The sequence below is a fragment of the Devosia soli genome, from assembly GCF_000970455.1.
Taxonomy (GTDB): Bacteria; Pseudomonadota; Alphaproteobacteria; order Rhizobiales; family Devosiaceae; genus Devosia; species Devosia soli.
In genome coordinates, this window is record NZ_LAJG01000034.1 from 1 (window position 1) to 57,671 (window position 57,671).

A 57,671-nucleotide genomic window follows, 5' to 3' on the forward strand; every position below is an offset into this window, starting at 1 on the left:
AGCCGGATCCACCTGAGCCATGCGCAACTGCTGGCACTGGTGGAGGGTATGGACTGGAAACGGGTGCACGCGGTGACTGAGAGCCGGCCGCAGTCGGCTGGGTAAAAGCCTGCGGCAGACTGACTCAGTGACGCAAAACCCCAGGCAATCCGGGGTGTTTTATGCCATAATGCGGTCATGGCTCCGACCGATCCGCAACAGCTCCCAGACGACATTGACGCGCTCAAGGCGATGATCGCTGCCGCCCATGCCGAGATCGCCGAACTCAAGGTCATCAACACCACGGCCGACGAGCGTATCGCGCGACTGACCTCGATCGTCGCCATGCTGCAGCGCGCCCAATACGGCACGCGCTCTGAACGGCTACGCCACGACCCGCTCAACGATGAGCAGATGGCTTTCGGGTTTGACGAGATCGAAACCGGCATTGAGGAGATCAAGTCTGGGCTGGAGGCACGCGACAGGAACAGTACCGCTCCCCGCCCGTCGCGGCCGCGAAAAGGCTTTGCTCCACACCTGGAACGGATCGAGCAGGTTATCGAGCCAGACGTGCCGGCCGACTGCGTTGGTCTGGAGGCCGTCCGAATTGGCGAAGACGTCTCCGAACGGCTCGATGTGCCCCCTGCCACATTCCGCGTCATCCCCGGATCAAGTCCGAGGACCACCCGTCGTCCAAAATACGCCTATCGCCTGGCTGACGGCGAAGACCGCATCGTGCAGGCGCCGGCGCCCGATCACCTGATTGTCGGCGGCATCCCCACCGAGGCGATGCTGGCCCAGGTGGCGGTCAGCAAATATGCCGATGGCTTGCCGCTTTACCGGCAAGAGGAAATTTACGCCCGCGATGGCGTGGAGCTGGACCGCTCGCTGATGGCCCAGTGGATGGGGCGGCTGGGCTTCGAACTCGAACCGCTGGCCCAGTACGTCCTTCACACCATCAAACAGGGCGAGCGGATCTTTGCCGACGAGACCCAGTTACCGACCCTGGCGCCGGGCTCGGGCAAGGTGAAGACCGCCTGGCTCTGGGCCTATGCTCGGGACGATCGACCCTTTGGCGGATCAGGACCACCTATGGTGGCCTATCGGTTCGAAGACTCTCGGTCCGGCGATTGCGTCGCCCGGCATCTTGATGGATATCGCGGTATCCTGCAGGTCGATGGCTATACTGCCTATAACCGGCTGGGCAAGCAGAGCGGGGCCAATGATGCCATGACCCTTGCCGGGTGCTGGGCACACGCGCGGCGCAAGTTCTTCGATCTCCACTCCAGCGATGCCTCGCCCTTTGCCAGCGCCGTGGTCAAGGCCATGGCACCGCTCTGGGCCATCGAGGAGGATATCCGCGGCCACGATCCAGAACTGCGTGCCAGCATCCGGGCAGAGCGCTCCAGTCTCATCGTGGCAAAGCTGTTCAACATACTGGACCGGGAGCTGCCGCGCCTGTCAGGCAAGTCCAAACTGGCCGAGGCCATCCGCTATACCCTCAGTCGCCGAGCAGCGCTCGAGCGCTTCCTTATCGATGGTCGTATCGAGATCGATTCCAACATTGTCGAACGCGCCATCAGGCTCCAAACCATCACCCGCAAAAATGCTCTCTTCGCTGGATCGGATGGTGGTGGCCAGACCTGGGCCACGTTCGCCACGCTGCTGACACCGCCAAGATGAACGGCGTCGATCCCAACGCCTGGATCAATCAGACCCTCAAGCGCATCGCGGGAAACTGGCCAAACAGCCAGATCGCCGAACTCATGCCATGGAACTTCAAGCCCTAACGGCCTCGGCTACGCGCTTACGTTCAGCCAATATTCCCTTGGAGTTCTTGAGTGGGTCACTTTGGTCAGTTGTGCAAACCTCTGGTCAAGTTAAGCGGATTAACCCAGTAAGCGGGGCGACTTTGGCTACCATCAACTGTGGCGTCGATGGGCTTTACGGCTTGGGCGTCGGCGGCGGGTTCATTTGGGCCAATGGCCGGAGCGGCGTGGCGAAAATTGATCCTGCGACGAACGCGGTCGTCGCAACTTACAGATATCGCGACTTAACCAGTGGCCAATCGAATGTGTTCGTCTCTAATGGCAAAGCGTACGCCTGCGCTGCGCAGGGCGTCCTGGTCATCGACCTTCTAAGTGGTGCTGCTGATGAAATTGTTTTGGATGGAGGCGGATGCAAATGGGCGCATGCCCTCGCGGGTGGCGACATTGTCATTGGCACCTATTCTGCCCCCTGGCTGTTTAGGCTTGGAATCTAGCTGACGTAGGGCTTTCGTTTGTCGTCGTTCACAAACGGCTTCTCAATGCAGAACCAGGAGGCTGAGGCCAATGCGAGGCAGAAAGCCAGCACCGCCAAGTTGATCAGCCCCACTTGCCATAAGTTGGTGACAGCCTCACTGCCTGGTATTTGGCTGAAATTCAGCCAGAAGGCACGTTGAACGGCGTAGTGAAGAACGTACAGTCCGAAGCTGACCGTGCCAACATTGGCAAGCGACCGAGCCGCCGGGGGCCAGCGAACTGGATTGGCCATCCAGAAGCTGACCAGAAAGGCAGACCAGACCAAGCCCTCAAACTCGGGCAGTATGAGATGCCAACGCCTGAAATTGGTGACACCCCCTCCGTAGTTGACCGTCCAGAGCAAAAACATCACCGCAGCGGCGGACACCACTAAAGCAATCCACCATAGAAGTTTTTTCGATCTATCAGGAGGGCGACGATAAACGGCGTAGGCGAGGCCTACCCCGATCAGGAACTGGTTCGCTCTACCAACTATGGTGAAGTAGTTGATCCGATATAGCTCTTTGCCCTGGTCCCAAAACGGTAGCAGGACAATGAGTTTCATTGCAAACAGCAGAAACATTGCCGGTATCAGAAATCTCAATCCCCGGTCGCCAGCCGCTGCGAATATGAACGGCGCGACGAGGTAAAACTGAAACTCGACCGAAACCGTCCAAAGCGTTCCGGTGATCCCCGAAGGATCGTTGAATGCGGCAGGAGTGTTCCGCAGAAGAAGGGTGGAGGCCAATACCTGACCGAAATCAAGGTCCTGCACAGCGTAAAGCCCGAACAGCAGGACGATAGCGGTCAGAGGCACTATCCGGCGCAGGCGTCGTTCCAAGAAGCGGGCATAGTTGAACTCTCGACCAAAGGTTCCGATGGCCAGAATGAAGCCCGACAGAACGAGAAAGAGCGAAACGCCGCTGTGGCCTTCCCAAAGGACGGCTAGAGGCGGGAAGTCCGCTACTGGCCAGCCGGTGATGCCAATGGCGGTGCGACCGGAATGCATCGCATGATAGAAAAAGACCAGCAGGGCTGCGAGCCCTCTAAGCTGGCGCAACTCATAAATTTCTTTCACTCGGTTGGGGCTGTCCATATCGGGTGATTGGCACGAAAAACAAGCCTGAGCAATCGGCTACTTAGGGCAGCGAAGCCATAGGATACATGCTGCGGCCTAAGCGCCGATCCAAATTCCCCACATCACAGGAAGCCTCCATGGCCAATGCAATCGCGGAAGCGACTTTTCGCGCGAAGGCGCCTGGCATCATGGCCAGGCTCCTGACCGATTTTCCTATTGACGAACGCGGACCTGACCACGCTTGACGTGCTCGGCAATATCCACACCGGTACGGTCACAAATCTCTTTAATCGAGCGTCCGCATAGCTCGCTAATCAGGCTTGAGTGCAGCAGCTAGCCCCGTTAGTTCACCCAGCTGCTGGTAGGCGGCAACAGGCAAATCTCGACGTAGGTGTGTGGCATCTCGCCATATCAATTGGCCACGGAAAGTGCTTATGCAATCGTCGGCATGGCACATTGTCGTCTTTGGCGACACGACTGTCAGCCCATCTCGAGCCAGAGAAGCTAGCATTCCATCGCTTATTGCAAGCTCATCAGGCCGAGAGCTGGCATCGATGTTGGTAGGGCATGGGGCTCGAAATAAGCCGCTAGCCTTTCCAGCGGCACACCGTGTCAGGTTCCTGCCGGGATATGGCAAATTTTCAACGAGAACTACCTTCTTCCCAAGGCGAGTAATGCGGTTCGCGACTTCGGATATTCCGATCCGGATCAGCTCGTTATGTGATAGACCGGCATTGGCTTGATCGTCAGAATAGATGCGGTGACCGGCTAGCTTAGCCCATGAACTAGCAAGCACAACTGTCCTAATGGATGAATCAGAAGCTAGGATAGCCTCCATGTCTTTCTGTACATCTTGACACTGCGACCGAAAGTTGGCCACGGCAGGCCATTCACGATGGATGCTTAGACCTAACGCTGCGGGGCAACTTTCGCGTAAAATGAACGATATGCCTTCTTCCTTGCCGATTACATCTAGGATCGGCACGAGGTGCTGAGCATGACTGTCACCCCAAAGAAGCGCCCGATTTGTTGAGGAACTCCAATCAGCGCCAAAAGAGCATCGCTCATTCGGACTGCCGGTTGGCATTACCTGTGCAGGACACTGCCAAGCCCACATCGCGTCGATGTCGTTGAGGCGAGTTGCTTCTTCCGTGACCCGAATAGGCCAACCCTGGAATGTGGAAATTAGGAGTCCGCTGGAGGATACCAGTGCGGCGATGAGAAAGGCCGAAGGAACGAGCTTCGCAGCACTGAGGGCCAACGCCGATCGAGAGCGGAAGGGTATTTCGACATATCGCCAGCTTATGACGGAAAAAAGCGCCGATATACCAACAAGGACAGTGCTCGCCGTCGTACTTGGCATGTCTCCATTCGCGTAGTGTCGATAGAGCACCAGCACTGGCCAATGCCAGAGATAGAGGCTGTAGCTGATGAGCCCGATGAAAACGATCGGCTTAAAAGAAAGCGCAGCGGACATTAGCGTGTGGTTTTTAGGCCAAACGATGAGGGCTGCGCCAAAGCATGCGTAGGCGGCAGCCAGCCCGGGAAATGCGCCATCGGCTTGGATGAAAAGCAGGCTGTAGGCGATCAGCAGAGCACCGGCCGCAGCCATGATGTTGCCCATCAATCGGTGATGAACTGCGGGAAGAAAGATTAGGGCGGCGCCGACTGCCAATTCCCAGGATCGAGGCAAGGCCAAATAGAAGGCTGCTGTTGGGTCGGTGCTAACAAGATATTGCGCGTAGATTAGTCCGCCTACAACGATAGTGAGGCAAAGGCCCGCGAGAGCGATAGGGCTGCGCAAAAAGCGTAGAGCCAGCCAAAGGATTAGCGGCCAAACCACATAGAACTGTTCTTCGACACCGAGCGACCAAGTGTGCAGCAGAGGCTGCAGTTCCGATGCCTGGTCGAAGTATCCGGAGTTCCAAAGGAAAAACAGGTTCCCGAGCCCGAAAGCGGCGAACGCTGCGCTCTCCCCGAGAGTGGCATAGTCGCCTGGCATAAGGATAAACCAACCGGCTGCCATGGTCACGGCCAGCATCGTCAGGAGCGCTGGGAAGATACGTCGCACCCGGCCGTCGTAGAATCCGAGAATGGAAAACGCCCCGGCTTCCATCTCTTTCCGCAGCTTTGCGGTAATCACAAACCCGCTGATGACAAAGAATACGTCGACACCAGTGAAGCCACCAGGCAGCCAAGTCGCCCCGTAGTGGTAAAGGACAACCGAAAGTACCGCGACCGCGCGAAGTCCGTCGATATCAGGGCGATAGGCTGGCTTTGTGCTCATAGCCGCTCATTGCCACGGCTCTAACCCTCCTTCAACACCAATCACCACAGGAGGCCTTTATGGCCAATGAACGCGGCTTCGACCGCGCGCATAGCCATGGCCTGATCTTACAATCTTCATCATCACAGGAGGCCGATATGGCCAATGCAACCGTGCCGGCCGGCGCGGCGCTTCTGCTCGACTTCATCTACAAGACGGAGACGGGGCGCGCGAAGCCTGAATGCTATGAAGTCATCTTCGGGCACAACCAGGACAAGCTGCCGAAGAAGCTGACATCGATGACGCTTGACGAGGTCGAGGCAGCGCAGGCGACCTGGTCTAAGCTTTATGGTTCCTCAGCGGCCGGCGCCGCGCAGTTCATGCGCAACGCGCTCGATGCACCCAAAACGCTCCGCAATATCGAGGGCGAAATGAGCCTTACCGGCAAGGAAAAGTTCTCTCCCGCCCTGCAGGACCGCATGGCCTTTCATCTGCTCAAGCGCCGCGGCTATCTCGATTTCGTCGCTGGCAATATCACCATGACGCAGTTCGGCAATCGGCTGGCCATGGAATGGGCGTCGCTGCCGGTTCTCTCGGCGATCAAGGGTGCGCATCGACAGCTGAAGCGTGGCCAGACCTACTACGCTGGCGACAAGCTCAACAAGGTGCTGGTCAAGCCCGAAGCTGTCGAGGCGGTGCTTCGGCAGGTGCTAGCTGCAGAAAGCACGCCGATTTCCGCGCCAGTCGTAGTCGACCCCGTGCCTATCCCAACTGTGCCGATGCCAGCGGCGCCAGTGCGGCCCGGCTGGCTACCAGTGACTGCGATCGCCATCATGGCAATTGCGGTCTTTGCCTGGCAGTGGCTGAGCGGGCAAGCGGCGCCCGAGGTGGCAACGGTCTGGCCGAATGGAGCACCGATTCCGCAAACACGCCCGCAGCAATTCTTTGGGGGCTCCGGGTCGAGCTCAGCCTAGTCGCAGAGATCGGCTGGCAGATCGCACTCGCCTTTGTCGGGCCTCTAGTGTCGGCAGCGGCAACGGCGGCCGTCGGCTGGATCGTCTACATGTGGGGCAGGGTGCTGAAAACCGACTTCGATCAGAAGAGCGCTGACAGTCTTCACGCTGCGCTCGAGCGAGGCATGCTTGCGGCCGTCGAAGCCTTAGGCACTCGCGCCGGCAGAGGCAATCTACTGGCGTTCGCTGCCAATTATGCAGAAACGTGAAATGGCGGCACCGTAAAGCGGTTCGGCCTGACGAACGATGCTCTGCAGCAGCTCGCCGTTCCGCATTTGGCGTCGGTCAAAGCCCCGGTGGGTCGCTGAAATGAAAACTATAGAGGAGAGGGCGCGGCATCTCCGCCAGCGGTTCCGGCTGCGCGCTCTCGCTGTTCGGCTGGCGGTCCGAGGCGGCCGGCAAGGGCAAAGTAAAACGGGTAAGCACGAGCACGACGGGGACCGGAACGGCGGACGGCACGGCCATCGAGGTTTTCGTGGATGGCATGCTGCTTGGACGTCGAGATTGCGGAAGGCAGCCGAGAGGCTGTCGCTACGATGATAATGCGGAGCGCCGCCGGCTGACCACAAGGCATTCTGCAGCCCCTCGGCCAGGGCAACAAAGCTCTCCCCACCCAGAATGACATGGGCGTGTTCAAAGCCGGACCATGGCAGACGGAAGTGGTACAGCAGGTGATTAAGCCGATGCCCGGCAATGGTAACGCCAAGCCCGCCCATGTCGGTAAAGTCCGAAAGCCCCATCCGTCCCGGCTCGTGGACCTGCCGGAAGATGACCTCTCGTTCTGCACCATGGATGGCGCGCCAGGCGCGAATACGACGCTCTAACGTGCGGCGAATGCCCGGCTGCAGGTCGGGGTGCCGGCGCAGCAGTTCTTCATAAATGGCAACAGGTCGCAGCCCGGGTGCTGCCTGCAGCAGTGGCACAACTTCAGCCTCGAAAATGTGCTCCAGAGGGTCAAGCCGCCGGCGCCCTCGGGGTTCTCGCCTCTGAGACGGTAAGAGCGGGTCCTGTACCAGCCGGTAACCTGTCGCGCGGCTTATCCCGGCCTTGGCTGACGCTGTCTCGATGGTGTGGTTTTGTCTGAGCTTCATGAAAAGCCTCATCTGATGATCGGTTACATGGCGCCCCGGCACAAAGGTGGTTCCCCAATCCTGAAAACCACCACTTTAATGGGACGGCCGTGATCACAGACCCCGAAATCGGGCAAAGCGATTGTATGTGCCTCCGGTCGGACTACGCCCTCCCTGCGACACACACCAACCGCTCCGTCTCATCCTGATTGACGCTGAATCTCACCCACTTTGCCGCGCTGCAGAGACCCGATTGCCGACCCTGGCGCCGGGCTCGGGCAAGGTGAAGACCGCCTGGCTCTGGGCCTATGCCCGGGACGATCGGCCATTCGGTGGATCAGGACCGCCGATGGTGGCTTATCGCTTCGAAGACAGTCGATCAGGCGATTGCGTCGCCCAGCATCTGGATGGCTATCGCGGTATCCTGCAGGTCGACGGCTATGCCGCCTATAATCGGCTGGGCAAGGATCGTGGCGCCAATGATGCCATGACCCTGGCCGGGTGTTGGGCCCATTCGCGGCGCAAGTTCTTCGACCTGCATGCCAGCGATGGCTCGCCCTTTGCCAGCGCTGTGGTCAAGGCGATGGCGCCCCTCTGGGCCATCGAGGAGGATATCCGCGGCCACAATGCCCAACTGCGCGCCAGCATCCAGGCCGAGCGCTCCCGCCCCATCGTCACCGAGCTGTTCGAAATGCTGGACCGGGAGCTGCAGCGCCTGTCTGGCAAATCCAAACTGGCCGAGGCCATCCGCTATACCCTGAGCCGCCGCGACGCCCTAAAGCGCTTCCTCGCCGATGGTCGTATCGAGATCGACTCCAACATCGTCGAACGCGCAATCGGTCCGCAGACCATTACCCGCAAGAATGCGCTCTTTGCCGGCTCCGATGGTGGTGGGCGAGCCTGGGCCACAATCGCAACGCTGCTTACTACCGCCAAGATGAACGGCGTCGATCCGCACGCATGGCTGACCCAGACGCTGCACCGCATCGCCGGCGGCTGGCCCAACAGCCAGATTGCCGAACTGATGCCCTGGAACTTCAAGCCATAACGGCCCCGGTTACCCGCTTACCGACCAGCTCGTGTTGACAAAGTAGATTCCAAATCGGGCTTGCCGCGGTTCAAGACTGCTTTTTTGGAGCCAGTGTTGGCATAAGGGGATTTGTCGGCCACGGATTGGCGGTAATCGCCAGGAAGCGGGTGCAAAAGTGGGACCTATAAAGAGACTTTTGGTCGATCACGCGGCGGCTTTACGTGCAAAATCCACGCTCGCTCAGACGGCCAGGGGACGCCCTCTTGGCTTTGTCCTGACGGGCGAGGAGGCTTTCGACTGTGCCGCCGTCCTGACTTGATGGCGATGCCGGTGGGAAGCCGTACTTGCTCTTAGTCAACAAAGGATACTATTGCAACGCCGTGCGCCAGGATTAGCCGCCGCAAAGATTTGGACCCTGACTTTATCAACAGAACCTAGTGGTAGTCTACGCGATTATTGGTTCAAGTCGCTGCTTCCTCAGTACCACTCCACCCGCGCATCCTACAGCAACCGGTATCGCAATGGCCAAGACGGTAAGATCATGAGTAAAAGCCATAATACCAACGAAGGCAAGCGCGAAAAGTGGGTTACTTCTACTGAGCCATACCACGACTCCTGCCAGTGCGACAGCAAGAGCTATTCCTGCCAAGCCGTAAGCAACTGCAAAAAACAAATACTGGTTATGAGGGGCTAACTCGTGCGCCCTCTCTGCGCCCTGGCCCAACAAAGTCATCTCCTGAAGGGCATTGGTCATCAAGATTATGCGAGCCGCGCCGGAATCTACGTCACCAAGCGTTTCAGCAACCTCCATGGCTTTGGCCTTACGCACTTCGGCTTCTCTCTGCTTCTCAGCCTCAGTGGCAGGAGGGCTGTCAATGTTGCCGCCACCGAAAGTCTCAACCTCGTTAAGTGACGCTATCGCCGTGAGCGCAGTCGACGCGGAGTTAGTAGCAGCAGTCGAAACCACCTCGTTAATCTTAAACGCGAAGCCTATAAGGCCAAAGCATACTAGTGCGGCTGCGGCCGTGCGCGCAATTTCTCCTCGTTCCAGTCGCAAAGGTTTACGCCGGTTCCGCCACAACCAAATGGAAGCAGAAAGCGCCGCAGCAACGGATAGAACTAAAAGTGAGGTGCGCGAGACAGTCGCCAGAACTCCCGCAGTAGTAACGACTGCGTAGGCTCCTTTCCACTTCCTAAGCACAAATGGAAATGCGCCTGTGCCGCTGAGGACAAGAGCCGAACCAGCGACGTTCGGGTTTTGAAGTAAGCCTGCTGAACGGCCGACGGTGGTCGAGAACGTGCCGGGGAAATACATCTCCGTCAGAAGCGCAACCGCCGCCACGCAAGACAAAATTGCGCTTATTCTAAACGGTAACAACGAGGCCGCCCCCACCAACAGAGAGAGCAAAATAGAAACTACAATCGCCAACATGATGAGACTGCGGCTGGCCACACCTATCGGAGGATGAATTGTGGCTAAGACGGCTATTGCTAAGAGCACCAGGTAAAGCGGAGCCATCTCGGGAAGCAAAGAGCGATCCGGAAATGCTACAGTGGCAGTGGCTAGCCCGCACGTGGCCCAGAAACCATAGTAGAACAACCTCGGAACAATGGAAGAGAATTCAATCCCGTTTGTTGCATAAGCATAGATGCCAGTTTGGAACAGTAGTAAACATAACACAGACAAAACCAATGCGGCGCCGCGCACAGGAATCCAGTGACCATGCATCAACTTCTTCCCCTCGGAACGGCCACGGTGAAACACTAGGCGGGCACAAAGGTCAAACGCTTAATGCTATGAGACCTGATTGCCGAGCATCGGTTCATGCGGCAACGTATCATCCACATCCCACCCTCTGGCGTTACTCGTGTCTCTGGTGGTGTTTGGCAAAACGGTCGGTTGCCGCCGCGCGACTTCGCGCACTTTCGCTCCTGGATCGACAATCCGCGCCTTCATATATTCGGGCCACTTCCGATTACCGCTCCATCTCATGCCATTGTGAGAAAGCCCGTCGAGCATCCACGGCCAAACTCCAGTCTCACAGGCAATTCGCGCGCAATCTCATGATCGTCAATATGGCGGAACGCGGGGCACCACGCCGCTTACGATATAGCTGAGGCGGCAGGCGCTAATGAATGTTCGACACCAAAGCGAAACCTGCTCCTTTCCGATGTCGCCCGAGCGTGCTCCGCAAGAATATCAGTATTGCTGGCGCAGACAGGTTGTCGGCCGCGTTAACGCTGCAATCAGAATTAGTGTCTGAACGCGGCTTGCCTATCAGCACGTCGCCCGAAAGCGGCTGGAGATCGCGCAGATCGGATCAAGGTGCATCCTTGCCTCTGTGCGCCATCCTCAGGATCGCCCATACAGCTGCTGCAATGATGAACGCAGAGATCGATGTGTAGATCACCTGCTTCAAAATGCCAACCTCTGCGAGCAAGTCATTCCGGTGAAAATAGAAAGCCAGCCACGTTGCGACCACTGCAACGACGCCCTTCAAAGTGCCGGCGCTGGCTGTGAAAACCACGTTAAGTATCCCCAATAATATCACGAAGCTGAGAACGAAAATCCCAACCATCGGCAATCCTCCGGCAGCGTATGCTTGTGCCCAAGGCGAGTTCGCCATCCCATAGGTCATGTCAGGGAAGAGGACTGGCTGAAACATTTGATTGAAACTCACAGGCGCTTCGGGCGGCAGCCCGAATATTGTGACGGCACCGGGAATTCCAGTCGCTATCTGCAGTAGCAAGTAGCTCGCGTCCGTGGTAAAATCATGATCGATAACGGAGTTTAGTACTGACTGAATAATGAAAGGCTCAGAGTGTAAGATTGCCTCGAGGTACGGCGCGGCTGTGCCGAGGTGTGCAAACAGCGTTTCGACTTGGCCTTCGTCCAGGTTCAAGGGGGTGGCGGGCAAAGGCACCACTCTAACCATTTCGATGGGGCAGGCATCGTTCACCAGGTACTTGAGAGTATAGGCGACCTGAGGGAAGAGGAAGAGCGCTACGCCGCAGGCGAGGATGGCGCTTATGACTATCGCTGCCTGTCTACCGCCTTGGAAAATTCGATGGCCGGAAAGCATGGCAGCACCGATTAAAGTGATCGCAGCCCCTGTACGGAAGCCGATATAGACCTCCATCATGAGAAAAAGTGCCGCAATGCCCATGATCCAATATTGGCGGGTAATTAGTCCTGAAACAGCCGCAAGCGGCAGTGCATAGGAAGCGAGATAGTACCACCCGTCTATCTGAGCGAGCATGACGTTCTTCTCGCACAGGTAATAAACACCGACCGTAGATAGCGACATAGCAGTGCCGACGACTACTACTCCCAGCAATATGGTGGGCACGAACGTCGTGGACTGCGGCACCGAAAGTGCTCTAATCTGGATGCGGTCAACAGCAAATGTTGTGGCGACTATGGCTGCGATTACCAAAGCCATCACTAGGTATGTCTCTGAGGCGAGTTGCTGTGTGACGCTTGCGCCGTTGCCTACAGGAATAGACGCCCAGCCGAAGAACCCTGGCGCGAAATAAATTAAAGCGGAGGCGAAGGCTACCGCTACGGGATCTGTTTTCTTGCGGGCCCAGAACCAAACCAGCCCTGCAAGACACAGCGCAAAGAATGCAATTTGTGTCATGTTTTCTATGGGGTTCCGTCAAATAAGCGTAGTTTCATAGCTGTATTATCAGTCAATATTGGATAACTACGGTCCACCGAACGAAACCCCGTCACCGCACGGCTGGAGAGTTGCTGCAGGCGAGGACGTCACACACAAGATTGAGACTACGCTAATGCTACAGCGCGCTGTAGATCAGCATCCCAGCCGCAGAGTTGTCTGTGTATGCACCATGCGTTGTTCGCCCCTGGGACTGCGTTAATCTGCCATAACATGGTTCGGTCTTCCGAGGTAGCCGACGAAATGACAAACACTCTAACCCTCCTGGTCGAGCCCCCCGACAGGTCTCACACGAAATTATGGGCTACTCCTATCGCGGCAGACAGGTCCCTCATATCATTTCAGCATGGATATGTTTTGGCGTGCAACGTTGCTCCCTACTGACCATCGGGGACCCTTCGTCACGGTTCTCGCTGGCGATCGATCCCCGGATCAGCTATCGTTGCGCGGAATTCCTTTTAGCTTTGATAGAGGTCTGCGCACAGATCGGCTATCCGCAGTCCGCGTCGATCAGGCCCTGGAGGGGCCTCGATCTGTAAGCTTACCAGAGGGGCGTTGTGCTCGCTTTCAGCCCGCTAGGCAAACCAACGGACAACGCCTTCATCGAACGCTTCAACGGCAAGTTTCGAGCCGAGGGCCCGAACGAGCACTGGCTCCTCGGCCTCGGCGACACACGGGCAAAATGGAGGAATGGCGCAAAGACTGCAACGAAGTCCGCCCATACAGCGCCATCGGCGACAAGCCGCCGATATCGTCCATAAATGCCTACGGCGCATCCGGTCCATCGTGAGAACATTGCTGGAAAATCTCCCGGCCGGGTGGTCCAACTTCGGGGTGCATATCAGAGGGCAAGTACTGTCGGGTCATGCGGCTGAAATAATAGGTCTGGCTTTGCGCCCATCATCCTTGGTCCCACACAACGGCGATGGAGGCAAAATGTCCGATAACGCCGAATATCGGACACGCATCCACCCCTATCTCTTCAAGTGCCTTCGCAAATCCGAAAACTGACTTTGCGAATTGAAATGAAGGCATGAGAGGCGCAAAGCCGCAAGATCGACCGCGCTTGGTCAAATGTGCTGGCTCCCTTGTGTCATCCCCCACGCGACATCCAACAACACCATCGCGGCCATCGCCCCCTTGACTTGTATGGAAGTTGCGGCGATGTTGCCGCCCTCTGAGCGGGATAAACCTCTCAGGAACGGCCGGAGACACGTCATGGGCCCAAGGGCCCAGCCAGGGTATGTGGTCAAGCGTGCGCTACGCGGTACGTCTTCTGTCTGACCGTCTAAACCACGGACAGATGTTCGTATCGACCTTCTGAGTTGCCCGCAAAAAGAACTCAACCGTGCGGTCGCGGTTGGCGGGACATCCCCTTCCCAGCAGCGCCGCATCTGGACCCCAAACGGGGCAGCGGGAGGATGGAATGGTCATCAGCGCATTCAATGATGCGGCCCGGCTTCGGAGGCACCGCGCTTTTGCGCGCGGCCTCTTCTTATCTTCTCCCCAACACTGACCAACTCTAGCCGAACGCAGCCTCTAGGCCGGCGAGAGGTACGTTCATCACCATCCATTTCGGTCGCTTTTGCGGAATGCCGCTCCGAAATCAAAATTGCTCAAGGGAGGAACACGATGGGCAAATTCACGAGACGAACTTTCTTGAGCGTGACCGGGTCGGCTATCGCCCTCTCGGCCATGCCGCGTTTGGCTTTCGCAGAGGACACAGCCGTCCGCCATTTCTGGTGGGGCAATCCGGAGCGCGACAAGCGCACCTTTGCAGTGATCGATATCTACAATTCCAAAAATCCCGGCGTCAAAGTCTCGGGCGAAACACTCGGTTTTGCAGACTATTTCACCAAGCTCACGACCCAGATCGCCGGCGGGAATATGCCTGACGTGATCCAGCAGGGTTATGGCGTACTGTTCGAATATATCGCCAATGGCGCTGTCGTGCCGCTCGATGATTATGTCGGCAAAAGCCTCGACATCTCGAAAATGGACCAGAGTGCCATCGATGCAGGCACGGTCGACGGAAAGTTCTATGCGCTCTCGATCGGCGCCAATTCGCATATGGCGATGTACAATACGCGCCTTTTCGAAGAGGCCGGGGTCAATATCGGCGAAACCTTCGATCCTTATGCCTATACCTATGATCAGTTGAAAGACATCGCCAAGGCGATCAAGGACGCAACGGGCGTTGCCGGCACCGACGACAACACCGCCGACTACCAGAACTTTTCCGACTTCACCGTGCAAAAGGGCGCCAATCTTTACAACGAGGACGGCTCCTATGGGCCGACCCAGGAAATCGTCGAAGAGTATTGGAGCACCTGGGGCTCGATCCGCGATGCCGGCGGCACCCCTCCGGGGCCGGAGTCGGCAGCCCTTGCCGGCGTTTCTGAACTCAGCCAACTCGGCGTCGTCACCGGCAAATCGGCCATGACCTATCTCTGGAGCAATCAGCTCGTCGGTGTGCAGGGCCTGATGCAGGATACACTTGGGGCTGCGGTCTATCCGAACACGCCGGACATGATCCCGGGTTCCGTCATTCAGCCGAGCCAGTTCGTCTGCCTCACCCGCGACAGCGCCAATCCCGAAGCGGCCACCGCCTATATGAGCGCCTTCGTCAACGATCTTGACATGACCAAGGTGCTTGGCCTCGAGCGCGGCATTCCTTCCAATGCCGACGTGCGCGCTGCGCTCGAACCCGACCTGTCGCCGGCTGAAAAGGTCTCGGTCGATTTCTTCGACAAGATCCAGGGCAAGACCGCCGCTCTGCCTGCTCCGCCGCCTGCTGGGGCGGGTGAAGTCGAGCAGACTTTCGAGCGCCTGGCCGTGTCGGTGCTTTTGGGCGAGCGCAGTATTCCTGAGGTCGCGACCGATTTCCTCAATCAGGCCAAGGCCATACTGGCCCGCGCCTGACCACGGCCATGCCCCGCCGTCGCTTTCGAGCGATGGCGGGGTTTCTTTTCGACGAGGCTTGGATGCATAAATTCCTCAAACGAAACTTTGCCGGCTATGCCTTCCTATCTCCTTGGCTTATCGGCTTTTTCTTTCTCGCCATCGGGCCGATCCTCGCCTCGCTCTATCTCAGCTTCACCAAATACAACGTGGTTCGGCCGCCCCAGTGGATCGGGCTCGACAACTACTTTTACATGTTCCAGATGGACCAGCGCTTCTGGAAAGCGCTGCAGGTCACGTTCACTTTCGTTACCGTTTCGGTACCGCTGAAATTGATGTTCGCGCTTTTTGTCGCGATGGCGCTCGATAAAGGCATTCGGGCGATCGGCTGGTACCGCGCGCTCTTTTATCTGCCATCCATTCTGGGCGGCTCGATCGCCGTCGCCATCCTTTGGCGCCAGCTGTTCAATTATGACGGCGTCATCAATTCCATCCTGCGCCTTTTCGGTGGCGATGGTCCCTATTGGCTTTCCGATCCAAAATATTCGCTTTGGACGCTGATCGTTCTTGCCATCTGGCAGTTCGGCTCGCCCATGCTGATCTTCCTGGCTGGCCTCCGCGCCATTCCGCAGGAGCTTTACGAGGCTGCCGAAATCGACGCGGCGGGCCCAGTGCGCAAATTCTTCGCGATCACCGTGCCGCTTCTTGCGCCCGTCATTTTCTTCAATCTGGTGCTGCAGATGATCGAGGCCTTCAAGAGCTTTTCCGGCGCCTTCATCATTTCGGGCGGCACCGGGGCGCCGCTCGATAGTCTCCTCTTCTTCACCGTCTATCTCTACAACGAGGCCTTCAGTTTCCTCCGCATGGGCTACGCCTCGGCGCTCGCCTGGGTGCTGCTCTTGATCATCGCCGCCTTCACCGCCATCGCCTTCTGGACCTCGAAATACTGGGTCCATTACGAGAACGAGAGAGGCTGAGCCATGACCGACACCACCCTCAGTGCCCTCGATACTGCAGAGATCGCCCGCGCCTATCGCGAGGCCAAGGCCAGGCGCGCCAAACGCTCGGCTATCCTCAAGCACATCTTCCTGATCATCACCTCGCTGATCATGGTCTATCCCCTCCTCTGGATGCTCGCGAGCTCCCTTAAACCCGACAATGAGATCTTCGGCGATCTCGGGCTCTGGCCCAGCGAGTTCCAGTGGCAGAATTACTGGGCAGGCTGGAATGCCCTGCCCGTCAGCTTCACGCGGTTCTTCTGGAATTCGACCGTCGTCACCGTTCTCTCGGTGATCGGCAATGTCATCTCGTGTTCCTTTGCCGCCTATGCCTTCGCCCGGCTCGAATTCTCAGGCAAGACGCTCTGGTTCGCCCTGATGATGATGACCTTGATGATCCCCTATCACGTCGTCCTCATTCCTCAATACCTCCTGTTCCTGAACCTTGGCTGGGTCGACACCTACCTGCCTCTGATCGTGCCGCGGTTCCTCGCCGGCGACGCCTTTTTCATTTTCCTCATGATCCAGTTCTTCCGCCAATTGCCGCGCGAACTCGACGAAGCGGCGATGATCGATGGCTGTTCACCTTTCAAGATCTATTGGGCCATCATCATGCCGCTCTCGCTGCCGGCCATGGCGACAGCCGCGATCTTCTCGTTCATCTGGACCTGGGAGGATTTTCTGGGGCCGCTCGTCTACCTCAACGATATCGAGGACTACACCGTCCCCCTCGCCCTCCGCAGCTTCATCAGCTCCGATGGCGTCAGCCAATATGGCCCGATGTTCGCCATGTCGATCCTTTCGATCCTGCCGATCATCCTTTTCTTCATCATCTTCCAGCGTCTGATCATCCGCGGCATTGCCATGAGCGGACTAAAGTAAAGAGGCTTTCATGGCGTCCGTTACCCTTAGCCAGGTTCGCAAATCCTATTCCGGTTTCGAAGTCGTCCACGGCGTCGATCTTGCCGTGCAATCGGGCGAATTTCTCGTCCTTGTCGGCCCATCGGGCTGCGGCAAGTCCACCCTGCTCCGCATGATCGCCGGGCTCGAAGACATCACCGATGGGACGATCGGCATCGGCGATCGCATCGTCAACGACCTGCCTGCCAGCCAGCGCAATCTCTCGATGGTCTTTCAGTCCTATGCGCTTTATCCGCATATGAGCGTGCGCAAGAATCTTGCCTTCGGCCTCTCCAATCTTCGCATGCCCAAAGCCGAGATCGACCGCCGCGTCGCCGAGGCGGCGCGCATCCTCCAGATCAACGAGTTGATGGACCGCAAGCCGCGCCAGCTTTCCGGCGGCCAGAAGCAGCGTGTCGCCATCGGCCGCGCCATTGTTCGCGAACCCCAGCTCTTCCTCTTCGACGAGCCGCTTTCGAACCTCGACGCTGAACTGCGGGTGCAGATGCGGGTGGAGCTGGCCAATCTCTACAATCGCCTCGGCACGACGATGATCTACGTCACCCACGACCAGACCGAAGCCATGACCATGGCAACGCGGATCGCCGTGCTCAACAAGGGCAATCTCGAACAGGTCGGCACGCCCTACGAGCTCTACAACAGCCCCAAAAACCTCTTCGTCGCAAGCTTCATCGGCTCGCCCAAAATGAACCTGATCAAGGGCAGGGCAACAGCCGGAGACGTTAGCCTCACCGGCTTCGGCACCCTGCCTCTGTCGGTCGGCACGGGCGACGTCACCGTCGGCATTCGCCCCGAACACCTGCGCATCGGCGAGCCAGGCGACGTCACCATCGAGGGCACGATCACGCTCGTTGAATATCTCGGCAGCGAACTTTTCGTTTACGTGGCCCTTGCCGATGGACAAACCGTGCTCGCCCAGGCCCCCGGCCACGCCAAGCACACGCGCGGCGATAAAGTCAGTTTGGGCCTCAATGGCCGCGATGCTCATGTCTTCGACGCTAACGGCTCACGCATCGAGGTCCCTGCGTGACCTCCAGCATTCTCGACACGCTGCGCAATCAGCAGACCGCGTCCCTTATCGGCCCGCTAGCAAAACCTGCCGATGAGGCACTGCTCGACGAGTGGCTGGCTTCAGGCGTCGCTTTTGCCTCGAGCAATCAGCACCTTACCGACCGATATTATCAGGCGGTCCGCGAGCTCTTCGACTGCATCGCCCCGGCCGCCGACGACACGCCGATCCTTCATGAAGGTGGCATCTATCACGGCTGCTGGCTTGAAAGCACCGGCACCATCAATGCCGAAATCCTCACCCGCTTCCTCCCCTCGATCACGACGGCAACTTTCTCGGCCTTCGCCAAGTATCAGCGCGCGGATGGGCTTTTCCCTTATAAGCTGACGCCGCAAGGTGCGGGCTTCAGCCAGATCCAGCTTGTCAGCCCCCTCGCCCGCTCGGTCTGGAACCACTATCGGTTGAACGGCCTCGAAAAGACTTGGCTCGATTCGATGTTCTCAGCCATGGCGCGTTATGACACCTGGCTCGCGACCTATCGCGATACGTTGGGCACTGGCGCGGTCGAAGCCTTTTCGACCTATGACACGGGCCACGACCTCTCGTCGCGCTTCTGGCACGTACCTGATAGCCCGTTCGGCAACGATCCGACGCGCTGCGACCCGGATAACCCCATCCTCCCGTTCATCGCGCCTGACCTAACCGCCAACATCGCCTGCCAGCGAGACTATCTCGGCCGGATGGCGTTGGCTTTGGGACAAGATAACAGAGCCTGGAACACCAAAGCCGATGCCAGCCGCGCTGCGCTTTTCGCCCAATGCTTTGATGATGAAGACCAGTTCTTTTATGATCGTGATCGCCACGGCAGGCCCGTCCGCGTCCAGTCCGACGTTCTTCTGCGGGTGCTCGCCTGCGAGATCGGTACTTCCGGCCAATTCCGCACCGCGCTCGAGCGCTACCTGCTCAACACGGCAAAATTCTTCGCCAAATTCCCGCTGACCTCTATTGCCCTCGACGATCCGCGCTTCGATCCCAATTTCGCGCAGAATAGCTGGGCCGGCCCGAGCAATTTCCTGACGCTGATCCGGACGCCCCATGCCTTCGAGCATCATGGCCACCACACCGAACTCACCTGGATCATGCAGCCGACGCTGGCGGCGCTGTTCGAGGCTGACCGCTTTCCGCAGACCCTGAACCCTTTCACCGGCGCTGCGGGATTTACGGAGAAATATTCGCCATCGATCCTAACCATGCTCGACTTCATCGAGCGCCTGTCCGGGATCCTGCCGCGACCCGATGGGGCGGTCTGGTTTACGAGCGTTCTGCCCAAACCAGTCCTTCATAGGCACGAAACATGGGAAACCGCCTATGCCCGGACGATCGGCGGCGTGCGGTTCGAACTGCTGAACACGCAAGATGGCGGCGAAATCTACCGCAATGGCCAATTGCTGTGCCGCTTCCCCGCTGGTGTCCGGGTTGAACTGGACCGGTCGGGCGACCTCAGAGGTGCAACGGCGCTAACAGCCAGAGGCGTCGAGGGAATTCTCTGGTATGCGGGACAAAATATCGACCTGGCTTTGAGCGCCAATGCCAGCCTAAAGTGGCGCGAAAACCAATGGACTGAAGATCCTGGTCCTGGGCTCGTGCTTCCCCAATATCAGTGAGAGAGCGGCGGTAAGATCTCCACATCGCAAGCCGCCTCGTTCGTGACTGGGCTGAGACAGCTCACTGTCACGAACGAGGCGTGGTTCTCGATCAGTTAAGGCTCACCCGCTCGCCGGTTCGGCTATCGAAGACGTAGGTCTGGCGCGGATTGGTGATGATGTTCAGGCTCTCACCCGGATTGATGGTCTCTTCGCCACTTACGGTCACGACCACCGGCTGGCCCGAGACATCAACCGTGACGAAGGTCTGCCCTCCCGTCGGTTCAACGAAGCTGACTTGTCCGGAAATGCCAGAACTGCCCAGCTGCAGATGTTCGGGGCGGATGCCCACGGTGACTTTTTCTCCGTCGGACACCTTTGGACCGGGCTCGAAGGCGAAAACCTCGCCCCCCGCGGTGCGCGCGGTGTTGCCCGAGACGGTGGCGTCGAAAAAGTTCATGGCTGGGGAGCCGATAAAGCCGGCGACGAAAAGATTGGCAGGCTGGCGATAAAGCTCCATGGGCGAACCGGCCTGCTGGATGACGCCGCGGTTGAGAACCACGACCCGATCGGCCAGCGTCATCGCCTCAACCTGGTCGTGCGTCACATAGACGGACGTCACGCCGACCTTCTTGTGGAGCGCCTTGATTTCGGAGCGCATCTGCACACGCAGCTTGGCATCGAGATTGGACAGCGGTTCATCGAAAAGGAAAACGGAAGGGTCCCGAACCACAGCGCGGCCCATGGCGACGCGTTGGCGCTGCCCGCCGGAGAGCTGGCTGGGCTTGCGATCAAGCAGGGGTTCGAGCTCGAGCATTTGCGCGGCCTGGCGGACGCGGCTGTCGATCTCGGCTTTTGGCTTGCCCGCAAGCTCGAGATTGAACGCCATGTTCCGGTAGACATTCATATGCGGGTAAAGCGCATAGGACTGGAACACCATGGCAATGTTCCGCTCGCGCGGCGTCAGGTCGTTGACAACGTCGTTGCCGATCGAGACTTCGCCGCCGGTAATATCCTCCAGCCCCGCAATCATCCGCAGGATCGTCGATTTGCCGCAGCCCGAGGGGCCAACGAGAGCAACAAACTCGCCATCGTCGATCTTGAGATTGATGCCTTCGATGACCGAGACCGTGCCGTAGTTTTTGGCGATGTTGCGAAGTTCCAAGCCGGCCATGAAAGCCTCCTACTTGACGGCGCCGGCAGTGAGCCCGGCGATGATATGTTTCTGCGCGGCGAAAAAGACGATGACCGTGGGCAGGATGGTGAGGGTGATGAAAGCAAGGATCAGCTGCCAGTCGGTACTGAATTCGCCGCGATAGACCATGATACCAAGCGGCCAGGGATATTTGCTTTCCGAATTGAGCATGATCAGCGGCAGGATGTAGCTGTTCCAGCTGCCGACGAACGAGATGATCCCGACCGTTGCAATGATCGGCCGGCTCAGCGGCAGCGAAATGTGCCAGAAGAACCGCAGATAGCCGGCGCCATCGACGAAAGCGGCATCGAAAAGCTCAGTTGGCAGGCTGCGGAAGTAGTTGCGAAAGAGCAGGATGCTCATGCCGAGCCCGAACGCCACCTGCGGCAGCACCACACCCCAATAGGTATCAAGAAGGCCAAGGTCGCGGATGCGGATAAAGAGTGGCAGGATGGCCGTGGCCGCCGGGAACATCAGCCCGATCAGGAAATAATTGAGCAGGAACTGCGAGCCGAAGAATTTGACATGGGCGAAGGTGAACGCCGCCATTGCAGCGAAAGCCAAGGTCAGAAAGACCGTGAGCCCCGCGATAAGCAGCGAATTGCCCATCTGCAGCCAGTAGCGCTGGGAAAAAAGGATGTCCGAATAATTGGAAACCATCCAGGTGGACGGCAGGCCGAAAGCGTTGCCGCGCAGGTCGCCGAGAGTCTTGAAACCCCCGAGCGCGGTCGTCACGAGCGGAATGACGACCAAGGCCGCGACGATGATGAGGCAGGTATAAAGATAGGCCTTGGTGCCGAAGCGCAGGCTGCGGCCCGGTGTCTGGGCCTTGGCGGCATCGATGGGATTGATGGCGGTGTCAGTCATTTTTCATGAAGATCCGCTTGTAGGAGAAAGCGAGGGTGACGCAGATGACGAAGAGCACGACGCCCACGGCCGAGCCGAAGCCGACCTGCATGCGCATGACGCCGAAGCTATAAAGGAAGGTCACGAGCGTCTGGGTGGAGTTCGATGGACCACCGCCGGTCAGCGGCATGATCATGTCGAAGAGCTGCAGCGAGCCGACGACTGCGAAGAATACCGAGAGGCGGACTGTCGAGCCCAGGAGCGGTAAGGTGACGCGACGGAATTTCTGCCAGCCTGTCGCGCCGTCGATGTCAGCGGCTTCGAGCACGCTTTTGTCGATCGCCTGCAGACCCGCGATAAAGAGCATCATGTGGAAGCCGAAATACTTCCAGACGATCACGCCTAGCACCGCCGAAAATGCGGCATTCTTGTCGGCGAGCCAGAACGGCGCATCCAGCCCGAACGTGTGGTAGATATTGGCGACGAGACCGAATTCGCCGTCATAGACGAAGCGCCAGATCATGCCGGCCGCCACATCGGCGAGCACATAGGGCAAGAAGAAGATCAGCCGGAAAAAGGTCGCGCCCTTGATATGCTTTGTGACCATGGTCGCAAGCCACAGCGCCAAGGGCACCTGGATACAGATCGAAACGAGGATGATCAGGCCGTTATTGACGAGGGCGTTCCGGAACGCGCCCTGACGAAAGATCAGCTCATAGTTTTTCCAGCCGATCCACTCTGTCGGCAGGCCATAGCCGTTCCAGTTGTAGAACGAATACCAGGCCGCCTCGCCCATCGGCAGAATGACGAACACGGTGAACAAGAGCAGGGCCGGCGGCAGGAAAAGCACCAGCACCGGCCATTTGCCGCGGATGCGTGCGCGTCTAACTTTGGGGCGGGACAGCGCGGTTCCTGCAGACAGGCCCGTGGCTGCAACAGTCTCGGTCATCTTTCTCGCCTTTCAACGATCAAAGGGAGAAGCGGGCAGCCCTTGAGCTGCCCGCTCGGGCTCACATCTCCATCGAGAAGGCGTCCTGGATCTGTTGCAGCGCATCTTCCGGCGAGATCTGGCCCGAGACCAGTTCGACGGACATATCGTTGACTACGCGACCAACATTGGGGCCGAGATCCTGGTCGAGATAGTTCTGGTGCCAGGTGGCCTTGGCCATCTGGGCCGCACTATCGGCAAGGCTCGGATCCTTGACGCTGGCGTCCGAGCCGAGAGCGGTTGGCAGGATGTTGTTCTTTTCAGCCAGAAGCCCGGCGTTTTCGACCGTCAGGTAGTGGATGAAGTCTTCGGTTTCAGGCGGTGCATTCGTCGTCACCACCCAGCCGTTGAGCCCGCCGAAATCGTCGGTGATGAGGCCTGCGCCCCCTTCGACCAGCGGGAAGGCAAAGCGCCCAATGGCGTCTTCTGCAAGACCCTTGCCGTCTGTTGCGGCATTTGCCTGGTTTTGCGGGGTCGCGGTGTTCTCAAAGCTCAGCACCATGGCGGCACGGCCATCGGCAAAGACAGCTTGGGTGTCCGGCCAGGTCGCACCGAGATAGCCTTCCTGGAAGGGCTCCATGGCACCGAGATCGGCCAGCATCTGGCTGGCTTTCACAAAGCCCTCGCCCTGGAAGCCTTCGCCGGACTTGGCTGTATCGAACCCGTCTTTGCCGAGCTCGCGCATCGCGAGATAGCTCCAGAAGAAGTGGATCGGCCACTTGTCGCCACCACCACCGGCAATCGGGGTGATGCCGGCATCCTTGAGCTTTTGCACGGCAGCGGTGAAATCGGTCCAGGTCTTGATGCCGGCGGCATCGACACCGGCCTGCTCGAAGAGCGCCTTGTTGTAGAAGAATGACACAAGACCCGACTGCACCGGCGCCGCCCAGACCTTGCCGTCGATGCTGAGACCATCGACTGCGGCCGGGCTCACGGCATTGCGCCAGGCGCCATTATCGGCATCCATGGCCTTAGTGATGTCGCGGATGGCGCCGGTTTCGGTCTGTGCCTTCAGGACGCCACCGCCCCAGGTGTAGAACATGGACGGCGCGTCGTTGGACTGCAGAAGCGTCGGCAGCTTGGCCTTGAACGCTTCGTTCTCAAGGAACTGGAACTCGATTTTGACGTCCGGATGCTCGGCCTCATAATTGGCGGCGATTTCCTGCCAGGTGGCGAGCCGATCCGGATTGGCTTCAAGATGGAGCCACTTGATGGTGGACTGCGCTGCAGCACCGGATACAGTGGAAGCCAGCGCCACGGCGCCGAGGGCAAGCACGAGCGATCGCCTGGACAGGCGTCCGAAAACCAGATTCATGATGTTCCTCCCGTCGGACATTTTGTCCGTTATGCGTAATTAATAGGCTCGCGGATTAACGCCTTGTCAATACCCATCATAGTGAGGGCGCTTCGGATCGGCCCGACACGATAAGTACGGGCCTTGCAATCAGCCGCTTTCAGTTGCTACAAACGATCCAATTAATTCGCATCGCTGATTAAAGCGGGCGGCGGGAGGGGAAGACAGGATCATGAAGACGGCCGATCCTGAGCTCATGCGGGCGATCAATCGCTTCCATGTGCTCGACACCATCCGCCGCTATGGCGCCATCTCGCGGGTCGAAATCGGCGATCGAATCCAGCTCTCGCCCACCACGGTCTCGGCAATCACGGGTTCGCTGATCGAAGATGGCTTGATCCTGCCCAAGCATGAAGGCGACTTGCGCGGCGGCAATCGCGGACGTCCACGCGTAATGCTGGCGCTCAATCCCAAGGCGGCACGCGTTGTCGGCGCCAAGATCGCGGCGACGCGCCTCGCCTTCGTGGTCACCGATTTTCAAGGCGACGTGCTTGCCGAACTGGTCTTGCCCCTTCGCGTCGATCGGCTGCCGCTGTCGGTCATCGCCGATCTGGTCGAAGATGGCGTACGCCGCTGCGTGCTCGATGCCGGGATTGCCATGGCCGACGTAAAATCGGTTGCCGTATCCTTGCCCGGCATCATCGAACACGGCACCGGCCTTGTCCGCGCCAGCAGCATCTTTCGCGATGCGGACGTGCCGCTCAAGGAAGCCGTCGTCGAGCGGCTCGGCATCGACGTCATCGTCGAAAGCGACGCCAACGCCATCACCATGGGCGAGCATTGGTTCGGCCAGGCGCGCGATTGCGACGACTTCGTGCTGGTCGCCATCGAGGACAATCTCACCCTCGGCGTGATGCATGGTGGCCAGATTTTCCGCGGGGCCCGCGAATTGAGCCTGACCTTGGGGGACATGGTGATGGGTGCCGACCCCGATCACGCGGTCAAGCTCGCCGATGTCGCGAGCGAAAAAGCCATCATCAACGGCGAAGAAATCAACAATCCGCGCATGCGCGACGCCATTCGCCTCGGTAGTGGCATGAGCCACGTTCGCGACATGATCGAGGCCGGAGACAACAAGCTGCGGGTGGCGGCCAGCAATGCCGGCGCAGCGCTCGGGATCGCCATTGCCAATCTCGTCGCCCTGTTCGCGCCGCCGCGCGTTATTCTTGTTGGCTCGACCCTCACATTGGGGCCGCATCTTCTCGATGCGCTTCAAAGCAGTTTTGCCAAGGCCATACCGCAATCGCTCCGGGAAGTGGCTCAAATCGTTATCGAAAACGCGGACGATCGACTTTGGGCGCGCGGCGCGGCTGCCGTAGCGCTCGGCGAGCTTTATGGCTCTCCATGGGGCACCACGGGCCCTGCAAGAACATTCAATGCCGACGCTCTCGAAGGCGGCAAGAGCCTGTGAGCAGGTCATCCATCAATTGGCCGGCCAGCGGGCCGGCTTCGCCAACACGCCCGGTTATCACGGTGTCCTGGCAACAGTGAAATTCTAGAGGAGAAAGACAATGCGGGAAGCGCTCATCGTTTGGGGTGGCTGGAGCGGACATGAACCGGAGCAGTGTGCCAACATCATTCGCACCATGCTCGAGGAAGATGGGTTCAAGGTCTATATCGAAAACACGACCGAAGCCTTTGCCGATCCTTCTATTAAAGATCTCAGCCTCATCGTCCCGATTTTCACCATGAGCAAGATCGAAAAGGAAGAGCTCAGCATGCTCACCGAGGCCGTGCGCGGCGGCGCGGGCCTGGCCGGCTATCACGGTGGCATGGGCGACGCTTTCCGCGAGGCGGTCGACTATCAGTTCATGGTCGGCGGCCAGTGGGTCGCACATCCTGGCAATATCATCGATTATCGCGTCGACATCACGCGCCCGGACGACCCGATAATGGAAGGAATTGAAAGCTTTCCCTACCGCTCCGAGCAATACTACATGCATGTCGACCCCTCCAACGAAGTGCTGGCGACAACGACATTTAGCGGCGACCATGCCTATTGGATCAATGGCGTGACCATGCCTGTGGTCTGGAAACGCAAACATGGCGAAGGCCGGGTGTTCTATTCCTCACTCGGCCACGTTTCGGCGGAGTTCGAAGTCCCGCAAATGCGCACAATCTTGCGCCGCGGAATGAATTGGGCAGCCCGCTAGAAGGCACAGAAACGACTCTAGGACGATTGCTCAATAAGGGGTTGGGCCGTGGGCCGCGATGTGTACGCTCCTTGCCAGAGCCAGGAGCGTACAAGGATCGGCAGGTTGGTCGTCGTTGATCGAACCAATTCGTGGGACCAACTCGTAGCTCGTATCCCGGCGTCTCCTGAAACTTCCTTCGCGGCCTGTTTCTCATGCGAAACCTCTGGAGTGGAAACTCTTGTGCGCTTGACCAGAACCTCGGCCAGCCGTGACTTTTTCGCATGACGCGGAATTCGGAGCGGACACGCACCATCTCTGCTCCACCCCAGCTTGATGACGAGTGGGGTGCCAGCGATCAGACTTTCGCCTCGGCGCCGACGAATGACAAGCAGCGACTGACGGCTATCGTGCACTCGCGAAATGCGGATACTGGGCCCGCAAATTCGATTCAAAAAATGAGGAAGGGAAGCCCGATGAAACTCGAAACACTGGCACTGCACCATGGCTATACGTCCGAGGCCACCACCAAGGCGGCGGCGGTGCCCATCTACCAAACGACGTCATATACGTTCGATGATACCAAACATGGCGCCGATCTGTTTAATCTCGCGGTGCCCGGCAACATCTATACCCGCATCATGAACCCGACGACGGCGGTGCTGGAGCAGCGTGTTGCAGAGATGGAGGGTGGGATCGCCGGTCTCGTCGTTGCCTCTGGCATGGCCGCCATCACCTATTCGATTCAGGCCATTGCGGGCGTTGGCGACAATATCGTGTCGATCAGCCAGCTTTATGGTGGCACCTATAACCTGTTCATGCACAGCTTTCCGAGGCAAGGCATCGAGGTACGGATGGCGGCGGCCGGTGATTTCGACGCCATCGCTGCGCTTATCGACGACAAGACCAAGGCCGTGTTCTGCGAGTCCATCGGCAACCCTGCCGGCAATGTGGTGGATATAGAGAAGCTGGCGCAGGTAGCACATGCTCATGGCGTGCCGCTGATCGTCGACAACACCGTGGCCACGCCATTTTTGTGCAAGCCCATCGAGTTCGGCGCCGATATCGTGGTGCACGCTCTGACCAAGTATATCGGCGGCCACGGCAATTCGATCGGCGGCATAATCGTCGACAGCGGCAAGTTTGACTGGGTGGCTAACAAGGCGCGCTTCCCGGTGTTGAACGAACCGGATCCCTCCTATCACGGCGTGGTCTATACAGAGGCGCTGGGCGCTGCCGCATATATCGGTCGCTGCCGTGTGGTGCCACTGCGCAATACCGGCGCCGCACTATCACCGCATAGCGCCTTCCTCTTCCTTATGGGATTGGAGACCCTTGGCCTGCGCATGGAACGCCATTGCGAAAACGCGCTGAAGGTCGCGCAGTTTCTCGAAAGCCACCCCAAGGTAGGCTGGGTCAACTATGCGGCCCTGCCCACCAGCAAGTATCACGATATCGCCAAGCGCATCACCAAGGGACAGGCATCCGGCATTGTCAGCTTCGGCATAAAAGGCGGCCAGGAAGCCGGCGGCAAGTTCATTGACGCACTGAACATGATCCTGCGCCTCGTCAATATCGGGGATGCGAAGTCGCTTGCCTGTCATCCGGCATCGACGACACATCGGCAGTTGGGCCCTGAAGAACTCGCCCGTGCTGGCGTATCGGAGGACCTCGTTCGTCTTTCGGTCGGCATCGAGCACATCGATGATATCATTGCCGATATCGAGCAGGCGCTTGCGAAGGCCTGAGGCAATTCTGGGATCTAGCGGAGCTCACAACGACTTGTGCCTATTCCAAACACAGGGAAAACGAGAACGCGCGATGCTTTAGGCTGATCGTGCCAATTCCAATTTATTGACGTTGAATAGCACGGTGACAATGTCGGACTGGGTGACCATACCGGCGAGCTTGCCTTCGCTATCTACAACAGGAACGTGGTGGTGGCCGGTTTCGGCCATTACCTGCGCAACGCGAGCGATGGGGGTCGATATCAGGACGCACCGCACGTCACTCGTCATGATATCGCGCGCCTTGCCACGCAGCGGACTGTCCGAATTGGCGGCAGAGCGCAGCGGCCAGCCACGGCCGGAGCCGGTAGCCATAGGCCCCCATTCAGCTTTGTCCAAAATATCGGTCTGGGTGACGATGCCAACCACACGGCGATCGTCATTCACGACTGGGATGGCCTTGACGCCATTGCTGCGCAACAATTTGAGCGTTACCCGGAGCGAGGTAGCGGGGCGAACCGAAGCAACGTCCTGTGACATGACGGCTGCAGCGACGACGCCACCTGAACGGCGATTAAAGGCCAGGATCTCAGCACGTTGCAATACGTCTTCAAGGTCTTGTGGATCGACGGGGACAATTTCATCGCGCTCGCGAATAGCAGTCGTAAGGTCCGCGACGGTCACGCCGAAGCCGCCGGATCGGCCAGCGGACACGACGGGAGAAAGAGGCTGTGCGGCGTGTGGGTAGACCTTCCCAGTCAACCGGTTGTATGCGGCTGCCGCGATCAACAGAGAAAATGATCCAGCGAGGACGGGCCAGAGCACATACCAATAACCCAAATCATGGATGGCCGGGCCACCGACGACAGCGGTGAGCGCCACGGCTCCGCTCGGTGGATGCAGGCACCGGAAGGTCAGGAGCAGACCAATGGTGACCCCAACAGCAAGCGCAGCTGCAGTGGGAACATCCGCCACGAACAGACCGCTACTGACGCCGACCAGTGCTGCTATCACGTTGCCTCCAAGTACCGGCCACGGCTGGGCAAGCGGACTCGCCGGCACGGCAAACAACAGCACGGCGGAAGCGCCCAGAGGAGCGATGAGTAGCGGTCCGCTTCCGATCGGCAGCGTCAACATGCCGATAATGCCGACGAATAAAATGCCAATGGCAGCCCCGCCTGCTGCACGCAGTCGCTCAAGCGGGCTGACGGAAACAACGTGAGGCAGGAGGCGATTGAGTAGCGGGGGAACCATCATGCTCGCCTATTAGGCCCCGTACGCCCGTTCGCCAAGCCTGGCCAGACGCATTTTGCCGGAGAGTCGCTATCCATCCCCAACAGCCCGAAAGGTCAACTATAACCTGCAATTTCGTAGTCTTGAGACGACCAACCTTGGGTCATCGGCTCAGAATTGCTTTCGCGATGTTGACAAAACCTCTCCCAGCAACAGCCCGTGAAATCCACCGGGGCCTCTTTGGCAGGTCATCGATAATAGAGAGGATGTTGGCGACCCCGAAGGACTTTGGGAAATGGGCAAACATCGGCGCGTCGTTGCGGGAGTCTCCGACAAAGCAGACCTGTTCGCGAAGTTCGGCGTCACCCAAACCGAGATGACGCAGAAACCGCTCGCTCATCGTACGTTTGTCGTAGTCACCAATCCAGGTGTTGATGTGGACCGAGCTGATTGCAGTGACAGCACCGAGAGCGCGGATACGCCCAGCAAGATCGTCCACTTCGGATCGATCATGCCCGACGATATGGACGGCCACGTCGGCCAATCGAAAGCGCTGGTCGTGAGCAAACTGGAAACGATCCGCGAGCAAAGGCGTGACGGCGGCGAGATGGGCGGCCTGCCGCTCGGTCTGCAGGGATTTGTCTTCCCAGTATTCGACGTCGACACGACTGCCCATGGTCCGCATGACGAAAGCGCCGCTTTCACCAATGGCGGCCGCCACGGGCCAGGCCCGGACGATGTGCTCGCACCAACCAGCCGAGCCGCCAGTCACTGTCACCACCTTAACGCCTGCGGCCTGAAGGTCCCACAGGGCCTGATAGGTTTCAGGCAGGAGCTTTCCGTCGGTGGTCAGCGTATCGTCGATGTCGGTCAGAACGTACCGGATCCCGGACAGCTCGTCGGCAGTCGGGGCAAGGCCGAGAAAAGTCACGGCGCCTCTCCGCACAGGGTCACTTCGACACCAGACTCAAGCAGTGCGGCGCGTGCACTTTTCTGTTCCGGCAGGTCGTCGGTGAAAAAGTGCGTCACCTCGCTCAAGGCGGCGACACGGACGGAAGCATCCCGTGACCATTTGCTGACGTCCGCCGCCAGAAACCTCAGGCGAGCATTGGTCAATAGCTTGCTAGTGAGTTGGGCTTCGCTATAGCTGAAATCCAGGATGCCGTGTTCGGGATGCAGCGCCCCCGCGCCGATGATGGCGTGCGAAGCGTAGAACTTTTCAAAGAAATTCAGTGCATCTGGCCCGACGACGTCGCGGTCGTTGTGGCGGAGCAAGCCACCGGTCATGTGGACCTCTACCTGGGGTGCTTCGGAAAGCGTCAGGGCGACATGAATGTTGTTGGTGACGACCCGCAAGTCGACATGCTGGACCAGGGCCGCCGCGACGAACTGCACAGTGCTGCCGATGCCCATGAAAACCGTAGAGCCGGGCGGTATGGCAGCGGCAATAACCGAGGCGATGCGCTGCTTTGCGCCCCTGTTGAGTGCTGCGCGCGCGTTGACAGAAATGTTTCTGGCCGCAACCGGCTTTTCCACCCCGCCATGGAACCTCTTGGCATAGCCGAGGTCACACAGCGCGTTGATGTCTCGCCGGATGGTCTGGGTCGTGACGTCATAGCGCGCCGAGAGCTGCTCGATATATTGAGCGCCCTCGGTCTCGATCAAACTCAGGATGTCACGCTGTCGATCGGAAAGCATTTCCGGGCGCGATCTCCGTTACTCAAGGAAAAGCTTGGGATTGTCTGTAATCACGCCGGCCAGACCTGCACCCCAAAAGGAAATGAGTTCACTAGGATTGTTGCTCGTCCAAGCACGGACCTTGATGTCCTTCCGGGTGGTTTCCTCCAAAAAGCCGATGCTGAGGGCCTTGTAATTCAAGTGGATGGTTTTGGAGGGAATGGCCTTGAGCAGCTCTTCCCAATCCGGGGGCGGACTAGACCACAGCATCGCCATTTCGAGACCAGGCTCGAGGACGTGCATCGCCTTGAGCGCTTCAGGATCAAAGCTCGAAATCATGATCTCGGTTTTCGAGCCACGCCCCACAATGGCGGCCTGAACGGCATGGACCAGATGGGCAAGCGACTTATGGTGCTTATGCTGCTTGATTTCGACATTGGCGCTCAGCCCTAGTTCTCCGAGCACGCCGATCACCTGCTCGAGCGTCGGGAGACGTTCGCCGGAAAATTTGGGGTCGAACCACGATCCGGCGTCAAGTGAAGCGATGTCACCAGCAGTTAGGTCGCCCAGGGAACCCTGCCCCGACGTCGTACGGTCAACGCTGTCGTCATGGATTACAACGAGTGTGTTGTCACCCAGAAGGGCGACGTCAAGTTCCACCCAGAGCGCACCCTGCTCTGCAGCCGCCCGGAAGGCAGCAAGCGTATTTTCGGGCGCGACGGCTGACGCACCTCGATGCGCCTGCACTTGATTGCGGGAGGGACCGATATCGAAACTGTTTTTCATGACGCTTTTTCTGTTCGAGGCAGCTTTTGGCCAGAGCTTGTGGGCTAAGGATTTGCAGCTGGCGTATCGGTTCGTTTGCCGGTTTGATGATTGAAGGGGTGAAGATCGCCTGCCTTGGCGTACACAGTCATTGGAGCGCCTTCAACGATCTCGGTTCGGCCAGGCACACTGATGATCATGATGTCGGACGAACCCGCCAATCTCATATGCACGTGGCTCTCTCCTCCAACAGGCTCGACCAGCTCGACGGTACCGGAAAATGAGGCCGACGGCGTTTGGGGTTGGCTGACCACCAGACTGTCGGGCCGGATGCCCACAACGTCCGTGCCACTCGGCAGATCGAGGCTTGCAAAGGCCTGAGCCCCCAAGGCGCCGTCCATGGGCATGAGATTCATCGGCGGCGAGCCAATGAAGCCAGCGACGAACAAGGTCTCGGGCCGTTCATATATCGAAATCGGCGCACCGACCTGTTCGATGCGCCCGCCATTCATGACAACGAGCTGGTCCGCGAGCGTCATCGCTTCGAGCTGGTCATGGGTAACATAGACACTGGTGGTCGCGAGATTTCGCTGAAGTCGCTTGATCTCGATCCGCATCTGTCCACGCAGCTTGGCGTCCAGGTTGGAAAGCGGTTCATCGAACAAAAATGCCTTCGGCTGGCGCACGATGGCTCGCCCCATGGCGACACGCTGGCGCTGTCCCCCCGAAAGCTGGCGTGGTCGCCGATCGAGGAAAGGCTCGATTTCCAGGATGCGCGCGGCTTCCGCGACGCGACGGTCTATCTCGTCCCGTGGCGTGCCGCGGTTCTTAAGGCCATATTCAAGATTGCCGCGCACCGTCATGTGCGGGTAGAGCGCGTAATTCTGGAAGACCATCGCGATGTCGCGCTCGGCGGGCTCCTTGGCGTTGACCACTGCGCCATCGATCGCAATCGTCCCATCCGTAATCGATTCCAGCCCGGCGATCATGCGAAGCAGAGTGGACTTGCCGCAGCCTGACGGTCCCACGAGGACGACCAGTTGGCCATCGGGAATGGACAGGTCGAGATTGTGTATCGCCGTGACGGTCCCACTATAGACCTTCTTGACGCCCTTAATGTCGATGCTTGCCATCTTGCCTATTTCTCTGTTTCGACCAGGCCTTTGACAAAAAGGCGCTGCATCAGGATGACGACGAGGACGGGGGGGAGCATAGCCAGCATCACCGCTGCCATGACGAAGTTCCATTGCGGCTCCGCATCGGCGGTCGCGGCCAGCCGCTTGATGCCCATGACCACGGTGTAATATTTGCTGTCGGTCGTAACGAGCAGCGGCCAGAGATACTGCACCCACCCGTAGATGAAGAGGATAACGAAGAGCGCGGCGATATTGGTGCGGCTGAGCGGCAACAGGATATCGCGGAAGAATTTGAGCGGCCCTGCCCCGTCGACGCGCGCCGCCTCCATCAGCTCATCAGGCACGGTCAGGAAGAACTGGCGGAACAAGAATGTAGCCGTGGCCGACGCGATCAGCGGGATGATGAGGCCGGGATAGGAATTAAGCATGCCCAGATCGGACACCACCTTGAAGGTCGGGATGATGCGAACTTCGACCGGCAGCATGAGCGTTATGAAGATCGTCCAGAACGCCAGCAGGCGGAACGGAAACTTGAAGTAAACGATGGCGTAGGCGGACAGGATCGAGATGATGATCTTGCCCACCGCGATCGAGATCGCCATGACCAGCGAATTGAGCAGCATGATCGAAAGCGGCGGTGCGCCTGCGGTGGAAAGACCGACATTGAACATGTAGCTGTAATTCTCGATCATGTGCGGGCCCGGCAGCAATGGCACGAGCCCGCGCATGAAGTCGCCGCTTCCGTGAGTGGAGGCGATGAAAGCGAGGTAGACCGGAAAGGCCACAACGACCACGCCGACGATCAGAACCAGGTGGGTGAGGAAAGCGAGGAAAGGTCGGTTTTCAATCATCGTTGCGCTCCTCAGTACTGGATCCGCCGCTCGACGTAGCGGAACTGTATGGCGGTCAGGGCGATGACGATGATCATCAGAACAACCGATTGCGCCGACGACGACCCAATGTTGAGGCCGATAAAACCGTCGGAGTAGACCTTGTAGACGAGCGTATTTGTCGCCTGTGCCGGACCACCTTGCGTGGTCGCGTCGATAATGCCGAACGTGTCGAACATGGCGTAGTTGATATTGACGATCAGCAGGAAGAACGTCGTTGGGGCGAGCAATGGGAATACGATGGTCCAGAAGCGCTTGAACGGTCCGGCGCCGTCGATGGCGGCCGCTTCGATCAGCGAGTTCGGCACGGACTGCAGCCCTGCGACAAAGAACAGGAAATTGTAGGAAATCTGTTTCCAGCTTGCTGCGATGATCACCAGGATCATGGCGTCGACGCCGTCGACACGGTGGTTCCAGCTGATGCCCAGACCACGCAGCAGATAGGGTGCGATCCCAATATTGGGGTTGAACATGAACCACCACAGGATACCCACGACCACCGGGGCCACCGCATAAGGCCAAACCAGAAGTGTCGTATAGAGCCGGTTGGTGCGCAGCACCCGGTTCACCGCCACCGCCAGAATAAGCGACAGCGACATCGACAAAAGCGTGACGCTGAAGGCAAAGATAGCCGTCTTGCCGACGGAGCTTAGATAAAGCGGATCAATGAACAGCCGGCGGTAATTTTCGAACCATACGAAAGTGGTGCGGAAACCAAAGGGATCTTCGCGCTCGAAAGATGACTTTACCGCCTGTAGCGCCGGCCAGATGAAAAAGATCAGCGTTACGGCCAGCTGTGGCAACAGCAGGAAGTACGGCAGGATCTTGTTGGGAAAAACAGTCCGTTTGGCCTGCATGCTCCGCCTCGTCCTTTGCAGCGCCAGAGCGCAATAGTGATGTCGCTCCACCCGCGCACGGGTGGAGCAGGCCTCAACTTGGGCGCTTACTGGTTTGCAGCTTCGAAGTCGCGCAGGATCTGGTTGCCACGTTCGACTGCACTGTCGAGGGCTTCCTGAGCCGTCTTGGACCCTGCGAGAAGGGCTTCGAACTCCTCATCCACGACCGCGCGGACCTGGGTCAGATTCCCGAAACGAACGCCCTTCGAGTTGGCGGTCGGCGTCCCGCGGGTGATCTGCTGGATCGCGATGTCAGAGCCCGGGTTCTGGGCGTAGTAATCCTGCTGCTGTCCCAGTTCATAGGCTGCGTTCGTGATCGGCAGGTAGCCGGTGAACTGATGCCACTCGGCCTGCACTTCGGGTTGGCTCAGGTAGGTGAAGAACTTGGCCACGCCACGATAAACCTCGGGATCCTTCCCGTTCAGAGTCCACAAGGTGGCACCGCCGATGATCGAGTTCTTGGGCTCGTCGATCACATCATCATAGTAGGGCAGAGGCGCGAAGCCGACTTCGAAATCCTTGGCGTTGTTGATGACGCCAGCGCGACCGGCCGAAGAGTTCATGAAGATCGCGCATTCCTGCGAATAGAACTTCGGACCCGCATCAGCGCCGCCCGCCGGGCCGCCATACTGGAACAGACCCTCATCGGACCACTTCTTGAGATTGTCCCAATGCCGGACCTGCAGCTCGTCGTTGAAGACAAATTCGGTGCCAAGCCCGCCAAAGCCGTTTTCGAGTGTGCCAAACGGCTTGTCATGCAGGGCCGACAGGTTTTCCGTCTGGATCCAAGTGATCCAGGCACTACTCAGGGCACATGGCGCGGCGCCTGATTCAACGATCTGCCGACCCATCGTTTCGAGCTCGGCCCAGGTCTTCGGCGGTGTTTCGGGATCAAGACCGGCTTTTTCGAACACGTCCTTATTGTAGTACATGATCGGCGTCGATGAGTTGAACGGCATGGACAGGATGTTGCCATCGGTGTCCGAATAATAGCCCGTAACCGGAGCCAGGAAGCCCGACGGATCCCAAGGCTCACCATTCTCCTGCATCAGCTGATAAACTGGATAGACCGCGCCTTTGGCCGCCATCATGGTGCCGGTGCCAACCTCGAACACCTGCACGATGGCCGGCTGCTCATTGGCGCGGAAGGCTGCAATCGCGGCTGTCAGGGTTTCGGCATAGCCGCCCTTGTAGGTCGGAACGACCTTGAATTCATCCTGGCTCTCGTTGAAGCCGGTCGCGATTTCCTCGAGCTTCTTGCCGAGTTCGGCGTCCATGGCGTGCCACCAGGCAATTTCGGTCTGCGCAAAAGCAGGCGTACTGGCCGCAAGGGCGGCCAAACCGACGGACAGGCAAAGTGCTTTTTTAAACATGTTCGCTCCCTTCATATTAGCCGGTTAGTACCGGCCCTCTTCCCGACTGAAACGCTATCAGCCGGGAGCGCATTTGCAACAATAATTTGTTCATATGAAAGTCCGATGACAGTCGCTGCGGCGCTCAAGCAATCGGTCCGCGGCGTTCTTGGGCCGGAAACCATTGGATTTTATGGACCGCAGTGCCTGCGCACTGGCAATAGGCTGATGCGTTGGCGATCTTCATATGAACACCAAAGCCTCCAGACCGTTTGGTCTGCGAGGCACCGGCGGGCGCTTCATCATCTGCTCAAATCGGAGGTGTCGCGCTACTGCGCTGGGCCATCCGCAGGGCGCGGACTGCGGCAGCAAAGCGCTATTCCCCTCAGCTTATGCGCGCGTGACACATGTCGAGCGCAAATTGTCGAGCAGCCATGATGAACATCGCCGTGACAGCATTTTTTTGCATGAGAAATAGTGCACCCGCTGCGACATAAATGGGCACTGTAATGACTGGGAAATTCTGATCCATTTGTAAAAGAGTGCGGCGTCTTCCGACTTGTCGTTCTGCCTCCAAGGTCTGAAATGGGGTGGTTTGCAGACCTTCTGCTATTGTACCGCAAAACAAGAAAGCGGACATGAAAACCTTTGTTTTCATCCAGCGGCGGTTGATAAACTTCGGTCGAATGATCGTCTACATACTGGGTTAGAAGGGCAATATGGGCATATCCGAACCATTCGATGCAGCAATAGAAGCGCTGATCCGGCGCTTGAGTCTAAGGGACCATTTGCCGGAAGACGAACGGAATGCCCTGAGGTCGGCGGCCGTCCGTTCCAGAAATTTTGCAGCAGGTGACGATCTCGTTGTGCAAAATTCAAAGCCTTCCGTCAGCATGCTGATCGCGAGCGGTATGGTTGCCCGATACAACATCATTGACGACGGCGCACGGCAGATAACGGCGTTTCATATCCTCGGTGACTTCGTCGATCTGCATGGCTTTCTCCTATCGCGGCTGGACCACAGCATCTCGGCACTCACTGAGGTCACTGTGGTTGAGTTCCCCCACGAGGCGCTTGAGCATATCACCGAACAGTATCCGCATCTTACGCGCATGCTGTGGCTATCAACGCTGCTCGACGCGGCCATCCACCGTCAATGGCTGGTTGCCATAGGGCGAACATCGGCCATGAGCCGGCTGGCGCACTTATTTTGCGAGCAGTTTGTGCGGGCCGGTCTCGTGGGGCTTGCCACCCAAGACAGTTTTCCTTTCCCGATAACGCAAGCCCAACTCGCCGATGCTCTGGGGATATCTCCGGTACACGTCAACCGCACCCTGCAGGAACTTCGCGCCAGGGCTGTGCTAGAATGGCATGGCGGTATCGTTTCAATCCTCGATTGGCCCGGCGTACAAAGCATTGGCAAGTTCGACGAAGCTTTCCTCGATATCGAGCACCGCAGACGCTGACTAGTCCCACTAACCTAGGTAATAGCGCCCCAATAGAGCATATGACATAGATTGGTGTCGTCGGCCCTTTCATGGCATTCCGGCGCTTGAGAGACAGTTGCGCTCCCGCCTGTTTAAGGAGCGCGTATATGCGGTATTATTTTCACGTGAATGATGGTGCGTTCCACCGCGACGACATCGGCTACGAGCTGCCTAACGATGCGGCAGCGATAACAGAGGCAATTGAATCGGGGGCCTCCATGATCCGAGACCTAGGGCGCGATTTTTTGGTCAATAACCGGTGGGAAATGCTGGTCGAGGACGCCATCGGTCAAGAAATTTATGCCTTGACACTTTTGGGCACGAGTAGGCGTGCAATGAGTTCGGGCGGCGACGCTACTTCAACGACTTCCACCAACATAGGATAGTGAACTGCCCTTTGACGTTCGCTATTGCTTACTGCCGGCTGCGCGGCAGGGTCTCCTAAATTCGAAGCGGCTGCCATGAAAGTTCTCATAACTTTTCCCAATCGCACCAAAGCCACCGAAGAAGGTCCACCCCTGCAGAAGGGTTTTCCGACCGTAGCGATGGCAAGTGGGTGGATATCCATGCATGTTCCAGAACCAGATCGACCAGAAGTCAAAATGTGGGTGGACGGCCAACCATTGCGTGGCGCTACATTATGCACCTTTATTCGACCTTTGGAACGTACGCCGGGTTTGAAGAGGTAGCGCCCAACCGTAAGGGCACGCCTACGAAATCTAAAGCAAGCGCGTGCTCAGGGCGCTGCAGCCGGTGCTGGCACAGCTCGTCCTCAATGTGACGGAGCCTCCAAGACAGCTTAGAAGGCCGATTTATCCATGAGCGCAACAGCTACCCGCATGGCTAATGGCAGCTTCTGGGGTAACTAGTTACATACTGGAATGAACGGTATGGGGTCGTTATCAGACCGACCTGTCCGAAGTAGTCCGCAGTTTTTTAGCTTCAACGTGCGGCCCGAGAGTGCAGACTGACCGTCCCATTCTCTGCGCTGCCTCCGCCCTTGACCGGGCTAATCTGGCCGAGCGATGAGAGACGCTGCCACCATTGCATTTGCGCTAACGATTAGCACCCCCCAAGATCGCTGCAAATGTAGACTCTCTGGCCGAGGCTTCTCGGAATTCTGCCTGTCGTCCACTACTGATCCGACGTGGCAACGCCGCAATAGGCTTTGCTATGGTTGCGCTCGATAGCGATGATGGCAACCAATGGATTTATCGCTTCATGATTGACCACCGGTTCCAGGCAATGGGACTGGGAGCGAAGGCGCTAAAGCTTTTGATCAACCAAATTTTCACGGAGACCGGTTGCGATCGGATCATGCTTGGCGTCAAACCTACCAACTTGATTGCCATTCGACTTTACGAACACGCCGGCTTCCGCCCCGCTGGATTCGAATTCGACGGTGACGTTGCCTTCTGTCTTGATCGTCAGGCGCTTTTGCCCACCTAACAATGTGCGCGAAGGGTTCAGACCAACGATGACGCGGGGCCTTTAGTGAAAATTTCGTCCTTTGACCCGAATGCTGTCGATATGAAGATCAGAAACGTAGATATCCCGTCGTCGGAAATCCCCCGGCTCTTTGACCCGATTGTCAGTGCCAGGCCCGCCATGAGCGAACTCGTCGCCTCGGCCCGTCCGATGGATGAAAGCATCACCCCGCCCGCCCACGCTCGATAGCTCCGAAGTGAGGTCCGTCAGCGTTCGGGCAATCAGGTGCACGACGTCGCCTTCGCGTTGCACTTTGCCGTAGATGCTCATCATCGAAGCACCCAATACGATACGGCGATGCTGCTCGAAGACCTTGGGCCAGACGATGAGGTTGGCGATGCCTGTTTCGTCTTCGATCGTGATGAACATGACGCCCTTGGCACTTCCAGGCATTTGGCGAACCAACACCAGACCTGCCGTCGAGATCCAATGGTTAGTCCGAGTGGCCATTGCTTCCGCGCAACTGAGGACACGTCGAGATCGAAGGTCGGTCCGGAGGAATGCGACAGGGTGTGCTTTAAGGCTCAAGCTGATATTGGTGTAATCCTGAACGACCTCGGCCCCTGCCGACATGGGGCGAAGCGTGACATCCGGCTCAACCACCTCAGTAATGTAGCGCTTTTCCGCTTCGGCAGCAGCGGCGAAGAGTGGGAGCGGTTTGTCGTACAATGCCTTAATTGACCAGAGAGCCTCACGCCGCGCCACGCCCAGTGAAGGACGAAAGGCGTCGCCCTTCGCCAACAGCACCAATATCGACGCTGGTACGCCGGCCCGATGCCAGAGTTCATCAACCGACCGATAGCCATTGTTGGGTCTTGCACCTATGAGGGCAGCTGCATCTGCGTTTGGAAATCCGCGGATCACCTTGAACCCGAGACGCACGGCGAAAGTGCCGTCTTCTTTCGCTTCGAGGGTCGAGAACCAACGGGACGAATTAATGCAGACCGGCCTGACTTCGACGCCGTGCTCTCGCGCATCGCGGACAATTTGGGCCGGCGCATAAAAGCCCATTGGCTGACTGTTCAACAGAGAAGCGCAGAAAATCTCCGGGTGATGGCACTTCATCCAAGACGATGCATAGGCGATCAGGGCAAAGCTGGCCGCGTGGCTTTCTGGAAAACCGTAAGACCCAAACCCCTCGAGCTGTTTGAAGGTCCGCTCGGCATAATCTCGGTCGTAGCCGTTCTTGACCATGCCGCCGACTAGCTTTTCTCGGAAATGCGAAACGCCACCCGTGAACTTGAACGTCGCCATAGCGCGCCGGAGCTGGTCGGCCTCGCCGGGGGTAAAGCCGGCGCACTCGATCGCCACGCGCATGGCCTGCTCCTGGAAGAGGGGCACCCCGAGGGTCTTGCCCAGCACTTTCTCCAGCTCCGGTTTGGGATAGCTGACTTCCTCCATGCCTTCCCGGCGCCGGAGATAGGGATGGACCATGTCGCCTTGAATCGGCCCAGGGCGCACGATCGCCACCTCAATGACGAGATCATAGAAGGTCCGCGGCTTGATGCGCGGCAGCATCGACATCTGAGCGCGGCTCTCGATCTGGAACACGCCCAAGGTGTCGGCTTTGCGGATCATCGCATAGGTGCGGGGATCCTCGGCCGGGATCGTCGACATGTCCAAGTGGACGTCTTTGTATTCGGCCAGCATGTCGAAGCTGCGCTTCATGCAACTCATCATGCCCAGCGCCAGCAAATCGACCTTCATAAATTTTAGGGCGTCAATGTCGTCCTTATCCCATTCGATGATCTGGCGGTCATCCATGGCCGCTGGTTCAATCGGGACCATCTCGTCGAGCCGATCATCGGTCAACACAAAGCCGCCGGGGTGCTGGCTGAAATGGCGTGGCGTCCCAATCAGCTGCTGAGCCAGCTCGATGGCCAGGACCAGACGCCGGTCTTCAAGATTGAGGTTGAGTTCTTCGGCCTGCTTGGCGTTGACCCCTTCTCGAGACCAGCCCCAGACTTGGCTCGAGAGCAGCTTGGTGACGTCTTCGGGTAGTCCGAGCGCCTTGCCGACATCGCGGATGGCGCCTTTCGAGCGATAGCGGATCACGACAGAGGTCAGGGCGGCACGGTCTCGGCCATAAGTGTCATAGACCCACTGAATGACGATCTCGCGCCGCTGATGCTCAAAGTCAACATCAATGTCTGGCGGCTCGCGACGCTCTATCGAGACGAAGCGCTCGAACAAGAGGTCGTTGCGATCCGGGTCGATGCTGGTGATGCCCAAGACATAGCAAACTGCAGAGTTCGCTGCGGAACCTCTTCCCTGGCAGAGGATGTCCTGGCTCCGAGCAAATTCCACAATCGCGTTTACGGTAAGAAAATACGGGGCATAGCCAAGCTGCTCAATCAAGTTAAGCTCATGCCTGAGCGTTTCAGTGACTTTGTCCGGCAACCCTTCGGGATAACGGCGTTCCGCACCTGCCCAGGTCAACCGCTCGAGCGCCTGTTGTGGGGTCAAGCCAGGGACATTGACTTCTTTCGGATATTGGTATTTCAGCTCATCGAGGCTGAACCGACATCGGCTCATCACCTCGATGGTGCGGGCGACAGCGTCTTGATATCGCGGAAACAGACGCATCATCTCCTGAGGCGGTTTGAGATAGCGATCGGCATGGCGTTCACGATCGAAGCCTACGTCATCGATTGTGGTCCGGTTCCTGATGCAGGTGACGACGTCCTGCAGAATCCTGCGGCCAGGCTCGTGGAACAGCACATCATTGGTCACCACGGTCGCGACGCCCATCTCTGCCGCCAATTCGGACAGCTCATAGAGGCGCAACTGGTCGTTCGGCCGTCGACGCAAGGTCAGAGCGAGGTAGCCACGGTCACCGAACGCTTCCTGAAGCCGCCGCGCTTGCATCTCGCAGGTTTCATCAGCAACGTCCGGAACCAGAACGGCGAGCAAGCCTGCGGCATAAAGTTCGACATCCCTCCAATGCAGCTCGCACTTGCCTTTGCCCGCTCTGCGTTTACCCAAGGACAGCAGGCGGCAAAGCCGACCATAAGCAGGACGGTCAGTCGGGTAGACGAGGAGAGAGGTTCCGTCGACCAAATCAAGCCGGCAACCGACGATCAAGCGCACGCCGGTGGTCTTGGCGGCCTCGTGAGCCCTCACAATGCCGGCCACGGTGTTGCGATCGGCAATGGCTAGTGCCTCGATGCCAAGGGCCGACGCCGTGGCAAAAAGCTCCTCGGCAGAACTTGCCCCGCGCAAGAAGCTGAAGTGGCTCGTGACCTGAAGTTCGGCGTACCTCATCCGAAGACGCCATGGAGATACCAGCGATGGCTGCCCGTCGCCGGATCTTCGCCGTTCCCCGCTCGATAAATCCAGAACCGTTCGCCAGCCTCGTCCTCCACCCGGAAATAGTCGCGAACGGCTGCCATCTCCGCGTCGTGCTTCCACCATTCGCCAAAAATCCGCTCCGGACCATCAGCGGCGCGAACCTTGCGACGGATCCCACGCCAGGTGAACCACACAGGCGGGTGGTCCGGCAGCAGAGCCATGGTTTCGATCGGCTCGGGATGAGCGAGCAGTCTCGTAGGGCGAGGCCATTGGCTTGGCCAATCTGCCCCGTCGTCTTGCGCCATTGGTGCGATCTTACGGAATGAGCGTTCTGGCACATCGCTCGCAACAGGTGCCATTCGATAAAGTGCACCCTGCCCCATACGATTTGACAGCAGATCCACAAGGGCACTGACGTCTGGATCGCCCTCATCGACGAGCGACGACAGCATTTGTTGAGGACCGAGCGGCTCGGCCTGCACAGCGCAAAGCCGCATCCGTTCAATGCCAAAGCCTGGGTCGATCTTCTCGATTTTGTCGCAAAGCATGCGGGTCAGTCGTTTGGCATCCCGCACCGGCAGGGCCGTGCCGATCCGAACCGTTGCGATCGTGTTGTCGATCCGGCAGGCAATCAGATCGACCCGCCTAGCGCCCAGGCCCTTGAGCTCGAGCTCGCCGATCAACCGGTCCACCAACTGCCCGATGTATTTGGCTATCGTTTCTGCGGCTCCAATCGGCTCCCCAAACACGCGTTCGACCTCAACCACTTCGGGCAGACGGATGGGTTCGATAGGTTCGCCCAAGATACCGAAGGCCTGGTCGATGCGGCGCCCGATCTCGGGCCCGAAACGCAGGGTGATGTTTGGGCGCGGGGTAGCGGCCAAATCGCCGATGGTCTCGAAGCCCAGCGTTCTGAGGCTATCGATCGTCGTATCCGGCAGACGAAGGGCGTTCATCGGCAATGCAGAAACAATATCCCTGCACTGCCCCGGTTCGACCAGAACAGCTGGATGACGATGAAAGCGCGCAAGAGCATGGGCCGCACCCCAGCTGTCGGCCAACGCTGCCTTGCCTGACAAGGACGCACCTTCCACCTGCTCCAGGATTTTTTGAAGCACGGCCTCTTCTCCGCCATGGAGGTGGTCCGCACCGGCCATGTCGATGACAATCCCGTCCGGTGGATCAGCGGCGACCAATGGCGAGAAGCGTTGCAACGCCCAAAGAGCCAGACGATCCAGAGCTTGAGCATCACCGCTCGGATCAAAGTCAGCAACGTGCAAGCCTTTGATCATGGACTGCGCCTTGCTGACAGGCATGCCCCTGCGCAAGCCCAGTGACATTGCGGCCCGGTCAAGCGCAGCGATTTCGCTGCGGTTGGCGCGCCGCGTCGCGAGAACAAGAGGCTCTTCAGCCGGCGGCGCTTCGCTTCCCAGAACGCGTCGATACCGGTCTGTCGGGAAGGTCGGAAAATACAGCGAGACGACCCTTTGCATCGCAAGCCTCTACTTCGAAATCCGCCGCTTCAGCGCCGCGGCAACGCATCAATTCGACCAGCCATCGAGCCCTTCCCACGCCCGGAACTGGCAATCGTTTCGTCGGAACTGTGCTGATCCGCCATCGCGTAACTGCCGAAGTCGGTTGCCCGAAATCGGCAGCTTCCGTCGGCCGGCGCCATCGTCGAATGGCAATGCCGACGGCTCCCGAACTCTCGGCGGCGAGCTGCAACCGTCGCGATGCGGTCATCGAGAGCTTTGCGACCTCCGCAACAATGCCGCCCAGCCCGCCGTGCCGCATGCCCTCTTCAAAGGCTTCGAGCACCGCCTTCTCATCGCCGGCTTCGACATAAATCACGCGGCCCGCAGAAAGTCCGACCTGGGCTATCGCGGGGGCAAAGAGATCCTGCCGGGTAACGCACCAAAGCACCTTGCCCTTGGTCCTTGCGACAATCCCAGCCGCGAACAAGGCTGCCGCTGCGCCGTCGACCGCACCGTTGCCCCCACCGGCAACTTCATGCAATGCGCCCATAACCAGGCAGCCGCCCGGCAGGTGTCGGTCAATCGCTCCGACGCCGAAAGGCAAAACCGTGCGTTTGGATGCCGAGCGCCCTTCGAGGCGCTCAATGCGCTCGCGCAGATCCGCGATCACGGCATTGTCGGTGGCTTTGGTCATATCTGTTCGTAATTCTCCGATCAGCTTCCCAAGTGATCGGGATGGCATTATGTTCCCTATTTGTTCGCTAACGTTTGGCAAAGAGTCAATCCGTGCATTGGAGCTGCGGAAGCCGCCTGTGCGACTGTGATGAGTGTCGAGACCGGCAATGCCAATGGATCTAGACTTTTATGGAGACGGCCCGCTTGGGGATAACCCGGGCGTCTCACCTGCACCTGTCATCCGCAAGATCGTCCACATCGACATGGACGTCTTCTATGCCTCGGTTGAACAACGCGACGACCCGAATCTGCGGGGCAAGCCAGTAGCTGTTGGCGGCGGACAACGTGGCGTCGTTGCAGCGGCGAGCTATGAGGCGCGAAAGTTCGGGGTGCGTTCGGCCATGCCGTCGGTCACCGCGGCCCGCCGATGTCCAGAACTGATTTTCGTGAAGCCGCGCTTTGACGTCTATAAGGCTGTCTCGGCGCACATTCGGGAGATCTTCGCCGAGCACACCGACCTCATCGAGCCTCTCTCGTTCGACGAAGCCTATCTCGACGTCACAGAGAACAAGCAGAACATCGCGTTGGCAACTGACGTCGCCAATTTGATCCGTGCGCAGATCAAGGAGGTCACCGGCCTCAATTCTTCGGCAGGAATTTCCTACAACAAGTTTCTTGCCAAGATGGCGAGCGGCTTCCGCAAGCCGAACAATTTCTATGTGATCCCTCCAGGCAGGGGCGCTGCCTTTGTCGCAGAGCTCCCCATCGAAAAGTTCCACGGTGTCGGGCCGGCAACGGCAGCACGCATGCACAAGTTGGGCATTACGACCGGGGCCGATCTGGCCGCCCTATCGATCGAGGACATGAGAACGCGCTTCGGCCGCTCTGCCCAATATTGGTTCGACCTGTCCCGTGGCGTCGACAATCGCCAGGTCAATCCTGATCGGGAGCGAAAGTCCATTGGGGCCGAGGACACCTTTCCGGAGGATATCAAGACAATCGATGATGCCCGCAGACTGACTGCACCTTTGGCTGACAAAGTCTGGAGGGTCTGTGAGAGCCGCGCTTTGTTCGGGCGGACGGCAACGCTCAAGGTCAAGTTCTCTAATTTTGAGCAGATCACTCGGGCCCGAAGCTTCCCGGGCGTGATCCGCAGCCGTCAGGCCCTTGGTGCCGCTCTCGAGGAACTTCTCGCAGCGACCTTTCCGCCCAAAATGCCCGTCCGCTTGCTGGGCGTTACGGTGTCAAACTTCGATCGCGGCGAAGACGTCGTCGATTCTCAATTGGCTTTGCCGATCAATTGACAGCAACAAGCGACGGACAGGGCGCAAGCGCGTTGACTGGTTGAAGAACGAGGACCAGGCAATGACGGTTCGCAGAATTCGCGTGATCGACCTTGAGACAGCTGGCGATGCGACAACCGATGTTTGCGAGATCGGTTGGCAGGACGTGGTCTCGGTCGATGGGGACGCCTGGCAACTCGATCAGGAGCGCGGCGCCCGCTTCGTGAATCCTGGTAGGCCGATCACCGCAGAGACGATGGCCGTACATCATATCCTCGACGAATGGGTAGCGGGCGCGCCGTTCTGGAAGGAAATGGCTGCGGAGGTTCTTCAGCCCCAGGGTGGAGTGATGGCGCTGGCAGCCCATCGCGCCGCGTTCGAGCAACGGTATTGCACCCCAAGACTCACGGGCAGCGCAAATTGGATCTGCACCTGGAAAGGTGCTCTCAGAATGTGGCCCGAACTCCAAGGGTTTTCCAACCAGATGCTCCGGTATCAGAGAAAGCCGCAGGGCTTGATCCATGAGCATGGATTGCCGGCGCATCGCGCGATGCCCGATGCTTATGTGACAGCTCATCATCTTCGGGACATGCTGAACGTAGTTGGGCCCGAACAACTGATCGACTGGAGTCGGCAGCCCGGCTTGCTTCCACGGGTGCGGTCAGGCCCTGACAGGGGTAAACCTTGGCCGATAGTTGAAGCGCCATCCCTTGAAGAGCTCGCCCGGGATAGAGACATCGACACTCGCTTCAGTGCCGAAGCTGAAATTCGCCGGCGTGGAGGCCTTGTTGAACCAATTCCGACGTCCGCCAAGCAACAGGAGCTGTTCTGACCTCATAGGGTCAGAGGTGATCTGTTGAAAGGTAAGGTGGCAGAATTTGCGTCACTCGCAAATCGCTGCAGTCGTCTCCGGCTTCTCTTAAAAGCCTCAGAATGTCGATCATCCGCACATCAGCACACTCGTCTTCGCGACGGTGCTGGGGGATTTTTGCCAAATTTGCAAAAAGCCGACGAAGACGTTTGATCTCGGCCTAGTTTCTCGTTCCGTCGACCTGAGGCAACATTAGTTGAGCTCGACAAGATTAGAAGCAACGGCCTCATCGATTTGGTCTTCGATCTCGAGAAAGAGCGCTTCGATAACAGCGCGTCGCTGGTCGTCCGTGATGGCTTCCTCTGCGCCGACCGTAAGAGTGAAGCTGCGAAGCTTGTGATCGTTGCGAAGCGAGAAGCCAACCCGGAATTCGATCATGCCGGACGCGCTCCAAAGATCCACCATGAAGGTTTCAAGATAGAGCTTATAGCGCTCAATGAGCTCTTCGCTCAGCGTATCGACAAAGGTTTTCATCTGGATGCCGCCTCCCATCCGATCAGGGCAACTTATCCACGAAATCCCCGCCCTGTCACGCCGTGCTACTTTCACAGCATGGAGGAATGACATGCAGAAAAATAGCACATCCCTACTCGGCCAATTCCTGATCGGCTTGGCGGTTGCTACGTTCGCCGGGACCATTATCGCGCCACTTAGCGCGCAGAACTTCAACCCTATCCTGGCCGCCACCGGTGCCGTCTCGGCGTTGACACTTGTTGGGATCGCCTTAGCCAGCAGCCATGGCAATAAGCCCTGAAACAACCCACTTGACCAGGTGGCGATGCAGAGCAGATACCGTGTTGCTCATGCTTTCTTCGCGGGCGCCCGGCGCATGACCGTCTCGCTCAATCGATGGTGGCCACTGGAAAAGAAAGCCGCCGGCGGGGGCACGCCAGCGGCTCAAAGGACTGCGCTGCTAGAGGGGACCAGCGCGCGAGGGCGACGAAGTCCACGTCCTGCGTCGGCGCGATGTTATATCGCGGCTGCATGTTATGCGTCGCCACCGGAAAAAGCTCATCGCTCAGGCTGTATAGTGCGTGCAGCTCAGCCCAATTGTATTCAGCAGTGAAGCGTCCGCACATATCTTGCCTCTTAGCACCAAAACTCGCGGCCATTCGGCCAGCGCCGAGCTAAACCTTCTTCAATCAGGATATCGCCCACATCGCGCCCACCAATCCGGATCGTTGCCAGAACCCGGCCATAACGGTCTTCGCCGTGGGTCTCGACCGTAAACGGATTGCCGTTCAGCAGCTGCAAGAGTCTTGCGCTTGCCTTATGGGCCAGCGCAACTTCTGCACGCCCACCGCAAATGTCGTTGTAAGGCTCAGGCGTGTCATAAGATTCAAGCCGAAGGTTCACGCCCTGCAGCCAAATGGTGTCGCCGTCGACTACGCAGGTGTGCCGATCGCGACCGCACATCCCAAAGCTCACTCGCCACTCATCCACTGCCATCGCCGGATAACCCGGGATCATGAAGAGTGCGGCGAACCAAGGAGCGTGGAGGATTTTGGTCATGTTTAACCCGGCTATCTGACAGTCGCTCAATACCACGCTCGTCCAGTGCAACCGATTCAAAAGACTCGCATTTCCGACTCTCGATGTACCCGAGTTCGACATGGTTGGGCTGACGCCTGACCTCCGCACAAAGCGGCCACGCCGCAGGGACTCAGAATCTAACCATAGCTATCCCCTCCCAACTTTCCGACCATTTCAGCTCTGCACGCTCAGCGAGACGATCCCGAGCGGCGAGGATTGGCTGTTCGAGATGAAGTTCGATGGTTATCGCGCTCAGATCGCGATCTCGGGCTCGGAGGTGAAGGTTTACACAAGGAACGGCCACGACTGGACCGAACAGTTTAAGCTCATTTTGGATCCGCTGCGGAAGCTGACCAAGGGGTCGGCGCTGCTCGATGGCGAGATCGTCGCCATCGACAAGCAGGGTCGCACCAACTTCTCGATGCTGAAAACCGGCATCGCCGCTGGCATCCCTCTCAAATTCTACGCCTTCGACATTTTTGAGAAGGACGGGCAGGACCTGACGGCCAAGCCGTTGCTGGAACGCAAGGCAATCCTTGAGGAAATGATCGGTGAGCGCGATACCGGCGACAGCCTGCAATATAGCCACCACGTCCTCGACGGCGGGGCATACGTCTTCGATGCGATGTGCAAGGGGGGGCATGAAGGCATGATCGCCAAGCGCGTCGATGGCCGCTATGTCGGCGATCGCACCAAGGGCTGGCTCAAGATCAAGTGCAACAAGCGTCAGGAGTTCGTCATCGGCGGCTGGCGCCCGAGCGACAATGGTCGCGGCATGGCCAGTCTCATCCTCGGCACCTATGAGCAAGGGCAGTTCGTTTATCGCGGCCGCGTCGGCACCGGCTTCACTGAGACCATGCGCGAAAAGATCATGGCGCAGCTCGAGAAGCGTCGCTTGGCGAAGCCAGCCTTCGCATCAGTGCCTCGAGATATCGCCCGCAAGGCATTCTGGGTCAGGCCAGAGCTTGTCGCCGAAGTCGCGTATGCAGAGATCACGCCCGATGGCTCGCTGCGGCACGCAAGCTTCCAAGGCCTGCGCGAGGATAAGAATGCTGACCAAGTCGTATTGGAGACACCGGCTGAAGATGCCGATACCGGCCTTGACCCAAAGGTCGGCGTCGAGATCGCGCAGGGGCTGGGCGTAAAGCTGTCGAACCCGGACAAGGTTATGTATCCAGGGACCGAGATCACAAAGGCGCATCTCGTCGCCTATTATGCAGCCGTAGCCGATCGAATGCTCCCGCATCTCAAAGATCGGCCCTTGTCTTTGGTCGGCGACACGGACAACGACCTTCGCAAAACCTTCTTTCAGAAGCATGCTTTGCCCGGCATGCCGAAGACACTTCACGCCGGCGAACTCACTAAGATGAAGGGCACCGAGAGCCGCATCCTGTGGATCGAAGACCTTGCTGGTCTAGTGGGCGGCGTCCAGATGAACACCCTCGAATTCCACGTTTGGGGATCAGATCGACACGAGCCCGAATTACCGGAGCGAATGGTCTTCGACATCGATCCTGATAAGGGTCTTGGCTTCGACGACGTAAAGCAAGCAGCCACCGACATTCGCGACATCCTCGGCGCCCTCGGCTTGAAATCGTGGCCGCTGCTTTCGGGCGGCAAGGGTATCCACGTCGTCGTGCCGTTAGTGCCGCAGGCGGACTGGAACGAGGTAAAGGACTTCTGCCAGAACTTAGCCGAGCTGCTCGCCAAGACCGATCCGCATCGTTTCGTCGCCAACATGAGCAAGGCACGTCGCAAAGGCCGGATGTTCATCGACTATCTGCGGAATGGCCAAGGCAGCACTGCTGTCTGCCCATGGTCAACGCGGGCTCGCGCCGGAGGAACAGTTGCCGTGCCGGTGAGTTGGGAAGAGCTTGATGGTCTTGATCGCGCCAATACGTTCGACATTTTCGCTGCGGCTGAGCGGGCACAAGGTCACGACGCCTGGGACGGGTACTCCCGAACAGACCAGGTGCTCACAAAGCGTATTCAGGATGTTGTGCGCAGCCAGTAGTATTTCCTGCCGGCTCGCTTAATGGCAGCGTTGGGGTGGTTTTCTGCCCGTCCACTTTTGGCTACAAATTGGACTAAGCGGACACCCACCGACTGCCTCGGTGGAGGCGGTACGGCAGGCAATTGCGAAATGGAACCTGAGCGATACATGGCTTATGCCTTGGATCTCATTCGCGATCATGCACTCCATTGGCCCGAGAAGGCCAAGACGGACTTCCGATCAAGATATCTGAAGCAATCCGCCGGCCTTAAAGAAGCCAGTGCATTGCACAACCTGTTGAACAGAGCACTCCAAGAGCTAAACGACGGCCACTCTCGTCTAATCACGCCGGCTATGCAGCAGCGTCGGGTACCTGGATGGCCAGAGGCAAGGCTCGTGAGTGGTTCGGCAATGGTAACTGTGCCGGCTTGTATCTTATCGAGTCAAAGCGAAGCGGAGGCATTCGCAAACACAATCGCTGAGCACATCCAAAATCTAGCTCGATCCAAGCCTACGGGGTGGATAATAGATCTGCGCCAGAATTTCGGCGGGAACATGTGGCCAATGCTGGCTGGCCTGTATCCATTGCTGGGCCCTGGAATGGTGGGTGCGTTCATCGACCGAGAAGGGCGTCGCCAGAACTGGATACTGTCTTGGGGTGCAGCATCCGTTGGAGACCAGGTTCGCTGCGCGATAAAGGCCGAGGCAACAGCGCACCAACAGTCCGGTCGCATCGCGGTCCTAACTGACCGGACCACGGCAAGTTCTGGGGAGGCTATAGCTACTGCGTTCCGTTGCTGGCCGCGCTCACGCAGTTTTGGGGACTGCACAGCCGGCGCGTCGACCTCCAATTCTAGCTTTCAAATGCCAGATGGCTGCATTCTCGCCCTGACTACCGGAGTGTTCATGGATCGCGGGGGCGGAACTTATGGTGGGCCTCTGATACCGGATGAGCGGGTTGATCCACAGCGGGGTGATGACACAGTAGAACGCGCAAGTGCTTGGATCATGTATCAACGTGACATACCGAGCTAGCGTCTGCTTCTAGCCGTTTGTTCACCCGGCATGGACGACCTAAATGGGGTCGGCAGGCGACCGTCGCTCCAGCGTTGGGGAGCAGACCGTCGTCTTTTGGATGCAGTGCCGGTTATCGGTGCAGCGGCGGGGGCCACGCGTGCTCTGGAAGAAGGTCGCGGAGAGGTCGAGATTGATCCGCTCCGAGGATGACCTCAGCGCTCAAGTTGCCGCTATCTATCTGTCTCATGAATTCGCGGCAAACACCGCAGGGAGGAAGTACATGGATTTCACCAGTGGTCTCATTTCTCCACACGGCGACAACCTGCTGAAACCGATACTCGCCAGCGGTAATCATCGCAGCAAGAGCACTTCGTTCTGCGCATAAACCCCAGCTCGGAGTGTCCACGCAGACACCTTCGTACATGTGCCCTCTCTCAGACACCACAACAGCACCCACGTCACCATGGACCCTGCCGTCTTGTGTATGGCGCACCTGAAGGAGTTGGGTCGCCCGGTCAATCAGAACCATCTTGTCCAAAAAAGTGCCCGCAACAACTTGAGAAACGAACGGCTCACCGAGATTACAAGGCTCGGCTGCTTTTGGTAGCATCGAAATTGGGTTCGAACGACCGCAAAGGGGTCGATTGCGGCCCCCTGCCCTGCTGAAGTCAGGTGTAGCGCGACATTCGGGATCTTAAGTACTCTTTAGCAGCGCGCCATTGCCCATCCGAATGGGCTAAAACGCCTTTCGGGTTGGTCGGAAAGCTTGAAATCGCGTCGTCCCCAATCCTGTCCATATGTTCCCTTTGTGTTCTCATAGGTAGCGTTTGTCTCCTCGACAGATTCGAGGGACCGATGTCGACGCTGCAACAGATGAGGGATGAAGGTTATAGCCTGACCATCCATTGCGCAGGCCGGGTTGGCGTCACCTGCAACCATAACTGGCGCGCAAAATGGGATCAGCTCATCCAATATTTCGGCTTGGAATTCGATCTTAGTCCCGAGACGCGCGCCCGTTTCCTGCGGCGGTTTCGATGCGAGAAATGCGGCAGCCGGGCTTACACGGTGATGATGTCGCCACCCTCCAAATATGAAAAGTCGCAGTCACCCTGGGCTTCGCACGGTTATGTGGTGGGCCATCCCGAGCCACCCTCCGCGCCGTTCGCGAAGAAGTACGACCGCTTGCTAGCCGAGCAGGATCGCCTCGACAGCGCCTGGCGCGCCGCAGCACGTGAGCGTGAGGAGCGGATCCATGCGGCCTCAAACGCCCGGGCCAAGATGATCCGGGAAATCGACGAGGCGCGAGCCAAGGGCATTTTCCTGATCGGCCCACCAAGCCCGCATCTACATAAAAAGGGTCGGCCGCCAATGAAGGGGTGAACCAGTCAGACCAGCGCCCATCGGCACACGCGCTCGGCTGCCGCAGTGCCTGCTGCCTCGAAAGAGCAGTCGAATGATAGTTCACAGATTGGGCAGGCCTCCCCGCGCATTCAAAAAGTGCCCGATGATTTCGAGCAGCGCGTTTGTTGAGACAGGCTTTTGGCACATCACGCTTTTGGGAACGCCCTCTTTCGTTTTCGCTTGGACGCTGTCACCGGTCATGTAGATCACAGGAAGGTTGGGCAGGAGCGAGCGGGCATGGCGCGCCAAGCTCCAGCCATTGGTTTTCCCGGGCATGCGAATGTCCGTCAAAAGTAGGTCAAAGCTCTCCGGCCGCTCTTCGAGTAGTGCGATTGCCTCGTCTCCATCTTTAGCAACGGTGGCCGTGTATCCCTCATATTCAAGACCGTCCTGCAATAGGATGGCGATCAGCGGCTCGTCTTCAGCAATGAGAATGGAAGGCTTTCGCATCCTGACCTTCTGCAATGCCTGCTTGATCGTTGCCAGTCGCCCGCTGGCGAAGCCGCGAAGCACTTTCATCTCGTATCACGCGCCTACTCGAACTCACTTTCGGCGTGTTAAATCCCCGAGGATCTAGCCGGTTGCAACCGGGTCAATTGTAACAATTGAGAGGCCCCTTTCCCCGCGCTCTTCGGTGAACACTTGCCAGCATCGATGGCAAAAACCAGGAATCATGGCGCTGTCCAGGACAGGCAGGGGAAGTGCGGAAATCAGATGAAGTCATTAACCAAAATCAAAACGGCATACCCGTAAAATTACGGATGCGTGATTTTTTTGGGAAAGCGTCATGCCGATCGCGGTGAAGGCCTCTCGCGAGGTCGCCTTGATGTATGTGATCGTTGCTGCCATGTGCGCGACGCTATTCTGGAGCATCAACATGCTCGACCGGCTGGAAGAGGAGCGCCAAAGCTCTCTTGCCCTCGTACAACGGGCAAAGACTATGGAAGGTCAGCTCGCAGGCACTAACGAGCCTTACTGAGGGCCCGTGTGCTCTGGATCTATCTCGCTCGATCGATTTGTTGGGACACTCGATGTCGCCAATCAAACTATCCTGCCAGAAGTGAGCGAAGCTGTCGTATCGCCAAGGTGACGGCTTCTAGCGAGGGCGTTGCCAATAATGAAGCAGCCTAGGGCCCAGGCGGAACCCAGGCACCAGCCGGCGAAAACGTCGGTTGGATAGTGTACGCCCAGGTAGATGCGCGTCAGTCCGACCATAAGGGTGAGAACGATAGCCGACCCGACATAAAAGATGCGCTGGCGCATTGACTCGGTGGTACTCGCCAGCACCGCCCCGATGGTCAAAAAGGTCACCGCGGAGGTCAGCGAATGCCCGGATGGAAAGCTTGCGGTGAAAACCTCCGCGACACCCGTGAGCGCAGGACGCGGGCGGTCAAATACGGTTTTGAGCACTGTGCTAATTATTGAACCACTTACGACCGATAGGACGACCAGCAAAGCCGTGCCGCGCCGCCGCACGAGAAGCAGGTGCCCAGCCACCAACAAGACGAAGATCGTCAGCACCGAATAAGAGCCCAGCGAGGTGATGTCGCGAACCGCTTCGGGCAGCCAATTGGGCCCAATCGGTTGCTCGGGGTGCCCAGGCACCCGTAGCGACATTAGGACGGCGTCGTCGAAGGTCTTGGTTTCACCTTCCACCACGTCTTCAGCAACAAGTCCAAAGGCCCCGATCAGGGCGGCTACAAGGCCAATGCCAAAATAGCGTCGCGTCTGGCTTGGGGTCATGGTTGGCCTCCTGGCGGCAAAGATGATGACGATAAGGCCGGAGCAACAGCCGCGATGTGTGTTTCGATAACTGAGGGCAGTCCATCAGCGCGAGTCTGAATCTTCGCTCTTCCCGACAGCCACGATTTCCAGCACGCCATCGGGCAGCGGGCGCTGCAGGCTGATGGCTTCTTCCTTGGGCGCGGTGAGCCACATTTCGACTTCGGCCGGCGTCGTCAGGATGACCGGCATGGCCTTCATATGGATCGAGCCGACGACGTCGTTGGGCTCGCTGGTGAGGAAGCCATAGAGTGATATGTGCTCTTCAAAGCCCAGCTTTTGCTTGCGCACGCCGGACCAGTCCGGAATGTGGATGCCGGCGAAGAACATCAACGGCCGGCTTTCATCGAGCGCGAACCAGGTGTTCCCCCGCTTCTTGCCATCCTCGCCGAGCGTGTTGTCGAATTCGGCAAAGCTGGTGAAGGGCACGACGCAGCGGTTTTCGACGCCCATCCAGCGGTTCCAGTGCTGGTTCCACTTGCCGGCCGCGGTCTTGATATTGCGCACATTGGTGGTGCCGATGTCGGGCTCGAGCTTGAGCATGGCGTCAAAGTCGATCGGCTGATCAGGCTTCTTGGCGCGCAGCTTTTCGACGCGCTTCACCGTCGCGTCGTAGATAACCTTCTGGCTCGAGGGCAGACCCCAGCGCGCCTTTGCCAGCTCGCGGCCGTCGGGCGTGTTGCGCACGATCGGGCCCAGGTAATCGGGATAGATGCCCGGTTGCGGCTCGAAATTGCCCATGGTGTCGTGGATGCGTTTCACGTCCTGTACAAAGGCCAGGATCGCTTCGCGGTTCGACAGGTGGGAGTAGAGATTGCACATGCTTTGTCCCCTGAACGGTTGCCGGACCGCTTTCAGCCCCTTTAGCCGGGATAAATCCGCCAGTGCTGATAGGTCGCCATGGTGATCAAGGCGCCAATGCAAAGGCTGATCGCAACCGTGAAGCTTGGATTGTTCCAGGGCGCTGGCAGACGATGACGCCCGATCGTCGCGATCAGAAAACCGATACCGCCTGCGACGATCAGATGTAAGGCGAAGGCGATCCAGATGATATCCATAACGTGCACCCTGGCGAGCGCCCCCGCTCGGTGGGGTTCTTAAACCCTCACCAACCCCGGTCAAGCCCCGAAACCATCAGGCCCCGTCGAGCCTAGTCGTCGCCTTTGTCGTGACCCTTGGCATTGCCATTGCCGTTTCCATTGCCGTTCCCGGTTCCGTCGCTGTTGCGGTTGCCGTTGCCGTTGCCGTTCCCGCCGCCGTTGCCGTTGCCGTTTCCGCCGCCGTTTCCGTTTCCGTTTCCGTTCCCGTTCCCGTTCCCGTTCCCGTTTCCGTTGCCGCCGCCGTTCCCGTTCCCGTTGCCGTTGCCGCCGCCGTTGCCGTTTCCGTTGCCGTTGTTGTGGCCGCTATCCCCGCTGCCGTTGCTGCCCTGGCTGATATTGGTGTTCGATGAGGGCTGAACCTGGGACGGCACGCTGGACGCCTCGGGTGACGGCGCAATGTCCGGTTGGGTCACTGGCCCGGTAACGACAACGCCATCGGTCCTGAACACCTGGGCATTGGCGCCGGCCACGGCAAGCGGAGCATCCTCAGTCACGACGGCCTCCTGGCCAGGACGGACATCGGCCACAAAGCCATTCTCGCTGTCCTGAACCTGCACCACGCCCCGATCAACGTCGACGCGCGCCCCGTTCCGATCAGCGACCACAGTGAACTTGGTGCCTTTGACGACGGCGGCGAGGAACGGCGTTTGCACCGAGAAATGCTGGACGTTGCGCCGCTCCACATCGGCGGTGACCACGCCAGCAGTTTGGATAATCGTCGTCATCAGGTTGGCGCCGGCATCGCGAACCTGGATGTGCGTGTTCGGCCCGAGCGAAACATGATCAGCGCCCCGGATCAGATCGAGGCGGCCGTTGCCACCCGTCTCGATCGTCGCGCCGTCCGCGACGGTCGCCCCGCGAGGCAGCGGTTGCCAAGCGCCGCTGACGAGCACTTGCACGTCTCCGCGCACGCGGTCGGCAGTCCATTCGGCCGCGATGGCGGTCGATGTCATTAAAAGGGTCAGAGCAATCGTCAGGCTGCGGAACATTTTTGGGGCCTCCTCCACATCAGGAGTTTTCCCACGCCGGCCCAGTGCGCCGCCTTAACCTATTGAATTCCTGATGTTCACAACACGAAACGTCGTAAATCAATAGTTCTCACGCGCCCGCTATCGTCTTATGGGGATGATTTGGGAGACAGGGCTCGCCCCGTTGGAGCTCAACAACCCCGCAGATGCTCCGCTATCGCACAAGCGATTGGCATGCGAAATGCGGGAATAAATATGATGCTGTTGTTTCAGGACGCTAGCACCAGAGGACCCTACCCGCGAAACATCAAGCGCAACTGCCCGGCTAGAGTGATGATGACGCTCAAAGGTGTTCTTCATGGATAGCTAACCAAACGCCTTAGGCTGCCATTTTCTGCATAAGGTTACGGTGCATCAAGAGCGAGGGGCGCCATGGCCAAATCTAAATTCGACTTTCATCTGTTTCGAGAGCGCTTCTCGCTTCGGTCTCAGCTAGCCTTGGTTGTCGGCGTGCTGTCGGTCGCGCTAGCCCTTATTACGGCCCTGGCCGCAGCAAACGTGGCCTCGCAACAGGCGACGGCTCGGGCTCACCAATCACTTCATGCGGTAGCAAGCGGTCTGGCCGAGCGGCTCGACTATCGCATGTTCGAACGCTATCGAGAGATCAGAAACCTGGCGAGCTTGGCGCCGTTGAGCGGGATCTGGGAATCTGACCCAGATAGCGTTCGCGCAATCCTTGGAAGTCTTCAGTCCACCTATCGAGATTATGCCTGGATTGGATTGGCCGACCTTTCCGGAGAGGTCATTGCCTCCACTGGCGGGTTGCTCGAGGGCAAATCGGTTGCCGAGCGGCCATGGTTTTTGGCCGGACGGACGCAGTCAACGGTTCTCGACCTCCACGACGCCAAATTGCTCGCTGAACTTCTTGGAAAAAGCCCAGATGGAGAGCCATTTCGTTTCGTCGACGTTTCGGTGCCGGTTCGGAATGGCGAAGGGCGCATTGTCGGCGTACTGGGTGCCCATTTGAGTTGGGCATTCGCCCAGAGCACCCGAAAGAGCCTGCTGTCCCAGCTCCCAGCGTCTCGCCAAACCGACATCTGGATACTGAACTCTGCGGGAGCGGTTCTGAGTGGCCCAAGCTTCGGCTCTACCCCATTCGGTCAAACAGATTTCGAGGCTTTGAAGGCGGGCGCGAGTGTTGAGGATGCTGCAAACGGCATACTGGCATCTGCGGCGCCAACAACAG

General features: G+C 58.5%; 51 protein-coding genes and 4 pseudogenes (1 of these 55 running past the window's edge). 26 read left to right on the plus strand and 29 right to left on the minus strand.

The window, feature by feature from the left end; translation table 11 throughout:
• Nucleotides 1-177 precede the first annotated feature (177 nt).
• Nucleotides 178-1,769 (plus strand): annotated as a pseudogene (gene tnpC, locus VW35_RS15785) (IS66 family transposase).
• 122 nt (nt 1,770-1,891) lie between these two features.
• A complete protein-coding gene (locus VW35_RS15790) occupies nt 1,892-2,242 on the plus strand; it encodes a hypothetical protein (protein WP_152662624.1) in 351 nt (116 codons plus the stop codon).
• Here VW35_RS15790 and VW35_RS15795 read toward each other — a convergent pair.
• Nucleotides 2,239-3,339, minus strand: a complete 1,101-nt coding sequence (locus tag VW35_RS15795; RefSeq protein ID WP_161796929.1) for an acyltransferase family protein — start codon at nt 3,337-3,339, stop codon at nt 2,239-2,241. The two genes, VW35_RS15790 and VW35_RS15795, sit on opposite strands and share 4 nt — an antisense overlap.
• A 310-nt stretch (nt 3,340-3,649) precedes the next feature.
• On the minus strand, nt 3,650-5,626 hold the full coding sequence (locus VW35_RS20730) for an acyltransferase family protein (RefSeq protein WP_052951790.1): 1,977 nt from the start codon (nt 5,624-5,626) through the stop codon (nt 3,650-3,652).
• 59 nt (nt 5,627-5,685) lie between these two features.
• On the opposite strand from VW35_RS20730, the gene VW35_RS20735 reads away from it, so the two are divergent.
• Nucleotides 5,686-6,579: a lysozyme family protein gene (locus VW35_RS20735; protein ID WP_052951791.1), complete on the plus strand. Its 894-nt coding sequence runs from the start codon at nt 5,686-5,688 to the stop codon at nt 6,577-6,579.
• 47 nt (nt 6,580-6,626) lie between these two features.
• Entirely contained in the window at nt 6,627-6,827 is a 201-nt protein-coding gene (locus VW35_RS21750; RefSeq protein WP_046144067.1) for a hypothetical protein, read from the plus strand.
• 279 nt (nt 6,828-7,106) lie between these two features.
• Here VW35_RS21750 and VW35_RS21070 read toward each other — a convergent pair.
• Nucleotides 7,107-7,751, minus strand: a pseudogene (locus VW35_RS21070) (IS21 family transposase); the annotation flags it as partial.
• A gap of 175 nt (nt 7,752-7,926) precedes the next feature.
• Here VW35_RS21070 and tnpC (VW35_RS15825) point away from each other — a divergent pair.
• Nucleotides 7,927-8,736: pseudogene (gene tnpC, locus VW35_RS15825) on the plus strand (IS66 family transposase); the annotation flags it as partial.
• A 135-nt stretch (nt 8,737-8,871) separates the two neighbouring features.
• Nucleotides 8,872-9,104, plus strand: a pseudogene (locus VW35_RS22300) (IS5 family transposase); the annotation flags it as partial.
• A 59-nt stretch (nt 9,105-9,163) separates the two neighbouring features.
• On the opposite strand, the gene VW35_RS15830 reads toward VW35_RS22300, so the two are convergent.
• A complete protein-coding gene (locus VW35_RS15830; RefSeq protein ID WP_152662625.1) occupies nt 9,164-10,447 on the minus strand; it encodes a spermidine synthase family protein in 1,284 nt (427 codons plus the stop codon).
• Between the two features lie 592 nt (nt 10,448-11,039).
• Complete coding sequence (locus VW35_RS15835; RefSeq protein ID WP_046144071.1) at nt 11,040-12,359, minus strand: hypothetical protein; 1,320 nt, start codon at nt 12,357-12,359, stop codon at nt 11,040-11,042.
• Between the two features lie 596 nt (nt 12,360-12,955).
• On the opposite strand from VW35_RS15835, the gene VW35_RS22305 reads away from it, so the two are divergent.
• From VW35_RS22305 to VW35_RS15860, 6 genes are all read left to right on the plus strand, one after another.
• Nucleotides 12,956-13,159, plus strand: a complete 204-nt coding sequence (locus tag VW35_RS22305; RefSeq protein WP_083982904.1) for an integrase core domain-containing protein — start codon at nt 12,956-12,958, stop codon at nt 13,157-13,159.
• A gap of 871 nt (nt 13,160-14,030) precedes the next feature.
• Entirely contained in the window at nt 14,031-15,320 is a 1,290-nt protein-coding gene (locus tag VW35_RS15840) for an ABC transporter substrate-binding protein (RefSeq protein WP_046144072.1), read from the plus strand.
• Nucleotides 15,321-15,382: 62 nt separating this feature from the next.
• Entirely contained in the window at nt 15,383-16,276 is an 894-nt protein-coding gene (locus VW35_RS15845; protein ID WP_046144112.1) for a carbohydrate ABC transporter permease, read from the plus strand.
• Between the two features lie 3 nt (nt 16,277-16,279).
• Complete coding sequence (locus VW35_RS15850) at nt 16,280-17,179, plus strand: carbohydrate ABC transporter permease (RefSeq protein WP_046144073.1); 900 nt, start codon at nt 16,280-16,282, stop codon at nt 17,177-17,179.
• A 10-nt stretch (nt 17,180-17,189) separates the two neighbouring features.
• On the plus strand, nt 17,190-18,248 hold the full coding sequence (locus VW35_RS15855; RefSeq protein ID WP_046144074.1) for an ABC transporter ATP-binding protein: 1,059 nt from the start codon (nt 17,190-17,192) through the stop codon (nt 18,246-18,248).
• Nucleotides 18,245-19,891 carry an MGH1-like glycoside hydrolase domain-containing protein gene (locus tag VW35_RS15860; protein ID WP_052951792.1) on the plus strand — a complete coding sequence of 549 codons (1,647 nt, stop codon included), beginning with the start codon at nt 18,245-18,247 and terminating at the stop codon, nt 19,889-19,891. The genes VW35_RS15855 and VW35_RS15860 overlap by 4 nt, the downstream gene beginning before the upstream one ends.
• A gap of 91 nt (nt 19,892-19,982) precedes the next feature.
• Here VW35_RS15860 and VW35_RS15865 read toward each other — a convergent pair whose 3' ends face one another.
• From VW35_RS15865 to VW35_RS15880, 4 genes are all read right to left on the minus strand, one after another.
• Nucleotides 19,983-21,044, minus strand: a complete 1,062-nt coding sequence (locus VW35_RS15865) for an ABC transporter ATP-binding protein (protein WP_046144075.1) — start codon at nt 21,042-21,044, stop codon at nt 19,983-19,985.
• A 9-nt stretch (nt 21,045-21,053) separates the two neighbouring features.
• Complete coding sequence (locus VW35_RS15870; RefSeq protein WP_046144076.1) at nt 21,054-21,932, minus strand: carbohydrate ABC transporter permease; 879 nt, start codon at nt 21,930-21,932, stop codon at nt 21,054-21,056.
• Nucleotides 21,925-22,860: a carbohydrate ABC transporter permease gene (locus VW35_RS15875; protein WP_046144077.1), complete on the minus strand. Its 936-nt coding sequence runs from the start codon at nt 22,858-22,860 to the stop codon at nt 21,925-21,927. Before VW35_RS15875 ends, VW35_RS15870 begins: the two co-directional genes overlap by 8 nt.
• A 61-nt stretch (nt 22,861-22,921) precedes the next feature.
• Nucleotides 22,922-24,214 (minus strand): extracellular solute-binding protein, encoded by a 1,293-nt coding sequence (locus tag VW35_RS15880; protein ID WP_083982906.1) that lies wholly within the window; start codon nt 24,212-24,214, stop codon nt 22,922-22,924.
• Between the two features lie 211 nt (nt 24,215-24,425).
• On the opposite strand from VW35_RS15880, the gene VW35_RS15885 reads away from it, so the two are divergent.
• The 3 genes from VW35_RS15885 (at nt 24,426) to VW35_RS15895 (ending at nt 28,133) form a co-directional block, all read left to right on the plus strand.
• A complete protein-coding gene (locus tag VW35_RS15885; protein ID WP_046144078.1) occupies nt 24,426-25,664 on the plus strand; it encodes an ROK family transcriptional regulator in 1,239 nt (412 codons plus the stop codon).
• A 100-nt stretch (nt 25,665-25,764) separates the two neighbouring features.
• On the plus strand, nt 25,765-26,406 hold the full coding sequence (locus tag VW35_RS15890) for a ThuA domain-containing protein (protein ID WP_046144079.1): 642 nt from the start codon (nt 25,765-25,767) through the stop codon (nt 26,404-26,406).
• Nucleotides 26,407-26,861: 455 nt separating this feature from the next.
• On the plus strand, nt 26,862-28,133 hold the full coding sequence (locus VW35_RS15895) for an O-acetylhomoserine aminocarboxypropyltransferase/cysteine synthase family protein (protein WP_046144115.1): 1,272 nt from the start codon (nt 26,862-26,864) through the stop codon (nt 28,131-28,133).
• Nucleotides 28,134-28,211: 78 nt separating this feature from the next.
• Here the strand turns inward: VW35_RS15895 and VW35_RS15900 are convergent, their stop codons facing one another.
• The 8 genes from VW35_RS15900 to ugpB all read right to left on the minus strand — a co-directional run bounded on the left by VW35_RS15900 (nt 28,212) and on the right by ugpB (nt 36,082).
• Complete coding sequence (locus VW35_RS15900) at nt 28,212-29,369, minus strand: HPP family protein (RefSeq protein WP_244465920.1); 1,158 nt, start codon at nt 29,367-29,369, stop codon at nt 28,212-28,214.
• 139 nt (nt 29,370-29,508) lie between these two features.
• On the minus strand, nt 29,509-30,276 hold the full coding sequence (locus tag VW35_RS15905) for an HAD-IIB family hydrolase (protein WP_046144080.1): 768 nt from the start codon (nt 30,274-30,276) through the stop codon (nt 29,509-29,511).
• The gene (locus VW35_RS15910) at nt 30,273-31,043 is read right to left on the minus strand and encodes a DeoR/GlpR family DNA-binding transcription regulator (RefSeq protein WP_046144081.1); all 771 of its coding nucleotides are present in this window, start codon (nt 31,041-31,043) and stop codon (nt 30,273-30,275) included. Before VW35_RS15910 ends, VW35_RS15905 begins: the two co-directional genes overlap by 4 nt.
• Nucleotides 31,044-31,061: 18 nt before the next feature.
• Nucleotides 31,062-31,808 carry a glycerophosphodiester phosphodiesterase family protein gene (locus tag VW35_RS15915; RefSeq protein WP_046144082.1) on the minus strand — a complete coding sequence of 249 codons (747 nt, stop codon included), beginning with the start codon at nt 31,806-31,808 and terminating at the stop codon, nt 31,062-31,064.
• 44 nt (nt 31,809-31,852) lie between these two features.
• The gene (locus VW35_RS15920; RefSeq protein ID WP_046144083.1) at nt 31,853-32,920 is read right to left on the minus strand and encodes a sn-glycerol-3-phosphate import ATP-binding protein UgpC; all 1,068 of its coding nucleotides are present in this window, start codon (nt 32,918-32,920) and stop codon (nt 31,853-31,855) included.
• A 5-nt stretch (nt 32,921-32,925) separates the two neighbouring features.
• Nucleotides 32,926-33,774: a sn-glycerol-3-phosphate ABC transporter permease UgpE gene (gene ugpE, locus VW35_RS15925; RefSeq protein ID WP_046144084.1), complete on the minus strand. Its 849-nt coding sequence runs from the start codon at nt 33,772-33,774 to the stop codon at nt 32,926-32,928.
• Nucleotides 33,775-33,785: 11 nt separating this feature from the next.
• Nucleotides 33,786-34,670, minus strand: coding sequence for a sn-glycerol-3-phosphate ABC transporter permease UgpA (gene ugpA / locus VW35_RS15930; protein ID WP_046144085.1), 885 nt, complete (start codon nt 34,668-34,670; stop codon nt 33,786-33,788).
• A gap of 86 nt (nt 34,671-34,756) precedes the next feature.
• Nucleotides 34,757-36,082, minus strand: coding sequence for a sn-glycerol-3-phosphate ABC transporter substrate-binding protein UgpB (gene ugpB, locus VW35_RS15935; RefSeq protein WP_046144117.1), 1,326 nt, complete (start codon nt 36,080-36,082; stop codon nt 34,757-34,759).
• A 698-nt stretch (nt 36,083-36,780) separates the two neighbouring features.
• Here ugpB and VW35_RS15945 point away from each other — a divergent pair.
• The 3 genes from VW35_RS15945 to VW35_RS15955 all read left to right on the plus strand — a co-directional run bounded on the left by VW35_RS15945 (nt 36,781) and on the right by VW35_RS15955 (nt 38,997).
• Nucleotides 36,781-37,527 (plus strand): Crp/Fnr family transcriptional regulator, encoded by a 747-nt coding sequence (locus VW35_RS15945; protein ID WP_046144087.1) that lies wholly within the window; start codon nt 36,781-36,783, stop codon nt 37,525-37,527.
• Nucleotides 37,528-37,655: 128 nt separating this feature from the next.
• Nucleotides 37,656-37,934, plus strand: coding sequence for a DUF6894 family protein (locus VW35_RS15950; RefSeq protein ID WP_046144088.1), 279 nt, complete (start codon nt 37,656-37,658; stop codon nt 37,932-37,934).
• Between the two features lie 712 nt (nt 37,935-38,646).
• Nucleotides 38,647-38,997, plus strand: a complete 351-nt coding sequence (locus VW35_RS15955) for a GNAT family N-acetyltransferase (protein ID WP_083982908.1) — start codon at nt 38,647-38,649, stop codon at nt 38,995-38,997.
• Nucleotides 38,998-39,039: 42 nt separating this feature from the next.
• On the opposite strand, the gene VW35_RS15960 is transcribed toward VW35_RS15955, so the two are convergent.
• The 3 genes from VW35_RS15960 to VW35_RS15970 are packed head-to-tail and all read right to left on the minus strand — an operon-like array spanning nt 39,040 to nt 44,496.
• Complete coding sequence (locus VW35_RS15960; protein ID WP_046144089.1) at nt 39,040-42,300, minus strand: error-prone DNA polymerase; 3,261 nt, start codon at nt 42,298-42,300, stop codon at nt 39,040-39,042.
• Nucleotides 42,297-43,820 (minus strand): DUF6504 family protein, encoded by a 1,524-nt coding sequence (locus VW35_RS15965; RefSeq protein ID WP_046144090.1) that lies wholly within the window; start codon nt 43,818-43,820, stop codon nt 42,297-42,299. The genes VW35_RS15960 and VW35_RS15965 overlap by 4 nt, the downstream gene beginning before the upstream one ends.
• On the minus strand, nt 43,735-44,496 hold the full coding sequence (locus tag VW35_RS15970; RefSeq protein ID WP_046144091.1) for an ImuA family protein: 762 nt from the start codon (nt 44,494-44,496) through the stop codon (nt 43,735-43,737). Before VW35_RS15970 ends, VW35_RS15965 begins: the two co-directional genes overlap by 86 nt.
• Nucleotides 44,497-44,650: 154 nt before the next feature.
• On the opposite strand from VW35_RS15970, the gene dinB reads away from it, so the two are divergent.
• Together dinB and VW35_RS15980 are read left to right on the plus strand one after the other, a co-directional pair.
• Nucleotides 44,651-45,781 (plus strand): DNA polymerase IV, encoded by a 1,131-nt coding sequence (gene dinB, locus VW35_RS15975; RefSeq protein WP_046144092.1) that lies wholly within the window; start codon nt 44,651-44,653, stop codon nt 45,779-45,781.
• Between the two features lie 61 nt (nt 45,782-45,842).
• On the plus strand, nt 45,843-46,592 hold the full coding sequence (locus VW35_RS15980) for a DNA polymerase III subunit epsilon (protein WP_046144119.1): 750 nt from the start codon (nt 45,843-45,845) through the stop codon (nt 46,590-46,592).
• A gap of 231 nt (nt 46,593-46,823) precedes the next feature.
• On the opposite strand, the gene VW35_RS15985 is transcribed toward VW35_RS15980, so the two are convergent.
• Entirely contained in the window at nt 46,824-47,105 is a 282-nt protein-coding gene (locus VW35_RS15985; RefSeq protein WP_152662627.1) for a hypothetical protein, read from the minus strand.
• A 91-nt stretch (nt 47,106-47,196) separates the two neighbouring features.
• On the opposite strand from VW35_RS15985, the gene VW35_RS15990 reads away from it, so the two are divergent.
• Nucleotides 47,197-47,385: a hypothetical protein gene (locus VW35_RS15990; protein ID WP_046144094.1), complete on the plus strand. Its 189-nt coding sequence runs from the start codon at nt 47,197-47,199 to the stop codon at nt 47,383-47,385.
• Between the two features lie 88 nt (nt 47,386-47,473).
• Here the strand turns inward: VW35_RS15990 and VW35_RS15995 are convergent, their stop codons facing one another.
• Together VW35_RS15995 and VW35_RS16000 are read right to left on the minus strand one after the other, a co-directional pair.
• Complete coding sequence (locus VW35_RS15995) at nt 47,474-47,710, minus strand: SOS response-associated peptidase family protein (RefSeq protein WP_046144095.1); 237 nt, start codon at nt 47,708-47,710, stop codon at nt 47,474-47,476.
• 10 nt (nt 47,711-47,720) lie between these two features.
• Nucleotides 47,721-48,143 carry a thermonuclease family protein gene (locus VW35_RS16000; protein WP_244465921.1) on the minus strand — a complete coding sequence of 141 codons (423 nt, stop codon included), beginning with the start codon at nt 48,141-48,143 and terminating at the stop codon, nt 47,721-47,723.
• A 100-nt stretch (nt 48,144-48,243) separates the two neighbouring features.
• Between VW35_RS16000 and ligD the strand changes: the two genes are divergently transcribed.
• Entirely contained in the window at nt 48,244-50,178 is a 1,935-nt protein-coding gene (gene ligD / locus VW35_RS16005) for a DNA ligase D (protein ID WP_083982911.1), read from the plus strand.
• 390 nt (nt 50,179-50,568) lie between these two features.
• The gene (locus VW35_RS22310) at nt 50,569-51,192 is read left to right on the plus strand and encodes a S41 family peptidase (RefSeq protein WP_425283791.1); all 624 of its coding nucleotides are present in this window, start codon (nt 50,569-50,571) and stop codon (nt 51,190-51,192) included.
• Between the two features lie 112 nt (nt 51,193-51,304).
• On the opposite strand, the gene VW35_RS22315 is transcribed toward VW35_RS22310, so the two are convergent.
• Complete coding sequence (locus tag VW35_RS22315; protein WP_083982915.1) at nt 51,305-51,784, minus strand: cytidine deaminase family protein; 480 nt, start codon at nt 51,782-51,784, stop codon at nt 51,305-51,307.
• Nucleotides 51,785-52,029: 245 nt separating this feature from the next.
• Between VW35_RS22315 and VW35_RS16020 the strand changes: the two genes are divergently transcribed.
• The gene (locus VW35_RS16020) at nt 52,030-52,554 is read left to right on the plus strand and encodes a hypothetical protein (RefSeq protein ID WP_046144097.1); all 525 of its coding nucleotides are present in this window, start codon (nt 52,030-52,032) and stop codon (nt 52,552-52,554) included.
• Between the two features lie 81 nt (nt 52,555-52,635).
• Here VW35_RS16020 and VW35_RS16025 read toward each other — a convergent pair whose 3' ends face one another.
• The gene (locus VW35_RS16025) at nt 52,636-53,088 is read right to left on the minus strand and encodes a response regulator (protein ID WP_161796930.1); all 453 of its coding nucleotides are present in this window, start codon (nt 53,086-53,088) and stop codon (nt 52,636-52,638) included.
• Nucleotides 53,089-53,362: 274 nt separating this feature from the next.
• Between VW35_RS16025 and VW35_RS16030 the strand changes: the two genes are divergently transcribed.
• Complete coding sequence (locus tag VW35_RS16030; protein ID WP_046144098.1) at nt 53,363-53,554, plus strand: hypothetical protein; 192 nt, start codon at nt 53,363-53,365, stop codon at nt 53,552-53,554.
• 62 nt (nt 53,555-53,616) lie between these two features.
• On the opposite strand, the gene VW35_RS16035 is transcribed toward VW35_RS16030, so the two are convergent.
• From VW35_RS16035 to VW35_RS16050, 4 genes are all read right to left on the minus strand, one after another.
• Entirely contained in the window at nt 53,617-54,318 is a 702-nt protein-coding gene (locus tag VW35_RS16035; RefSeq protein WP_046144099.1) for a phosphatase PAP2 family protein, read from the minus strand.
• A gap of 84 nt (nt 54,319-54,402) precedes the next feature.
• Nucleotides 54,403-55,179, minus strand: coding sequence for an SOS response-associated peptidase family protein (locus VW35_RS16040; protein WP_046144100.1), 777 nt, complete (start codon nt 55,177-55,179; stop codon nt 54,403-54,405).
• A 41-nt stretch (nt 55,180-55,220) separates the two neighbouring features.
• Nucleotides 55,221-55,415, minus strand: a complete 195-nt coding sequence (locus tag VW35_RS16045; protein WP_046144101.1) for a hypothetical protein — start codon at nt 55,413-55,415, stop codon at nt 55,221-55,223.
• A gap of 92 nt (nt 55,416-55,507) precedes the next feature.
• The gene (locus VW35_RS16050) at nt 55,508-56,446 is read right to left on the minus strand and encodes a FecR domain-containing protein (protein WP_046144102.1); all 939 of its coding nucleotides are present in this window, start codon (nt 56,444-56,446) and stop codon (nt 55,508-55,510) included.
• 411 nt (nt 56,447-56,857) lie between these two features.
• On the opposite strand from VW35_RS16050, the gene VW35_RS16055 reads away from it, so the two are divergent.
• A protein-coding gene (locus tag VW35_RS16055) for a sensor domain-containing diguanylate cyclase (protein WP_046144103.1) crosses the window boundary here: on the plus strand, nt 56,858-57,671 show its 5' end (the start). It continues 935 nt past the right edge of the window; only the first 814 of its 1,749 coding nucleotides appear in the window; its start codon is at nt 56,858-56,860; the stop codon falls past the right edge of the window.

Excerpts from the sequence above, each read along its gene's own strand:
- VW35_RS20730 (WP_052951790.1), bottom strand. The coding sequence starts at position 5,626 with ATGAGCACAAAGCCAGCCTATCGCCCTGATATCGACGGACTTCGCGCG.
- VW35_RS20735 (WP_052951791.1), top strand. The coding sequence starts at position 5,686 with ATGGCCAATGAACGCGGCTTCGACCGCGCGCATAGCCATGGCCTGATC.
- VW35_RS15830 (WP_152662625.1), bottom strand. The coding sequence starts at position 10,447 with ATGCATGGTCACTGGATTCCTGTGCGCGGCGCCGCATTGGTTTTGTCT.
- VW35_RS15835 (WP_046144071.1), bottom strand. The coding sequence starts at position 12,359 with ATGACACAAATTGCATTCTTTGCGCTGTGTCTTGCAGGGCTGGTTTGG.
- VW35_RS15840 (WP_046144072.1), top strand. The coding sequence starts at position 14,031 with ATGGGCAAATTCACGAGACGAACTTTCTTGAGCGTGACCGGGTCGGCT.
- VW35_RS15845 (WP_046144112.1), top strand. The coding sequence starts at position 15,383 with ATGCATAAATTCCTCAAACGAAACTTTGCCGGCTATGCCTTCCTATCT.
- VW35_RS15850 (WP_046144073.1), top strand. The coding sequence starts at position 16,280 with ATGACCGACACCACCCTCAGTGCCCTCGATACTGCAGAGATCGCCCGC.
- VW35_RS15855 (WP_046144074.1), top strand. The coding sequence starts at position 17,190 with ATGGCGTCCGTTACCCTTAGCCAGGTTCGCAAATCCTATTCCGGTTTC.
- VW35_RS15865 (WP_046144075.1), bottom strand. The coding sequence starts at position 21,044 with ATGGCCGGCTTGGAACTTCGCAACATCGCCAAAAACTACGGCACGGTC.
- VW35_RS15870 (WP_046144076.1), bottom strand. The coding sequence starts at position 21,932 with ATGACTGACACCGCCATCAATCCCATCGATGCCGCCAAGGCCCAGACA.
- VW35_RS15875 (WP_046144077.1), bottom strand. The coding sequence starts at position 22,860 with ATGACCGAGACTGTTGCAGCCACGGGCCTGTCTGCAGGAACCGCGCTG.
- VW35_RS15880 (WP_083982906.1), bottom strand. The coding sequence starts at position 24,214 with ATGAATCTGGTTTTCGGACGCCTGTCCAGGCGATCGCTCGTGCTTGCC.
- VW35_RS15885 (WP_046144078.1), top strand. The coding sequence starts at position 24,426 with ATGAAGACGGCCGATCCTGAGCTCATGCGGGCGATCAATCGCTTCCAT.
- VW35_RS15890 (WP_046144079.1), top strand. The coding sequence starts at position 25,765 with ATGCGGGAAGCGCTCATCGTTTGGGGTGGCTGGAGCGGACATGAACCG.
- VW35_RS15895 (WP_046144115.1), top strand. The coding sequence starts at position 26,862 with ATGAAACTCGAAACACTGGCACTGCACCATGGCTATACGTCCGAGGCC.
- VW35_RS15900 (WP_244465920.1), bottom strand. The coding sequence starts at position 29,369 with ATGATGGTTCCCCCGCTACTCAATCGCCTCCTGCCTCACGTTGTTTCC.
- VW35_RS15910 (WP_046144081.1), bottom strand. The coding sequence starts at position 31,043 with ATGCTTTCCGATCGACAGCGTGACATCCTGAGTTTGATCGAGACCGAG.
- VW35_RS15915 (WP_046144082.1), bottom strand. The coding sequence starts at position 31,808 with ATGAAAAACAGTTTCGATATCGGTCCCTCCCGCAATCAAGTGCAGGCG.
- VW35_RS15920 (WP_046144083.1), bottom strand. The coding sequence starts at position 32,920 with ATGGCAAGCATCGACATTAAGGGCGTCAAGAAGGTCTATAGTGGGACC.
- ugpE (WP_046144084.1), bottom strand. The coding sequence starts at position 33,774 with ATGATTGAAAACCGACCTTTCCTCGCTTTCCTCACCCACCTGGTTCTG.
- ugpA (WP_046144085.1), bottom strand. The coding sequence starts at position 34,670 with ATGCAGGCCAAACGGACTGTTTTTCCCAACAAGATCCTGCCGTACTTC.
- ugpB (WP_046144117.1), bottom strand. The coding sequence starts at position 36,082 with ATGTTTAAAAAAGCACTTTGCCTGTCCGTCGGTTTGGCCGCCCTTGCG.
- VW35_RS15945 (WP_046144087.1), top strand. The coding sequence starts at position 36,781 with ATGGGCATATCCGAACCATTCGATGCAGCAATAGAAGCGCTGATCCGG.
- VW35_RS15950 (WP_046144088.1), top strand. The coding sequence starts at position 37,656 with ATGCGGTATTATTTTCACGTGAATGATGGTGCGTTCCACCGCGACGAC.
- VW35_RS15960 (WP_046144089.1), bottom strand. The coding sequence starts at position 42,300 with ATGAGGTACGCCGAACTTCAGGTCACGAGCCACTTCAGCTTCTTGCGC.
- VW35_RS15965 (WP_046144090.1), bottom strand. The coding sequence starts at position 43,820 with ATGCAAAGGGTCGTCTCGCTGTATTTTCCGACCTTCCCGACAGACCGG.
- VW35_RS15970 (WP_046144091.1), bottom strand. The coding sequence starts at position 44,496 with ATGACCAAAGCCACCGACAATGCCGTGATCGCGGATCTGCGCGAGCGC.
- dinB (WP_046144092.1), top strand. The coding sequence starts at position 44,651 with ATGGATCTAGACTTTTATGGAGACGGCCCGCTTGGGGATAACCCGGGC.
- VW35_RS15980 (WP_046144119.1), top strand. The coding sequence starts at position 45,843 with ATGACGGTTCGCAGAATTCGCGTGATCGACCTTGAGACAGCTGGCGAT.
- VW35_RS15985 (WP_152662627.1), bottom strand. The coding sequence starts at position 47,105 with ATGAAAACCTTTGTCGATACGCTGAGCGAAGAGCTCATTGAGCGCTAT.
- VW35_RS15990 (WP_046144094.1), top strand. The coding sequence starts at position 47,197 with ATGCAGAAAAATAGCACATCCCTACTCGGCCAATTCCTGATCGGCTTG.
- VW35_RS15995 (WP_046144095.1), bottom strand. The coding sequence starts at position 47,710 with ATGTGCGGACGCTTCACTGCTGAATACAATTGGGCTGAGCTGCACGCA.
- VW35_RS16000 (WP_244465921.1), bottom strand. The coding sequence starts at position 48,143 with ATGACCAAAATCCTCCACGCTCCTTGGTTCGCCGCACTCTTCATGATC.
- ligD (WP_083982911.1), top strand. The coding sequence starts at position 48,244 with ATGGTTGGGCTGACGCCTGACCTCCGCACAAAGCGGCCACGCCGCAGG.
- VW35_RS22310 (WP_425283791.1), top strand. The coding sequence starts at position 50,569 with ATGGTAACTGTGCCGGCTTGTATCTTATCGAGTCAAAGCGAAGCGGAG.
- VW35_RS22315 (WP_083982915.1), bottom strand. The coding sequence starts at position 51,784 with ATGCTACCAAAAGCAGCCGAGCCTTGTAATCTCGGTGAGCCGTTCGTT.
- VW35_RS16020 (WP_046144097.1), top strand. The coding sequence starts at position 52,030 with ATGTCGACGCTGCAACAGATGAGGGATGAAGGTTATAGCCTGACCATC.
- VW35_RS16030 (WP_046144098.1), top strand. The coding sequence starts at position 53,363 with ATGCCGATCGCGGTGAAGGCCTCTCGCGAGGTCGCCTTGATGTATGTG.
- VW35_RS16035 (WP_046144099.1), bottom strand. The coding sequence starts at position 54,318 with ATGACCCCAAGCCAGACGCGACGCTATTTTGGCATTGGCCTTGTAGCC.
- VW35_RS16040 (WP_046144100.1), bottom strand. The coding sequence starts at position 55,179 with ATGTGCAATCTCTACTCCCACCTGTCGAACCGCGAAGCGATCCTGGCC.
- VW35_RS16045 (WP_046144101.1), bottom strand. The coding sequence starts at position 55,415 with ATGGATATCATCTGGATCGCCTTCGCCTTACATCTGATCGTCGCAGGC.
- VW35_RS16050 (WP_046144102.1), bottom strand. The coding sequence starts at position 56,446 with ATGTTCCGCAGCCTGACGATTGCTCTGACCCTTTTAATGACATCGACC.